This window comes from Pseudomonas sp. S60 (assembly GCF_016647865.1).
Classification (GTDB): domain Bacteria; phylum Pseudomonadota; class Gammaproteobacteria; order Pseudomonadales; family Pseudomonadaceae; genus Aquipseudomonas; species Aquipseudomonas parafulva.
In genome coordinates, this window is the sequence record NZ_JACVVH010000015.1 from 55,792 (window position 1) to 109,317 (window position 53,526).

The window sequence follows — 53,526 nt, forward strand, 5'->3', positions numbered from 1 at the left end:
CTGGCAAGCCGCTTGTCAAAAACGTGGCAAGCCTTGCCTTCTGAACGCTTGAGCGTGCCGCATGGCTGCAACCGCACCTGGGTGCTGATGCCGATGTAGGTCTTGACCTGCCGCGCCAGTTCGGCCGTGAGCAACGCGCGCTGGCTGTCGTCGAGGTGCTGGCATTCTGCGCGCAGCTCAACGTGCACCTCGACACTGTCCAGGTTGCCATTGCGATACAGGTGTATTTCATACATCTCTGAAAGCTGTTTTATTTTCAGCACCTGCTCTTCGATCTGCGTGGGGAATACGTTCACCCCACGGATGATGAGCATGTCGTCGCTGCGGCCGGTGATCTTGCCGATGCGCCGCATCGGCCTGGCAGTGCCGGGTAGCAGCCGGGTGAGGTCGCGGGTGCGGTAGCGCACCATGGGCAGGGCTTCCTTGCTCAGCGAGGTGAACACCAGCTCGCCCAACTGCCCGTCAGGCAGCACTGCACCGGTGACCGGGTCGATGATCTCGGGGTAGAAGTGGTCTTCCCAAATGGTCGGGCCATCTTTGGTCTCGATGCATTCCATCGCCACCCCGGGGCCCATGATTTCGGAGAGGCCATAGATGTCCAGCGCCTGGATGCCCAGGCGCTGTTCAATGGACCGGCGCAGTTCGTCGGTCCATGGCTCGGCGCCGAAAATGCCCAGGCGCAGCTTCAGGGCGTGCGGGTCGATGCCCTGGCGCTCGATCTCGTCGGCCAGGTTGAGCATGTAGGACGGCGTGACCATGATGATGTCGGGCTGGAAGTCGCGAATCAGCTGTACCTGTTTCTCGGTTTGCCCGCCCGACATGGGGATCACCGTGCAGCCCAGGCGCTCGGCCCCGTAGTGGGCGCCGAGCCCGCCGGTGAACAGGCCGTAACCGTAGGACACATGAACCTTGTCACCCTTGCGCCCACCCGCGGCGCGGATGGAGCGGGCCACCACGTTGGCCCAGGTGTCGATGTCGTTCTGGGTGTAGCCCACCACCGTAGGCTTGCCGGTGGTGCCGCTGGAGGCATGCAGGCGCACCACCTCTTCCTGGGGCACGGCGAACATACCGTAGGGGTAGTTGTCACGCAGGTCGCTTTTGCCGGTGAAGGGGAACTTCGCCAGGTCTTCCAGGCAACGCAGGTCATCGGGGTGAGCACCGCATTCGGTAAAGCGCTGACGGTACAACGGGACATTGTCGTAGGCGTGCTTCAGGCTCCAGCGCAACTGCGTCAGCTGGTGCTGGCGCAGGGCATCGACACTGGCGGTTTCCAGCGGGTCCAGCAGGGCACGATCGGCATCATGGTACATGTTCATGGTTTCACTCGAATTGTTGTTGTACGCCGCAGCCTCGGTCAGGGCACTGGGCGGTGAGTGCAATAAACGCAGCATATAGGGCTGCGCGCCGCTAGGTAACACGGCGATGACGCAGGGCGCTCAGAGGCGCTCGATGATCATCGCGATGCCTTGGCCCACCCCGATGCACATGGTGCACAGGGCATAGCGCCCGGCGGTTTCTTCTAGCTCGTGCAGGGCCGTGGTCACCAGCCGCGCACCGCTCATGCCCAATGGATGCCCGAGGGCGATGGCGCCGCCGTTGCGGTTGACCCGTGGGTCGTCGTCTGCCACGCCCAGTTCGCGCAGCACGGCCAGCCCCTGCGCGGCGAACGCTTCGTTGAGCTCGATGACGTCCATGCTTGCCAGTGCCAGGCCGGTCAGTTCGAGCACCTTGCGGGTTGCGGGCACCGGGCCGATGCCCATCAGCCTGGGCTCGACGCCGGCGACAGCCATGCCGACGATGCGGCCACGGGCCTTCAGCCCATGACGGCGCGCCGCCGAGGGGCTGGCCAGCAGCAGCGCGCAGGCGCCGTCGTTGACCCCCGAGGCATTGCCCGCCGTGACGGTGCCGCCTTCGCGAAACGGCGTACCAAGGCGAGCAAGCTGCTCGAGCGTGGTTTCAGCACGCACGTGTTCGTCATGCTCCACCACCACGGCCGGGCCTTTGCGCCGGGCAACCTCGACCGGCACGATTTCCTGTGCCAGGCGCCCGCGGGCCTGGGCGGCGGCGGCTTTTTGCTGGCTGCGCAGGGCGAAGGCATCCTGGTCGGCGCGGGAAATGCCGTACTGCTCGGCTACGTTCTCGGCGGTCTCCGGCATCGAGTCGGTGCCGTATACCTGCTTGAGCGCCGGGTTGACGAAGCGCCAGCCGATGGTGGTGTCGTACAGTTCGGCTGTACGCCCAAAGGCTTGCTCGGCTTTACCCATCACGAACGGCGCACGCGACATGGACTCCACACCGCCTGCCAGCATCAGCCCGGCCTCTGCGCAGCGCAAAGCGCGGGCAGCGTTGCCAATGGCATCCAGGCCCGAGCCGCACAGCCGGTTCAGCGTAGTGCCCGGCACGTCGACCGGCAGGCCAGCCAGCAGGCTGGCCATGTGCGCCACGTTGCGGTTGTCCTCGCCGGCCTGGTTGGCGCAGCCAAGGATGACATCGTCGACGGCCTGCCAGTCCAGCCCCGGGTGCCGCTGCATCAGGGCCTTGAGTGGTATGGCGGCAAGGTCATCGGCCCTGATCCCGCTCAGGGCCCCGCCGTAGCGGCCGATGGGGGTGCGGATGGCGTCGATGATCAAGGCATCGCCGGGCATGTGTTCATTCATCTTCGCTCTCCTGCGCCAGCACGGTGCCGCGCACTTTGTAGGATTTGCCATGGAACATCGCCACCAGCGCTCCGTGCTGGTTACTTATGCGCACGTGGTACAGGCCCGTGCGGCCCTTGCGGCTGACTTCCTCGGCGCTGGCGGTGAGCACGTCATCGCGCAGCGCAGGTGCCAGGTAGTCAATGCTGCAGCCCAAGGCCACGGTGGCCTGGTCATGGCTGTTGCAGGCGAACGCGAACGCCGAGTCCGCCAGGGCGAACAGAAAGCCACCGTGGCAGGTGCCGTGGCCCTGAATCATGTCGGCCCGCACCGCCATGCTGACGGTGACACGCCCGGGGGCAACGGCTTCAAGGCGCATGCCCAGGCCCTGACTGGCGGGGTCGCGGGCGTACATGGCCTGGGCGCAGGCCTGCGCCAGTTCGTGATTAGTCATGCAGAGACCCTCCCTCGGCCGTGCAACGGCGCAGCAGCAGCGAGGGCCGGTAACGGCTTTCGCCATAGGCATGCTGCAGGTTCTCGAGCACCCGCAGGGTGTTGGCCAGGCCAATGGCCGACGCCCATGCCAGTGGCCCGCACGGGTAGTTGACGCCTGCGCGCATGGCCAGGTCGATGTCCGCTGCTGTTCCAACACCTTGCAACACGGCATCGGCCGCTTCATTGGCCAGCATGGCAACGGTGCGCAGCACCACCAGGCCAGGCAGGTCGGCCACCGGCGTCGCGCGCAAACCCGCACGCTGCAGCAATGCCACGGCCTGCTCCAGCGCCTGGGTAGACGTGTCGCCCGACCAGCTGATGGCAAGGCGGGTGGCGGTGGCATAGTCGAAGGCAAGATCGAGCAATACCAGGTTCGGCAGGCCATCCTCTTGCGCGCGCTGGCTGGCCAGGCGCCCGTCGGACAGTGCCAGGGTCGCATCGCCCACCCGAAGTACGCCGCTGCCAGCGCGGCCGTTGACGGCTACGCCACCGGCGCGCAAGCGGTCAATCAATGGCTGCAGGATGCCCGCGGGGCCTTCCAGGGTGCAGGCGTCCACAGGCGTATCGCTACACAGTTCTGCGGGCTGGGGGCGTTCGGCCTGTTCGTGGTAGCTGTAAAAGCCATGCCCGCTCTTGCGCCCCAGGCGGCCCGCATCCACCAGTTCTTTTTGCGCCAAGGATGGCTGAAAGCGAGGGTCGCCATAGAAGGCCTCGAACACTGAGCACGTCACGGCGTAGTTGACGTCATGCCCAATCAGGTCGGTGAGTTCAAAGGCGCCCATGCGAAAGCCACCGGCCTCGCGCAACACCGCATCGAGGCTGGCGCAGTCGGCCGCACCTTCCTGCAGCAGGCGCAGGCTTTCGGCATAAAAAGGCCGTGCTACCCGGTTGACGATGAAGCCTGGCGTGGAGCGCGCATACACCGGGCGTTTGCCCCAGGCTTGAGCCGTGGCATGCACGACAGCGGCGACATCCGGGGCGGTAGCCAGGCCGGAAACGACCTCTACCAGGGCCATCAGCGGGGCTGGGTTGAAGAAGTGCATGCCCACCACTTGCTCAGGGCGCTGCAGCCCGGAGGCCAGGCGGGTGATGGACAGGGAGGAGGTATTGCTGGCGAGAATGCAGTCGCTGCGGCACACCGACTCCAGCTGCTGGAACAAGGCCTGCTTGACCTGCAGGTCCTCGACGATCGCTTCGATCACCAGGCCGGCATCGGCCAGCGCTTCCAGGCTGTCGACGGGGTGCAACCGGTTGCAGATGGCGGCGCGCTCAGCCGCTTGCAACTTGCCCTTTTCCACCAGCCGTGACAATTGCCGGTCGATACCGGCCCGCCCCTCGGCTGCGGCGCCGGGGCGGGTGTCGTAAAGCATCACAGGGTGGCCTGCCTGGGCCGCGACCTGCGCGATGCCGGCGCCCATGGCCCCGGCACCGATGACGGCGACGTAGGTTTCACGAGAAAGTACGCTCATGTCAGCGCCCCTTGAACGCGGGGGTGCGTTTGTTCATGAACGCGTTCACCCCTTCACGGTAGTCGTCGCTGCGGCCGGCCAGGCGCTGCAGGTCACGCTCCAGCTGCAGCTGGTCGTCGAACCCGTTGTCGAAACTGGCATTGAGCCCGCGCTTGATCAGGGCCAGACCGTAGGTGGGCTGGGTGGCCAGCTGGCGGGCGAGGGCCAGCGCTTCGTCACGCAGCGCGGCGTCGTCCACTACGCGGTGGATCAAGCCCCACTGCTCGGCCTGCTCTGCGCCAAGGCGTTCGCCCAGCATGGCCAGGGCCTTGGCCCGTGCCATGCCGACTAGCCGCGGCAGCAGCCAGGTGCCGCCCGAGTCTGGCACCAGGCCGATCTTGCAGAAGGCTTGGATGAAACTGGCTGAGCGGGCTGCCAGTACCAGGTCGCACGCCAGCGGGATATTGGCTCCAGCCCCGGCGGCGACACCGTTAACGGCGCACACGACCGGCATGGGCAGGTCGCGCAGGGTGCGCACCAACGGGTTGTAGAACCTGTCGATGGACTCACCCAGGTCAGGCATGTCGGCCCCTGGTGCCACGTTACGGTCGGACAGGTCCTGGCCCGCGCAGAACGCGCGGCCTTCGCCAGTCAGCAGCAACACGCGGGCCTCGCTGCTGTGGCGCACCTGTTTGAGCGCTTCGCGCACTTCCAGGTGCATGGCCGTGTTGAAACTGTTGAGCTGCTCTGGGCGGTTGAAGGAGAGAAGGGCTACGCCGTCCTCAATGGCAAACACGATGTGCTGGAAAGGCATGACAGACTCGCTCCGTCGGTGGCGGGTAGTGTTTCAGCGGCCCTGGAAGTGCGGCTGGCGTTTTTCCTGGAAGGCGCGGATACCTTCGTCCCGGTCGGCGGTGCCCGCCAGCACGGTGAAGGCCTGGCGTTCCAGGCGCAGGCCGCTGGCCAGGTCGGTGTCGCCGGCCTGCAGAAGGGCTTGTTTGGCCAGGCGCACAGCCAGGGGCGCCTTTGCGGCAATGGTGCGGGCGATGTGCAGGGCCCGCTCCACGGTGAATTCGGGCTGTGTGACCTCACTGACAAGCCCGGCTTGCAGGGCATGCCGGCTGCTGATGGGCTCGCCGGTGAGCACCATTTGCATGGCCAGGGGCTTGCCGACGGCGCGCAGCAGGCGTTGGGTGCCACCGGCACCGGGCATGATCCCCAGGTTGATTTCCGGTTGGCCGAAGCGGGCATCACTGCCTGCCACGATGATGTCCGCGCACATGGCCAGCTCACAGCCGCCACCCAGGGCGTAGCCGTTGACGGCAGCGATCAGCGCTTTGGGGAATGCCGCGATGGTGCGCCAGTGGGCAATGCGGGGGTCGTCGAGCATGCCCACCAGGTCACGTTCAGCCATTTCCGCGATGTCGGCGCCGGCAGCGAAGGCCTTGAGGTTCCCTGTGATGACCACGGCCGCCACCTGATCATCCTGCGCAGCGGCTTCGAGGGTGGCAGCAAGTTCCGCCAGCAGTGCGGTGCACAACGCGTTCAGGGCGTCTGGACGTTGCAGGGTGACCAACTGGACGCCGTTTGCAGGTGGCTGCACATCAAGGTATCGCGGCATGTCGGGTTCCTCGGGCTGCACGCACGGCGCGTCAAGGCACCGGCTTTTATTGGAGTTGTTTGCAGGGGCGTCACACGCAGGTGGCGGCCTCGGTGACCAAGTATATGTCACATGCGATACTGACAATCAACATCGAAATTGTATTTGCGTATCCCTTGTTTGCATCACTTAATCGACGAAGCATGCGGCTTGAAGGCGTTGATCCGGACCTTAATCGCGCAGTTATGCTGAAGATCTCAACGTTGACGTGCTCTAAAACGTGATACAAAATCGATTCATGTATCGAATTTTTTAGGGGATATTACAATGCCTTGTTATCGACTTGATGGTCTTACACCGGTCGTCCACCCCAGTGCGTATGTGCACCCCAGCGCGGTGCTGATCGGTGACGTGATAGTCGGGGCCGGTTGCTATGTCGGCCCCTTGGCCTCGCTGCGCGGGGACTTTGGCCGTATCGTGCTCGAGGAGGGCGCCAACCTGCAGGACACCTGTGTGATGCATGGTTTCCCGGGCGGCGATACGGTGATCGAACGCAACGGCCATGTCGGCCACGGCGCCGTGCTGCACGGCTGCCGGGTCGGCGAGGATGCGCTGATTGGCATGAATGCGGTGGTGATGGACGGTGCCAGTATCGGCCCACGCTGCATCGTGGCGGCCACTGCTTTCGTCAAGGCGGGCTTCCAGAGTGCTGCGCAAAGCCTGGTGATGGGTTCACCTGCGCAGGTCAAGCGTGCACTGACTGACGAGGAACTGGCCTGGAAGCAGCGTGGCACGGCGCAGTACCAGCAACTGACCCTGCGTTGCATGCAGGGGTTGGTAGAATGCACGCCGCTGGCCCAGGCTGAGGCGCAACGCCCACGCATGGCCGATGATGGGCTGCGCCCCAAAGGCCGGGGGCCGGCATGAGCCTTGCCAGCCCCCGCAATGGCCACGCGGGCCGCAGCGCAGGTATAGTCACGGCTTTATCTGCGCACAGTCCATCCATGAGCACTCTTGCCCCCCTCAACACGCTGGTCACCCGCTTTCAGCAGCAGACGCCAATCCGCGCCAGCTCGTTGATCATCACGCTGTACGGCGATGCCATCGAGCCCCATGGCGGCACGGTATGGCTGGGCAGCCTGATCAACCTGCTGGAACCCATCGGGATCAATGAGCGGCTGATCCGCACCTCCATCTTCCGGCTTACCAAAGAAGGCTGGCTGACCGCCGAGAAGGTTGGCCGGCGTAGCTATTACAGCCTTACCGGCACCGGTCGGCGGCGCTTCGAAAAAGCGTTCAAACGGGTATACAGTCCCAGCCAGCCAGCCTGGGACGGCGCCTGGACCCTGGTGTTGCTGTCCCAGCTCGACGCCGCCAAGCGCAAAGCGGTCAGGGAGGAGCTTGAGTGGCAGGGCTACGGGTTGATGGCGCCGAACCTGCTCGGGTGCCCCCGTGCGGACCGTACTGACCTTGCGGGCACGTTGCGTGAGCTGGACGCCGTGGATGACAGCATCGTCTTCGAAACCCACACCCAGGAAGTATTGGCCTCCAAGGCCATGCGGGCCCAGGTGCGCGAGAGCTGGCGTATCGAAGAGCTTGGCCAGCATTACAGTGAGTTCATCCAGCTGTTCAGGCCGTTGTGGCAAAGCCTGAAGGAACAGCCCGAGCTGAATCCCCAGGACTGCTTCCTGGCGCGCACGCTGCTGATTCACGAGTACCGCCGCTTGCTGCTGCGCGACCCGCAATTGCCGGATGAGCTGCTGCCAGGCGACTGGGAAGGCAGGGCCGCCCGCCAGCTGTGCCGCAACCTTTACCGGCTGGTATTCGCCAAGGCTGAGCAGTGGTTGAACACTGCACTGGAAACGGCAGACGGGCCGTTGCCGGATGTGAGTGAAAGTTTCTACAGCCGTTTTGGAGGCCTGGAGTAGCTTTTAAAGCTCACCCAGATAGGTTTTATGCGACATAAAGCTAACCATGGTTAACCTTATTAATTCATTGCTTTCCTTTAAAGCACGCCAGCGTTAGCCTTGTGCACCATAAGGTCGACGAAGGTGACAGTTATGCTGGATTTCTTTCCGGTTGCCTGCGCGGATACGCTTGGGAAAATCGGGCTGCTGGTCAAGGCCCGCCGCCTGGCGCTTGGCCTGCGGCAGGCTGATATCAAAGCGGCGATTGGCGTGTCGGCGCATACGCTGCGCAAGATCGAGAGCGGGTCCGAACAGATCGACCTGCGGTCATTCATGCTCGTGCTCTGGCGCCTGGGCATCAGCGATGTCGTCTTCACATCGCTTGAGGGCCTGGAGCAGGCCTCTCAGGTCACCCGCTTCACCGAGAGCGCCGAAGGTGCGCAGAGCCTGGCCAGTAGACGGGTACGCCTGGCCAAGCCCAAGGCGGAGGATTTCTGATGCAGCGCGCCTACATCTACATGCAGCACCCGGACACCGGGCGCGTGGTCACGCTTGGCCGCCTGACCCTCAAGGGCAAAGCCGGCGAGTTCATCTATGCGCCAGATTACGTCGCCCAGGGCCACTGGGTGCCAGACCCGATCAACTACCCGCTGCGGGCCGAGCCCTACACCGGCATCACCCGCAACCGGGGTATTCCTGGTTTCATCAATGATGCAATGCCTGACGGCTGGGGCGAACGGCTGCTGCACCGGGTGTATGGCCAGGAGCTGAGCACGCTGGATTTTCTGCTCAAGTCCCCCAACAACGACCGAGTAGGTAACCTGATGGCCGGCAGCGCCAATACCCCGGCGGAAGGCATCGGCGAGGGGGCGGTGCCCGGCCTGAAAGGCCTGGCACGGTTCATCGCTGCGTGCGAAGCGGTGTATGACGGCCAGCTGAACGCCGAAGCCATCGCGGCGCTGAGCGTACGGCAACAGCGTTCCGCCTTGGGGGGCGCGCGGCCTAAACGCACCTTGCAGGATAAAGGCATGCTGATTCTGGCCAAACCACGGGACCGCTTCGATCACTACGACCTGCCCACTATCGAACATGCCTGCATGACATTCGCCGCGCAGAAGGGGCTGCATGTCGCCCGCACTGCACTGCACGCCGAGCATCCCTCCACCCTGCTGGTGGAGCGCTTCGACCGTACGCCGATTGACCAGGGCGCCAGGCGTATCCCCATGCTCAGTGCGCTGACCTTGCTCGACTCGGAATGGAACGGCCCGCACCACAAGGACTGGCGTTATGCAGGCGTGGCCGATGAGATGCGCAGGCGCGGGGTGCCAGCAGCCGATCTGCAGGAGCTGTTCAAGCGCATGTGCTACAACGCGCTGGTGGGCAACTCGGACGACCACCCACGCAACCATGCGGTGATCTGGCTGGGCGGGCAATGGCGCCTGTCCCCGCTGTATGACGTACTGCCCATGCTTGACGAAGGCCCGGCGAAAACCCTGGCCATGGCTGTTGGCCGTGAGGGCAGCCAGATAAGCCGGGCGAACCTGCTGAGCCACCACACGCACTTCGCATTGGGCCGGGAAGAGGCGGAGCATGTGCTGGAGGAGGTCGCCAGCTGGGGCGGGGCACTCAAGGACCACTACGCCCAGTTTCTGTCAGGCGAAGACCTGGACAAAGCGTGTGACGCAGTCAGCGCGGTGCGAATGCTCGGCTAGGCCCGCCCTTTAGGCAGGCCACGTTTGCCGCGAGGCGTCAGAGGGTCAGGCACAGCAGTGCTGCAGCCAATGCGGGCGGCATCACCAGCACACCCAGGCGCAGGAAGCGCCAGGCGCTCACCGATTCACCCTCCCGGCGAATCGCCACCAGCCAGAGCAAGGTGGCGAGCGAGCCTGTGATCGACAGGTTGGGCCCCAGGTCCACGCCGATCAGCAGGGCCGCAGTGGTCTGCTGGGGCAGTTGCACGATATCGCCCATGGAGCCTGCTATCAGGCCCGTCGGCAGGTTGTTCATGAGGTTGCTGGCCAGCGCCACACCCAACCCGGCAACCCAGCTTGCCTTGGCTTGCGAGCCTTGCTCCATGTGCAACAACGCATGGGCCAGGTATTCGATAACGCCTGTTTGCGCGACGGCTTCTACCAGCACGAACAGGCCGGCCACCAGAGGCAGCACGCCCCACGCTACATGCCGCAGTACAGGCACAGGGCTGCGCCGCTGGCGTAGGTGGATGAGTGCAGTGGTGGCAACACCTGCGCCAAAGGTGGGCAGGCCCAGCGGCAGGTCCAGGGCTGAAGCCACCAGCAGCAAGCTGGCAGTCAGCACGATCCCGACTGCACACAACCGTGCGCCCGCCGACAGCGGCTGGGTTGCCACCGTCAGCGCCAGTGGCTGTCGGATCTGTCGGCGTTGGGTGACCCGCAGCACCAGGTAGGTGACGACGATGGCCGCCAGCGAGGGTAGGGTAAACTGCCGGAGCCAGTCGAGCAGCGGCGGCATCTGGCTGCCGAACACCACCAGGTTGGCCGGGTTGGAAATGGGCAGTACGAAACTGGCGGCGTTGGCGATGAAGGCGCAGATGAACAGGTACGGCAGAGGCTCGGCCTTGGCCGCCTTGCACGCTGCGTACACTGCCGGGGTCAGCACCACCGCCGTGGCATCGTTGGACAGAAACACGGTAACCACCGTCCCCACCAGGAACACCAGGTCGAACAAACGCTGGCCCGACCCACGGGCGTGACCGACGGCATAGCGGGCCAGCCAGTCAAACAAGCCCTCCTGACGTGCCAGCTCGGCCAGCACCATCATGCCAATCAGAAACAGGTATACATCGCCGCCCTTGGCCACGGCAGCCAGGGCGCTGCGCGGGCTGATCAGCCCGAATACCGTCAGCAATATCGCGCCACCCAACGCCCAGACATACTCGGGAACCCGAAAGGGGCGCAGGATGACACCGGCAGTGGCCAAAGCGGCCACCGCCCAGATGATCATTGAATGTTCGCTTGCAAGCATGGGTGGTTCAGTGTCCGGCAGGTGAGGGCATGGAGGGGGAAGGGGTGTCACTGCTGCGGCGCGGGCTGGTTTCGGGCAGCGCGACCAGTACCAGCAGAAACGCGACCGCAGCGATCCCCGCCAGCGTCAGGAACGCGGCATTGTACCCTGAGGACTGCACCACCAGCCCGGCAAGCCCAGGGCTCAGCGCTGCACCCAGCCCGAACACTGCCGTCAGCGCGCCAAGGCTGACATTGAAGCGGCCGGTACCTTCGGTGAGGTCCTTGACGATGATGGGGAACAGCGCGCCGAAAATACCAGCGCCAATGCCGTCCAGCAGTTGCACACCTACCAGCCAGAACGGGTTGTCGGAGAACGTGTACAGGGCGCCGCGCAACGGCAAAATCAGAAAACCCGCCAGCAGAAACGGCTTGCGCCCCCATTGCTCGGCTCGGGCGCCCACCAGCAGTGCCATCGGCACCATCACCAGTTGTGCGGCAACGATACACGCCGACGTCAGCGGCGTAGCCAGGCGCAAGTCCACTTGCGACAGCTTCTGGCTCACCAGCGGCAGCATGGCCGCGTTGGCCAAGTGGAACAGCGCGCAGCACACCGCGAACAGCAGCAGCGTACGGTTGTGCAGCAGCAGCGCAAAGCCTGCAGGGCTTTCCTGACCGTTATCGGCATGTGTCAGTCCACGGGCCACTTGGTGATCGATGGCGGCTGCCGGCACACGGCTGACCGCAAAGATGCTGGCCACGGTCAACACACCCATCAGGTAGAACACCACCACAGGGCCATACAGGTAGGCCAGGCCACCTGCCAACAACGCCGAAAATGCATTGCCCGCGTGGTTGTAGGTTTCGTTGCGACCGACGCGCCGGGTAAATGCCTTCGGCCCCGTGATACCGAGCGAGATGGCGGCGATCGCAGGCGCAAATACCGAGCCCGCCAAGGCACTGATGGTTTGTGTCACCGCTACCCAGGTAAAGGAGGAAGTAAACGGCAATACCAGGCAACTTCCGGTTACCAGTAGTGCCGCGATGACCACCACAGCTCGCTTCGCCGGCGTGCGGTCGATCAATGCGCCAGCGGGCGTCTGGGCGAGCAGTGCGGTGACACCGGCCAGGGTCATCACCAGGCCGATGCTTGCCGGTTGCCACTGATGCACCGCAAGCAGGTAGATGGCGAGGTACGGCCCCAGGCCATCGCGCACATCGGCAAGGAAGAAGTTCAACCAGTCAAGCGAACGGTGGGGGGTGTTGGGCCTTTGGTTTTCCAAGGACGTGATCTCGAGTGGGCCACGGGGATGGGGCTGGTTGGGGACCAGCGCTGGGGTATCTGTGGCAAAAGACTGCGGCGTTGAGTGATAGGTTCCGGCTTGGAAACAGCCCGGTGAGCGCCTGCGCGCAACCCTGATCAAAGGTGCTCAGTGCGTGATGATAGGCGAGGGCAGGGCAAAGTAGATCAACAAAAAAATGAAAGTTTTTTGGACAGCTTGCGCGGAGTGACTCTATTTCTGGAAGCTTGTACGGCATCTATCATGCTTTATGCGATCCTGTACGTAATTGGCCCCCCTTTACCTTTGCAGTACGCCTCGACGATGAATGAGCTGAAACATTTCGCCTCACCGAAGGCATTGCCTGCAGCTGATGTGTCAGTGCGTCGCCGCTCCCTATTGGCCGGGTGCGGTGCCCATGCGGTGCATGATGGCCTGACCGACGTGATCTATGTACTGCTTCCAATCTGGCAATCGCAGTTCGCAATGAGCTACGCCCAGATCGGCCTGCTGCGCGGCGCTTATTCCGGGATGATGGCCGGCTTCCAGTTGCTGGCCAGCCGCGGCGCCAAACGTTGGGGGCGCGAGCGCCTGCTGGTGGGTGGTACTGCCCTGGCCGGGCTGGCCTACCTGCTGGCGGGGCAGGCCGGGGGGCTAGGGGTGCTGCTCCTGGCGCTGTTGCTGGGCGGCCTGGGGGCGAGTACCCAGCACCCGCTGGCATCATCGCTCATCACCGACACCCATGAGGCCGGCGGCGGGGTCAAGCAGGCGCTGTCCCAGTACAACTTCGCCGGGGACATCGGCAAGACCCTGATTCCCGGCTTGGTGGGGCTACTGCTGACGGTAATCACCTGGCGCGCCAGCGTGTCCCTGATCGGCCTCCTGGGGCTGGCCGCCGCGTTGGCGCTGTGGTGGCTGATGCCATCTCGCGCGTCCACCCTGGCCATGCAGCAAAAGGCGCCCAGGCCTGTTCAGGGGCAGGGCTCGGTGGGCGGCCTGCGAGCACTGATTCTCACGGGTACCCTGGACAGTGCGGTCCGTATGGGTTTCCTGCCATTCCTGCTAAAGGCAAAGGGCGCCGGCACCGCGGGTATCGGCCTGGCACTGACCCTGCTTTTCGTTGGCGGCGCTTTCGGCAAGTTGCTGTGCGGTTACCTCGGGGCGCGCATCGGCATGATGAAGACCGTGTGGATTACCGAGTTCACCACGGCCAGCCTGGTCGTGCTGGCCGTGTTCCTGCCCTATGGGGGGTTGATGGTGACGCTGCCGCTGCTAGGGCTGGCGCTGAACGGTACATCCTCCGTGCTTTACGGTGCGGTGCCGGACCTGGCGGGGGCAGGCAAACGCGAGCAGGCCTTCTCGCTGTTCTATACCGGCACCATCGGCGGCGGGGCGCTGGCCCCGGTGTTGTTCGGTGGCCTTGGCGACGTAACCGGGGTTCCTTTGGCGGTGATGGCGCTAGCCGCGACTCTGCTACTGACGCTACCGCTGTCTTGGTATGTGCAGCACAGCTTGGACGCCCACGCAGTGTGAGAGAGGTCTCCAACAGCCGAATATATAACTAAACTAAATCAATATTTAGCATAGTTATTACCGAATCACCTATTAATCAGGGTAGGCGGCGCGCAAGCCATACAGTATGACCGCCACATTCTGCGTCTTCGACGACATGCTCCCGTATCTCGAACCCGTGATTTTTCAGCAACGTGGCATATTCATGCGGATCCAAGCTCGCGTGATACAGCGTTTCGCTTTCAAATACGCCCAATGCCTCGCCATGTGCGGGCCCACTTGTAAACATGAGTAACGTACCCGGCGCTGCATGGCGGCTGAAAACCGAAAACATCTGGCGTTGATCATCGGGCGTCAGATGGAAAAAGCTATTCCAAGCTAAAATCGCATCGAACTGGCGGTTCAGCGCAAGCGTGCGCATGTCTGCATGAATCCATTCCTGCGCCGGCAACTGCGCGCTACACAGCGCCAGCATGTGCGCAGACGCATCGACACCCACGACAGATGCGCCGATTTCTACCAGGTAACGCGCTACAGGTTGGCCAGAGCCGCAGCCCAGATCAAGGACATTGGCGGCTGACGGCAGTAACGAAGCGAAGCGTTCAATCCATTTGCGGTCGATGAAGTGGTTGGCACGTAGGGTGTTCCAGGTAGACGCGTGACGATCGTAAAGATCGATGATCTGGTCTGCGGATGGGTGGTGAACCATGAGTAAATGGCATCCTTGGCTTGAGTGGCGAGAAAGGACGTATTTGAGGTACTCCAGAGACGGAAATGTACATTAGGTATCCCTCAGAGGGAAATGCTAATGTGCGCATAATGCATATTATGTTAAATGTAGTATTATGCGAGCGCTCTCGTTGTTGTCACCTGCCATCCCGAAAACCAGACCTTGCTGGGATGCTGCGTTGAACACAGCCTCGGAAAGCTCATTTACAACCCGTAAACCTCGCTTCCTCGGCTGCGTTCGCTTTGCCTGACCTTTATCTCAAGACTTTACATACAGACCCCAGCACATGCCGGATAAGCAGGTTTCTGACAGTCACCTTGCCAAAGAAATCACCCATTCCAGTTTGCCGCATGCTGGATAACTATTGCCCGGCGTGCTTCTTGCTCCCTGATACGCGCTCTATTGCGCTCAAGATCTGCAATCTGGCTGTTGTGGTTCCGCTGGTGATTGGGAGTCATCTGTTCGAGGCTCATCGGCTGCGTGTCCGGTCTGTGTTCATAGTACCTGCGCTCCCGCCAGCCCTCTGCAAGTGCATCAATAGTGGGTCCTTGCGACTTCACACCGGCGACTTGCATTACGGGAGGTGCGTCACTGACGCCCCTGGTAGAGCCAGGGTCGATCTCCTCGAAGGTTCTCTTCCCAACAGGCTTCGCATGCCAGTATTTTCCCGGTCCTTTTTTTAACTCTGGGTAAACAATATCCTCACTCCAATATTTCCCCGGCCCTTTTTTGAGTGATGGGGAGCTGGCGTAATGCGTCCCTTTATGGGGCACGACCAGAGCCACTTGCCTTGCCCGCCCCGGAATACCTTTGGGTATGGCTACTCCGCCAGTCGGGTCTACGCGATTGACCGGGTCCCCTTGACAATACGAATACATGTTCAAGCCGCCCTCACCAAACGGACTCAACACATCCGGGCATGAAAAACGCATCAATGCAGGGCAATAGAATCGATATCCATGACCCAATGCATAGCCTTGCAGCCCCTCGTCCCACCACTCGCCATTGAACGCCAACAAAGCAGCCAGCCCATTCTGCAGATAACCGTAAGCTGTATAGGTAAACGTACCCCACCCCAATTCTCGTTGTTCTATCCTTTGCATGGCCGCTTATACCTTTTGCCCATACCTGCCGCCATTGTGCGGCCAATATTCAAGTCTCTAAAACTGGCATTTATACCAGTTGGCCTTAGCGCGGGCCCAAACGCGGACCTTCCAGGCTCTGTACGAAGACAGAATTTCAGCTTGCAAAGGGCGCTGATTCGCTCAACACACGACTACTCATCACACCTACTCGGTGGACGCAGTCAGGTAGCCCTAGAGAGTAAGCACTGGCCAAACCTTCAACCAGTTTTTGGACGTGACACGATCTTGATAAATAGCATTTTTATCTGTAGCGAACCTCCCTGCAGGCCGGATTACCATGTCGAAAAGATCATCAAGTCCCAACGGGGCAGTGATTTCATATGTGCCGTCCCCCTGCATTCTAATCGCTACAGCTGTGGCAGTTTCTGGCCAGTAACGCATTGCATCGGTCGCCGACTCATAGCGCTCATCGCCATTCTTGACATGCATTCTGGCTTGGTTTTTCACAGACCACGGTTCCTTCGGGTCTACGTATCTAAGCACTGCCTCCAAGGCTTCATCTTGCTCGGGCGTGCAATGCTTGGCATCAAACCAGATAACATCAACGTCTGTTGAGACCCTAGATGAACTGCGACCGTGCAGATGATCCCAAACCGCGTTGCGGACGAAACCTGCGCCTACCCAGCAGTCGGACAAGTTCAAGGACCGCACTATTTCGAGTACCCTCCGCCGAATAGGGTCATCCGAAATAATTGCTTTAATTGCAGGTGCAGCGCCCTCCTCCATCAAACCCTCATCCGCTTTTCATCCTGATCAACAGGTTAACCACCCGATCGGCCAGTTTCCCGTAAGGTGGCAACAACATGTCGATACCGCGTATCGGGCCCTGGTACAGCACCGGCCGCAGTTTGGAGAACGCCAGGAAGCCTTCGTAGCCGTGATAATGGCCCATTCCGCTATTACCAATACCGCCGAACGGAAGGCTGTGCACTCCCACATGCAGCAGGCTGTCGTTGATCGTTACGCCGCCGGACAAGGTGTTGTAGATGTACCAGTCGGCCAGCTCGCGATCGCGGGTATAAGCGTAAAAGGCTAGCGGCCGCGGATGGCTATTAATGTAGGCCACCACTTCCTCGCGGGTTTTGTAGGTTTTGATCGGCAGTATCGGCCCGAAGATTTCGCGCTGCATCACGTCCATGGCTTCGCTCGGGTTGAGCACGATATGCGGCGCCATGATGCGCCGAGTAGCATCCGGCTTCTGGTTTTCCAACAAGGGCACGATGCGCGCGCCTTTGTTCTGAGCGTCGGCTAGCGAGGCCTGCAGGCGGTCGTAGGCGCGCTGATCGATGATCGCCGTGTAGTCCCCACGGTTGATGTCAGGGTAATGCCGGGCTACGTAAGCCTTGGCCGCGGTGATAAAGGCCTGAACCTGGCCTTCTGGAACGAACAGATAATCGACGCTGGTGCACACTTGCCCGGCGTTGAACATCTTGGCCCAGAGAATACGCTTTGCGGCGGTTTCAATGGCGAAGTCCGGCGCAACGACCGCCGGCGACTTGCCGCCCAGCTCTAGCGTTACCGGGGTCAGGTTGCGTGCAGCATTGGCCATGACGGCTCTGCCAGTGGCCGATGAGCCGGTAAAGAAGATGTGGTCGAACGGCAGCGCAGTGAAGGCGGGACCATGGCCACCGCCGTCCTCGAAAAACGCCAACTTGCCCTTCGGGAAATAGTGCGGGGTCAGCTGGCGCAGCAACTGGGCCAGGTGGTTGGAGTTCTCTGACATCTTGACCATGGCCGAATTGCCGGCTGCGAAGATGCAGGTCAAAGGGTGCATGGCCATGGCGATCGGGAAGTTCCACGGCACCACTACACCGACCACACCTATGGGTTGCGGAATAAGGCGTGCCGTGGCCAGTGGCAACTGCAGCGGGTCGGTGTGACGCTTTTGCGGCTTCATCCACTTCTTCAGTTGTCTGATCGCCGATCGCAGGCCGTCAAGTGTCACGGCGATCTCGGCGAACAGCGTTTCAAAGCGCGACCGGCAGCCGTAGTCACGGTTGACTGCTTCAACCAGCTGTTCACGGTTATCCGCGACCATGCGCACTAGTGATTTGAGGTCGGCCACGCGCTGTGCGTGGTCGGGGAAGCGGTTGGCCTCGAAATGAGCACGCTGGCCCTCCAGGCACTGGACGAACTCGGCGGGAATGTCGATTTGTACGTTCATGAGGGCTTCTTGTGATCGCATGTAGTGGTCAACTAATCTCGGACACAGTTTTGAGTTTTTCCTCAGCTTTGGCCGGCGCCAGCCCATGGTTGAACTGATGGGGTCTTATCCAGTTGTAATGATCCATCAGGTACAGGCTAATATCTCGCTGAGCTTGCTGTCGCCTGGTCATCAGACATCTCTCTGTGGCGAGCATTGTCGCCTAAATGGGTGTCCGGTTTCATTAGACCACTCCATAATGACTCGGAAATTGAAAGTTCATAAGTGGCCTTTGGCCTACCCCCGTGACACGAGAACTTCGAATGCTGACCGTGCAACATCTCATCGCCATTGATCCACTGAAACTGGAGATTGCCGCCGGCATGGCGGGTATTGGGCGCACCATTACCTGGGCACATACCGTTGACCTGCCCGACCCGTGGCGATGGGTGTCACCAGGTGATTTGGTAATGACAACCGGCGTTGGCCTGCCACAGACCTCGCAAGCGCAGGTCGAATGGCTTGAGCAGTTGGTACAGAGCAACGCTAGCGCACTGGTCATCGCGCCCAGGCAGGATGTTGCCGACCTGACAGAAGCGCTGCTGGAGGCTGCCGACAGGCTACATTTTCCGGTGCTACGCGCGAGCTTTGAGCTGGAGTTCGTCAAGCTTTCACATCAAGTGATCGAAAGCGTTCTGCAGGCACAGCGGGAGCGATTCAATGCCAGCGAACGGTTATTTCAGACTTATGCAGAGGTACTGCGCAAGCAGCCCGAAATGAGGGGCAGGCTGTCGGCACTCGCCACTGCATTGGGTATCAGCCTGAGCATTGAAGACGCTGTCAGCGGGCTCAAACTCGTCGAAGCCAACCTCGTACCTCCAGACAGTGTCGACCACATCGAACGCATACCGATTGGTGGTCGAGCCCGTGCAAATCTCATCATCTCGAGTAGCGCCAGGCGCACCGCCGATGATTCCATATTGGTGCGGTCATTGGCCGGCTTGCTGGGTGTTGAACTGGAGCGTCTGATGATCCAACGCGATCAGCAACGCGAAGAGGGTGAGTTGCTGCTGCGCAGTTTACTCAACGGTACAACCGAGTTCTCCCTGGCGTTGCCGATGCTGGAACGTCATGGTCACACAGGCACATTGGTCAGTTTGGCGGTATCGCCAGGCCCAGACGGGCCCTGGTCAATCGAGACTATCCATCACTGCCCTGCCCTTTACTCGCTGACACCATTGCTGCTCGTCGAAAACGGACTGTTGATGGGACTTACTCAAAACCAGCCATCCCTATTGGAAGCCTTAGGCACACACCTTGGCAACGGCACTGTGATGGGTGTCAGCGGGCCAATCTCAACAGCAACGGGTCTCCAGGAAAGTTTCCGCCAATCTCGGCTTGCCCTTACCCAAGCTCAGGAGCTTGGCAAGACCATGTTGACCTATGGCGAAGCAGAAACCGGGTTGATCATGGCACCCAAGTCGATGTCTGAAGCACGGGCACTGGTAGGTCGCTATCTGGGCCCGTTAATTGAGCACGATCGCACTCAAGGTGCAGCGCTGCTGACCACACTGGTTACTTTCCTGAAGAACGACGGCAATTGGAAAGCAACCGCCTTCGACCTTGATGTTCACCGCCAAACGCTTGTCTATCGTTTGAAACTGGTTGAACAGCTCACGGGCCTTAAGCCCACCACTACCAGTGGTATCGCACGTTTCTGGATTGCAATTCAGGCCGGCAAGAATACAAAGCTGATCGATTAAAATCGGCCCGATGTAAAAGACCCCGCTGCGTGGGCGGGGCCTTTTCCGTCAGCTAGCCGATAGCCTTAATGGCTGGTCGGCATCGCGAACTCTGCGCCTTTGGCGATGGCTTGCGGCCAACGCTGCATGATGCTTTTCTGCTTGGTGTAGAAGCGCACCCCTTCCTCGCCGTAAGCATGCATGTCACCGAACAGGCTCTTCTTCCAGCCACCAAAGCCATGCCAGGCCATCGGCACCGGAATCGGTACGTTGATGCCAACCATACCCACCTGGATACGGCGACCGAACTCGCGGGCGATGTGGCCGTCGCGGGTGTACAGGCTCACGCCGTTGCCAAATTCGTGGGCGTTGATCAGGTCGACCGCTTCGGCGAAGTCTTTCACGCGCATGCACGCCAGCACCGGGCCGAAGATCTCTTCCTTGTAGATGCGCATGTCTGGAGTGACATTGTCGAACAGCGTGCCGCCCAGCCAGAAACCGTCGCCACAGCCTTCGCCTGCAGTCTGGCCATTGAAACCACGACCATCGACCAGCATGGTCGCACCCTCTTTAACACCTTGCTCGATGTAACCGGTAATACGCTCCAGCGCAGCACGGGTAACGATCGGGCCCATCTCGGCTTGGAGGTTGGTACCGTTAAGCACTTTGAGCTCGCGGGTGCGTTCGATCAGCTTCGGCATGACTTTTTCAGCGATGTCATCACCGACGAACACTGCCACGCTGATGGCCATGCAACGCTCACCGGCCGAGCCGTAGGCCGCACCGATCAGGGCATCGACCACCTGGTCGATATCGGCGTCAGGCATCACCACCAGGTGATTCTTCGCGCCACCCAGAGCCTGAACGCGCTTGCCATGGTGAGCGCCGGTTTCATAGATGTGGTTGGCGATCGGGGTCGAACCTACGAACGACACGGCCTGTACATCCGGGTGCTCGATCAGTGCGTTCACCGCATCCTTGTCACCCTGCACCACGTTGAACACGCCATCAGGCAGGCCGGCCTGCTTGAGCAGCTCGGCAATGAACAGGCTCGGGCTTGGGTCCAGCGGGCTTGGCTTGAGCACGAAGGTATTGCCGGTGGCGATGGCGACCGGGAACATCCACATCGGTACCATGACCGGGAAGTTGAACGGCGTGATGCCAGTGACCACGCCCAATGGTTGACGCAGGGTCCAGTTGTCGATGTTGGTACTGACTTGGTCAGTGAAATCGGTTTTCAGCAACTGCGGCGCGCCACAGGCGAATTCGACGATCTCAATGCCACGCATCACTTCGCCCTGGGCGTCGGTAAAGACCTTGCCATGCTCGGCGGTGATCATCCGCGCCAGGTCGTCTTTGTGCTCATTCAGCAGCGCCAGGAACTTGTTCATTACCCGCGAGCGGCGCAGCGGCGACAGGTTGCTCCAGGCCGGGAAGGCGGCCTTGGCCGATGCCACGGCAGCATCCACGTCTCTCTGCGCCGACAGTTGCACCTGGCCAGTGACCACGCCGGTAGCCGGGTTGTAGACCGGCAGTTGCTGGCCGCTGGTGGCCTCGGCTTGGGCGCCGGAGATCCAGTTCATGATGGTTTGGGTCATTGTCTTTCTCACATCAAAGGGTAACTGCGGTGGCGAGCATTTTTTGCTCGCCGTACTCATGTTTCAGTAAATCGCGTAGACCTTGCGTACGGTCTCGAGCACATCCCATCGGCCGGTCCACCCCGGCGGCAGGATGATCAGGTCGCCGCCGTTCACTTCCACGACTTCGTCAGTGCTGCTGTCGGTGAGCAAAGCTTTGCCGGAAATGATGTAGGTAAACTCGGTGTCAGGTCGCTCAATGACTGGCCAGCCACCGGGTTGGCATTCCCACACACCGAGATTACCGACTGCTTCCGGAGCAAGGGTCTGGATGGCGATCTGTGGGTCGCCCTTGTCAGCCCCAGCACGCTGGCCGGCTGGTTTAAGTGGCAGGGCCTCGATGTCGGCGTGCTTGATGATGGTGAACGAAGGCATAGGGTTTTCTCCTTATCAATGGGCGCCGGTGAGCTTTTCCAGCAGCATCACGGTACGGGAAGGTTTGTGGGTGAAGCGCTCTTCGAGATCACTCAGCGACGCCGCTGCGAGGCCGCTGTTGATGCCGAACCAGCGCAACGGTTCGCGCTCCCAGGATGGCGAGCGGTGGTTGACCAGGGGCAACGTGTTGATTTCCTCGTCGCGCCCCAGAATGAAGTTCCGCAAGAGGCGGCCGGCCAGGTTGCTGGTGGCCACGCCGTCACCGACATAGTTGCCCGCCCATGCAATACGCTTTGTGCGATCCACGCTCACCGTCGGGCACCAGTCGCGAGCCACCCCAAGTGCACCGCCCCAGCGATGGGTGATGCGCACATCAGCCAGCGCCGGAAAGAAGTCCAACAGCGACTGGTAGATCTTGCGATGTGTGTTGTCGACCAAGTCGTCCTCGGCGCACATGCGCGAGCCCCAGTGGTAGGGAGCGCCGCGCCCACCGAACACCAGGCGCCCTTCGGCGGTAACCTGGCCGTAAACGCGCAGGTGACGCATATCATTGAACGCCATGCGGTGATTGAGATTAAGTTTGCAAAGCAGGTCGTCGGGTAGCGGTTCGGTCGCCAGTACCAGGGAGTACAGCGGAATGACGAAACGTGAATGGCCAGGTTGCTGCGCCGTAAATGCCTCGGTCGCGCGTACGGTCATTTCCGCCCGCACCGAACCCTGGGCAGTATGCACGACACCTGGGCTCATGTGGGTCACGGCTGATTGCTCGTAGATCTTGGCACCCAGGCCTTCGACCAACGTTGCCAGGCCACGGACTAGCTTGCCAGGGTGTACCAAGGCGCAGTGCTCGGTATAAAGGCCGCCCAGCGATCCCTGAGCGCCCATGCGTGTCTGTGCCTCGGCCGCCTCGAGCACACGCCACTGATCCGGCAGGCCAAAGCGTGCCGAAGACTCGACTGCAGTCCGGGCTCGTGCCATCTGTGGTTTGCTACGCGCCAGCGACAAGAAGCCTTGCTTGGCGTAGTCAGCGTCCAGCCCCTCCAAGGCCAGTACCCGGCCAATCTCATCGACTGTTTCGTTCATTGCAGCCTGCAATTGCAGAGCAGCACTGTGCGAGTACAGCTGCTCTACCCTGTGCAGCGAGATAGGAAAGATAGCGGACGCCCACCCACCGTTGCGCCCCGAGGCACCAAAACCGACTTCGTTTTTCTCAAGCAGAACTACGCGCAGCGAAGGGTCACTCTTGAGCAGGTAGTAGGCTGTCCAAAGCCCTGTGTAACCCGCCCCGACAATGACGACATCGGCTTGGATCGCACCTTCCAGTTGCTCACGCGGCGGACTCGGCGCAAACCATAGCGGTTTGTTTGGCAACTGGGACAATTCGTATTTCGCTGACATGCTGTTGGCTTCCCATCAAGGGCCCGGGGTCCGGGGGTGTACTGATACGGCGGTGTTGACTATGCACTCGTCACTGGCTGGCCTTTGACGGCCCGCTGACGCTTGCGAGAGAGGCGCAGTGCCAGATACGAAGCAGCAATAGCGAAAATGGCTATCACGCACTGCAGCAGGCTCATTTGCATGGAGGGGTCGAATGCCATGCTGACCAGGACGGCGATGATCGAAGCGGTGACCAGCAGCGGCAGCCATGGATGAGCCCACATGGCGAACTTCAGGCTGCCCTCTTCTACCCACTTGCGGCGTAGCTTGAGCTGCGACAGGCAGATCATCAGGTAGACAAACAAGAACACCGTGCCCGAGGAATTGATCAGGAACTGGAACACCGTATCCGGCCACAGCGCTGCAATGACCACGCAGCCATAGCCCACCAAGGTGGAGGCAAGCACGCCACGAACCGGCACGCCTTTTTTGTTAACGCCAGCTATCCAGCGAGGCGCCTCGTCATTGTAGGCCAGGACAAACAGCAAGCGCGAAGAGGTGTAGAGGCCGGCGTTGAGTACCGACAGCACGGCAACCAGGATGACCGCGGTGAGCATCTCGCCAGCGCCAGGAATGCCAATGTGCTCCAGCGTGGTCACGAAGGGAGATTTGCCTGGCGTCAGGCTGGTCCATGGCTGGGCGACAACGATGAAAAAAGTAGCCAGTACAAAGAACACCAGGATGCGTACCATGACGGTGTTCACTGCCTTGCGGATGTTGCGAGTCGGGTCTTCCGATTCTGCCGCAGCGAGTGTTGCAACTTCGACACCTGTCATCGAGAAGATCACCACGACGACACCCGTGAACAGTGCACCAATGCCATGAGGCAAGAAGCCGCCATGCTGGGTCAGGTTGTCAAACGTGGCAGTGGAGTTCGGCCACAGATGGAACACGTATGCACCTGCCACGAGCAGGAACACAACGATGGCGGCCACTTTGACCCCGGCGAACCAGTATTCGGCCTCGCCAAAAGAATGCACCGACATCATGTTCAGCAAGGTCATGCTGATCATCAGTCCCAAAGCAATGACCCAGACCGGAATATCCGGGAACCAGCCATTGATGATCTGGCCGCCAACCACGGCCTCGAAGCCAACCACAATCACCCAGAAATACCAGTACAGCCAACCGGTCATGTACCCAGCCGGCCGGCCAAACGCCATTCGGGCGTAGTCAACAAAAGAACCCTTGGTGGGATGTGCCGCGGCCATCTCACCGAGCATACGCATGACCAGGGCGACGATGATGCCGGTGATGGCATAGGTGAGAAACGCACCCGGACCGGTTGAGGCGATGACAGCGCTGGAACCGACGAACAGACCTGCACCAATAACGCCGCCAAGGGCAAGCATGCTGATGTGGCGTGTTTTCAGTGATCGTTTTAGGCGCGGGTCATGCGCTGACTGAATGGGCATGGGGTGTCTCCTTTTATTATTGTTCAACGCTTGAACAGGAGACTAAAACGCCTTCGGGGTACTGGATATCGTTAAATATTCAGTGGTGCGGGGGTGCAGTTGTACAAGTGTATGAACCCTCATTGGGCTACTTGCCAGGACGCTGGTTAACAGCGATGCACCAACGCAGACATGCTAACGTCGAAGCGCCCTACTCCACCAAACCATTGCGGGTGTGATATCAGCGAACAGCGCGGCACAGGGCCAGTGCTCATCGCCAGCTTACACGGACCCTCCATTGCGCAAACGATCCCACTGCTGCACCAGAAATACACCCGCACTGCCAAGCCAGGCGAGCCAGGTGAGTGCCACTTGCCAGTGTGTGAATATGGCTTGCGGCTGCCCCATAAAAAACAAGGTCGCTACCAGCGACAGCAGCAAGGCGATGATCGCCAGCGGCACCCGCGCCAGCCCCGTCAGCCAGCCAGGCACTCCCCACCGACCCAATGCAGTGAGCCCGCCCAACAGCAGTGATATCACCGACAACAGCATTGGAATAATAAAAAGCGCCACCGCCGGCTCGACCTCACCGCCATCTTCACCAGGCATGTAGTAGCTTGCGTACCAGATCTCTCCACATAGGTGCAGCGCGATGAAAATCACGACGATTGGGGCAAACGGAAAGATCAGCATGCTGATGACGGGGGTGCGGGTGTTCATGTGCTCTTCCTTGGGCTCAGCTAAAAGGTGTGCGGGTCAGGCCTGACACTACAGTTATCCGAATTCGGGCGCCTGTTTCCACAATGCCCGCGAAAGCGCCTATCTTAGTGCAAGCTGCCACCCCAGGTTAACTACGTCCGAACTTCGAAGGAGACCTGCAATGCAAACCACAGGCAATACCATCCTCATCACTGGTGGCGGCAGCGGTATCGGCCGTGCGCTCGCCGAAGCCTTTCTGGCGCTGGGCAATGAAATCATCATCGCCGGGCGCCGCGAGGGGGTGCTTAAGCAAGTAGCCGAGGCTAACCCTGGCCTGCACTACGTGGTATTGGACACCAGCGACCCGGAAGCCACGCAAAGGGTCGCCAGACAATTGATCAACGATTACCCACGACTCAACGCAGTGATCCATTGCGCCGGCATCATGCGTGGCGAACCCCTGCGTAACGGCGCCACAGAGCTCGAGGCTACGGTCGCCACCAACCTGGTGGGGCCGATCCGCCTCGATGGGTTGCTGTTGCCGCATTTCTTGACCCTACCCCATGCTGCCATCGTGACAGTGTCGTCGGGCCTCGCCTTCATGCCACTGGCACTCACCCCCAGCTATTGCGCGACAAAGGCAGCAGTGCACTCCTACAGCCAGTCGCTGCGCTATCAGCTCAAGGACACGGCGGTGAAAGTTCACGAGTTGGTGCCGCCCTACGTACAGACCGAGCTGATGGGCGAGCGCCAGGCCAACGACCCGCATGCCATGCCACTGAAGGATTTCACCGACGAAGTCATGGGCATTTTCCAGCGTTCGCCTGATGCCGAGGAGATTCTGGTCGAGCGCGTGAAGCCGCTGCGGTTTGCGGAGGTCAACGGCGGGTATGCCGAGTTCTTCAAGCAGTTCAATGACCGGATGGTCGCTGCGCGGGTCGGCGAATAACGGCTGCACGTTGTCAGGTAGCCCCTATACCCTTGGGTATATTTACCCCACGGCCCCTCGCCTCTAGTTTTGGTACTACAACCACAACAGGCGAGGCACCTATCCATGGACCGTTTGAAAGGCAAAGTAGCACTCATCACCGGCGGCGCGGGCGGTTGCGGCCTGGCTGTATCTGAACGCTTCGCCGCAGAGGGTGCCAAGGTCGTGATCCTGGACTTGCCAACCAGCCAGGGGGAGTCGGTCGCAGCGCGAATCAATGCCCAGGGCGGCCAGGCGCTGTTTGTTGCCGCCGACGTATCCCAGGCCGACCAGGTACATCGCGCGGTAGCCCAAGGGCACGCGCACTTTGGCCCGATCACCGTGCTGCTGAACCACGCGGGCATCATTGCAGCCGGGCCCTTTCTGGAAACCAGTGAAGCTGACTGGGACAGGCTGATGAGTATCAACGTCAAGAGCATGTTCCTGGTCACCAAGGCTGTGTTGCCCGGGATGCTCGCCGCCGGCGGTGGCAGCGTGATCTGCACGTCGTCTATCTCGGCGGTGGTTGGCACGCCGATGGAGGTGCTGTATTGCACGACCAAAGGTGCCTGCCACATGTTCGCCCGCGCGCTGGCAGTGGAGTACCGCGATCAGAACATCCGCAGCAACGCCATTTGCCCAGGCTTCATCGGCACCGCCCATGGCCGCCGCGAACTGGACCTGCTGCGCGGCTACGGTGTCGACGCGTCCGATGAAGCGATCAGGAGCATGCAGGGCCGTCTGTGTGAGCCCAGCGAAGTGGCAAATGCTGCGCTGTTCCTGGCCAGCGATGAATCCAGCTTCGTCAGCGGCTCGCACCTGTTCGTCGACAATGCCTACACCGCGATGTAATCCCTAGGCGCCAGAACAAGAATAACGTGCAGCACCCTTCAATTCTGCCCCAAGCCAATTCCAACAAGAGAGAGGCAGCAGATGGAAAACATAGGCATTTACGTCATCTACGTGATCATGGTGTGTGCAGCGATTGGCGCAATAGCATCGATCGTGAATGCGGAATCAGAGTTGGGCAAGGAGTTCACCGCCGGTTTGCACAGTATCGGCCCCATTTTCATTCCCGTCGCCGGGATCATGGCCGCCATCCCCTTTATTTCCAGCTTCATCAGCCAGGTCATCGGCCCGGTGTTTCTCGCGATGGGTGCAGACGCCGGTATCGCGGGGCCGATCTTCATAGCATCGGACCTGGGGGGCTATCAACTGGCACAAGCGCTTTCGCACAGCCCTGAGGGCTGGATCCTCGGCCTGATTACCGGTTTCCAGTGCGGCTCCACGGTGATCTTCGTGATTCCGGTGGGGCTGGCCATGCTCGACAAGGCCGACCACAAGTACATGGCATTGGGCATCATGGCCGGTTTGCTCAGCATACCCATCAGTATTGTGTTCATCGCCATGGGCATGCAAGCCATGGGACTGGGCGTACGCCCGGATATCGCCACCACCGGGGTCGCCACCCAGGCTCTGCATTTCACACTATTGAGCGTGTTGCGCAACCTTTTACCGTTGATCGTGTTCTGCGGGGTGCTGGCCGCAGCACTGCGCTACTTGCCGAACCTGATGATCAGCCTGTTCCTGAAGCTTGGGCAGTTGATGTATGCGGCGGTTACGCTGGTGCTGGTGGCCTCGATCGTGGAATACTTCACGGGTGTGTTTACCTCGGTATTCGGTAGCTGGGGGTTTGCGCCAATCATTGCCGACAAGGCCGACCAGTTCCGGGCGCTTGAGATTGCCGGCTATGTAGGCATCATGCTCTGCGGTGCTTTCCCGATGGTGTACCTGATAAAACGCTACCTGTCGCGGCCAATCGAGATGTTGGCATCCAGGCTCGGCTTGTCTGCCGTTGGGGCTGCCGGGATGCTGGCCGCTTCGGCCAACATCCTGGCGATGTTCCGCCTGGTCGCCGACATGCCGCCGAAAGACAAAGTACTGGTAATTGCGTTTGCCGTGTGCGCGGCATTCACCTTCGGCGATCATCTGGCCTACTCGGCCAACTTCCAGCCCACCCTCATCGGGCCGCTGATCGTGGGTAAACTCGCCGGCGGCATTCTGGGTATGGTATTGGCCTACTGGCTTGCAGTACCCAAAGCCGTGGAGCTTGGACGCCAGGCGTTACAGGCCGAAGCCATGCCGGCCAGCCCAGTATTGCGCTGACAGGCCGGGTCATCGTTCAATGCCGCTTGGGCTTGCAGAGCCAAGCGGCGTTTGCGCTTCTCCAAATCATCAGGCCACAGAAATGAACAGCGACAACGCCAGCCAGTTGGCCGCAGTCATACGCAGCATCGGTACCGATGCATTGGGCCCCGCGCTCGACGCAGCGCTTGGCAGCGTGATCGGTTTCGACATGAGCTGCGCCTACCTGTTTGGGTTCAATCAGCCGGCAGTGCTGGTACACGATGGCTACAATCACCGCGTTGCCGAGCGCACGCTGAAGGCCTACTTGCGTGGGGGTTATCTGCTGGACCCGTTCTACGTGGCCTGCACCAACAATCACCCATCCGGCCTCTGGCGCATGAGCGAGCTGGCGCCCGACAGCTTCTATGCCTCCGGCTTTTCCATCTCTCAGGACATTCACCCATGTGTGTCCTCGCACCACGGCAGCCTCATCGAGGAAGTGGGTTTCATCGTGCCGATACGGCCCCGCATGGCACTGGTCTACTCGCTGATGCGGGGGCTGGACACAGGGCCTTTCGATAACCGTGAAGCACAGTGGCTGTCGACACTAACGCCGGTTATCGATGCCCTCTTCAACCAGCACCTGCGCCTGGCCCATGCCGACGAGCTGGTCGACCAGGAGGCGTCAGACAGCCAGTTGGAAGACGCGTTTGTCGACATTCTGCAGGGCCAACTGACCGAGACGCAGCGACAGGTGGCCAAGCTGATTCTTCAGGGACACAGCAGCCAGTCCATTGCGCGTGAACTTCGGATCTCAGAAGGTACGGTCAAGGTTCACCGGCACAACATCTGGCAGCGCCTGGGTATCACCGGTAACGCCGAGTTGTTTCGTTTGTTCATCGGTTATCTCACGAAGAACAGCTGATTGAGAGCCGATACCGTCAGCAGCGCTGCGTCGCCCCCTTACACCTTGGCCAGTTCGCCGATCTTCTCCAACCGTGCCCGCACGATGTTACGGCTTATGCTCAGCAGCCGCCCTGTCTGTAACTGGTTGCCATGGCAATAGCGATACGCTGCCCTGAATACGGTTTCTTCGATATGTTCATACAAGTCAGGCACGTTTTGCTCGAACAGTGCCAGCAGCGCACTTTCCAGGCTGGGCGGCGCCGAGCCTGCGTTTGTAACAGATACCGAAACGGACTGCGCCGTCACCTGCGGGCGCATGTCGACCAGGTGTAGGTCGGCGGGGGCGACCACCTGGAAGCGGCATACCAGCAGTGCGTGATGGATAGCATTCTCCAGCTCGCGGATGTTGCCGGGCCAACTGTGTTCGAGCAACTTGCGTTCGGTATCCTGGCTGAGCGATGCGCGCTCGTAACCCAGGCGTCGGCAGTGTTCCTCGATAAAGAACTCCGCCAGGGGAAGGATATCACCCGGTCGCTCGCGCAGCGGCGGCAGACGTATGGTCGCCACATGCAGTCGGTAGAACAAGTCTTCCCGGAAATGCCCCGCTACCACCGCGTCAGCCAGGTTGACATTAGTGGCTGCCACCAATCGCACATTGATAGGGATTGGGGTGCGGGAGCCCAGACGCACGACTTCACGCTCCTGGAGTACCCGCAGCAGCTTGACCTGCATGTTCAGTGGCAGATCACCAATTTCGTCGAGGAACAATGTGCCGCCATTGGCTGCCTCGAACCACCCTGCCTTGTTTCCGGTTGCACCCGTGAACGCACCTTTCTCATGCCCAAACAGTTCACTTTCCACCAGTGTTTCGGCAAATGCACCGCAGTTTACTGCCACAAACGGCTCGCGCCCGCGCCGGCTAAGTTGATGAATATGGCGCGCGACCAGCTCTTTGCCGGTACCTGTTTCACCAATGATCAGCGTGTTGGCTTCGCTGGGTGCCAGGCGCTCGATGCGGCTGAGCAGCTCCTGAGACCGTGGATCCTTGAACACGAGCACAGTGGCACGCACCGATTTGGTCAGTTCACGGGCATTGGGGTGAGTAATTAGCGACATGGGGCATTCCTGGCAGTTGGCGCGCAGGCCCATAGTGCATGAAACAAATTAGATCAAAAAATTATTAATTAATATTTACATATATGGATTAGAAATATACGTCTTTCCGGACGATTACTGCTTCTCCAGCAGCAGCCTACCAACACTTCCCTGCACGCCCGCCAGCAACTCAAGCAACTCGCCGCTGCGCCAGGGGGAGCGCTCAGGCCCCGTTCTACGCGGCCTGCACCGTTATTATTCTAGCTGGCATGTATTTCGCTCCAGGGCCGTCATACCCATCTGGAGTCGACCATGAACAATCCCTGGCGCAACGCCCTCCCCCTGCTGCTTGGCCTGATCATCAGCCTGGGTGCCGCAGCGGCACAGCCTCCGGTGGCCGTGCGCATTGCCATTGTTGCATTCACCCAAGGGGGAGCACCGGTGTTCGGTGGTATCGCCGGCCGCGTGATCGAAGAGGGCTGGCTGGAAGAGCAACTGACGGCTCGCGGCGTGAAACTGCAGTGGACCGCGCTGCCCCATGCGGGCGCGGGGCCGCAGATCAACGAAGGTTTCAGTAACGACAGCCTGGACTTTGCCGTACGTGGCGATCTGCCCTCAGTGATCGCCGGTGCCGGCCAGGTACCGGGCAAGCTGGTGGTGCCGGGTGGCAGCGGCAACAACATCTACCTGGTGGTGCCGAGCGACTCGACGGTGCGCAGCATCCAAGACCTCAAGGGCAGGCGCCTGGCCTTGCACCGCGGCCGCCCATGGGAGTTTGCCTTCAGCAACTTCCTGCAAAGCCAGGGCCTGGCACTCAGTGACTTCAAGATTGCCAACCTCAACCCGCAAGTGGGCGCCGCTGCAGTGTCCGCCGGCAAGGTCGACGCCGCCGTGCTGCTCAACGAAGCCTATGCCCTGGAAGACAAAGGCGTGGCGCGCATCCTCTGGTCGACCAAGCAAGGCGCCAACGACTGGCGGCTGGTTTCTGACCTGTGGGGCACTGACCGCTTCGTGCAGCAGCACGCCGACCTGACACAACTGGTGGCCACGGCTTGGGTGCGCGCTGCCTGGTGGATTTCCCAAGAGCAGAACCGCGATGGCTACTACGCGCTGTCCTCCCGCGCCGGTGTCAGCGAAAGCGTGCTGCGCCGTGACGACCAGGACGACCCGGTCGCGTGGAAAGCGCGCTGGGCGCCGAAAACCGATGCCCAGCTCAAGGCCCACTACGACGCCCTGGGCCAGTACGCCCTGGCAAACCGGCTGATCCGCACGCCCTACGACATTACCCCCGACCTCGCCACGGGCTTTACCCGCCAGGCGCTGATCGACCTGCAACTGACCCACTACTGGCCGTCCCTCGACGCCCAGATCAGCCAACAACCTTGAGAGCCTTACCCATGAAACTGCCTGCTTCGCTCGTCTTCGGCCTCAGCGCCCTGGCCCTTTCCATCGGTGCCATGGCCGCCGAAACCTACGCGCCCAAACCCGACCCGCAACAGGGCGATGGCCGTGTCTCGGCCTTCTACACCTGGAGCAAGGCCATCCCCGCCACGCCCGGGAAACTGCTACGCAGCGAACCACTGGACCAGGCGCTCAGCCTGCCCAATGCGGCCAGCGCGCAACGCATTCTGTACACCTCCCTGGATGGCATCGACGGCAAGACCCCCGTCGTGGTGTCCGGCGCACTGTTCATTCCTAAAGGCAAGGCCCCGGCAGGCGGCTGGCCGGTCGCCAGCTGGGGCCATGGCACCGTCGGCGTGGCGGACATCTGCGCGCCGTCCTGGGCTGGCCGCAGCTACCGCGACGTGCAATACCTCAACCGCTGGCTCGAAGAGGGCTACGCCATTGTCGCAACCGACTACCAGGGCCTCGGTGTGCCGGGCGGCCACCCGCTGCTGAACAACCGCATGGCCGCCTACGGCATACTCGATGCCGCCAAGGCCGTGGTCGCCGGCGTACCGGGGCTGGCCGACAAGGTGCTGATCATTGGCCAGTCGCAAGGCGGCGCCGGGGCCTTTGCCGCCGGGGCCTATGCGGCGACCTATGCGCCCAAGCTGGGCGTCAAGGGCAGCATCGGCACGGGGGTGATCTACACCGTGGGCGCGAAGAATGTCGGCGAACAGGACCAAGACAAGGTCGACCCGGCCCTGGCCTATGGCTTCTACACCCTGCTGGCTGCGCAGCAGTACGACCCGAGCATCGACCCGCGCGACTTCTACACCGACAAGGCCCTGCCGCTGTTCGAACAGGCGCGCACCAGCTGCCTGTCGGCACTGGTCAGCGACGTGGTTGGCACGGGCCTTACCCCGGCCAACGCCAAGAAAGACTACCAGGGCGACCAGCTCAAGCCATGGCTGGCGCAGGTGTCGTACCCGACCCTGAAACTGGCCCAGCCGATCTTCATCGGCACCGGCGCCGAGGACAAGACTCCCGCCGCCGCCACCCAGGTGGCGCTGATGCAGGACGCCTGCAAGGCCGGCTCGGTGGTGCAGGGCCACCTGTACAAGGGCCTGGGCCACAGCGAAACGGTGAATGCCTCGCTGAAGGACTCGATCCCCTTCGCCCGCCAGGTCATCAGCGGCCAGCCGGTCACCCCCAATTGCAGCCCAAGCGTCCAGTAAGGAGGCCAGCCCATGAGCATCGAATTCTTCACCCGCCTGCCCCTGCATGGCGAAACCCAGTTCCTTCCCGGCGACCCGCGCAACCGCGGCGACTGGCATGCGGGCGGGCCCAGCACCGGTGCGGTGTCGGGGTTTGCCGTGGGTGATCACTTCACCTACATCGACTACCTCGGTCAAATCGCCCGCGCCGCTGAAATCAACGGCTTCGGCGGCGCATTGATGGTCAACGCCCCCACCGGCGAAGAGCCGTGGACGGTGTGCTCGCTGCTGGCCCGGGAAACCCGCACCCTGAAATTCGTCACCGCGTTCCAGCCCTATCACTACACCCCGTGGGTGGCCGTGCAGCAGGCCGCAACCTACCAGCGCGCCACCGGCAACCGCCTGGTGTGGAACATCATTAACGGCGGCTCGGATGCCATCCAGCGCCAAGTCGGCGACTTCGAAGACCATGACCAACGCTACGCCCGCGCCACCGAGTTCATGGACGTGGTACGCGGCTATTGGCACAAGGAGCAGTTCCACTACGAAGGCACCTACTACCGCGCCGAAGGCGGCGGCCTGCGCGGCCCACTGAAAAAGGCCGAGCTGCCACTGATCTGCACCGCCGGTTCGTCGGTGGCAGCGCGCGAGTTCGCCGCCAAGCACGCGGACTTCTACCTGATGCGTGCAGAGCACCCGGACGAGATCGCCGCACTGATCGCTGACATCCGCGCCCGAGCGCTGAAGTGGGGCCGCACCGACATCCGCTTTGGCCTGTCCATCGACGTGATCGCCCGCGATACCGAACAAGCCGCACTGGCCGAGGCCAAGCGCTTCTTCGACGAAGGTGTGGCCAAGGGCACGGCCAAGGCCCGCGCCGCCCACGCCGGCCTGCGCACGGCGCGCAAGCTGAGCTACGAGCACGGCTACAGCGACCAGGGCGAGCAACAGGCGTTCGACGACTTCTTCATCCACCCCAATGTGTGGACCGGTTTCGGCTACATCGGCGTCCCACCTGGCTGTGCGCTGGTGGGCAGCTACGCCAACGTGGTGGCACGCATCCGCGAGTACCACGGCATCGGTGTCGACCTGTTCTTCCTCGCCGGTTACCCGCACCTGGAAGAAGCCTATCGCATCGGCGAGCACATCCTGCCGCACTTCCGTGCGCAGCGCGCAGCCCTTGCCCGCCCGGCAGCCGAACCCGTGCAACTGCACGCCAGCAACGGAGCCTGACGCCATGGCCAGGGACGGTTACCCATTGAGTCGGCGCGGCTTTCTTGGCTACGCCGGTGTGCTGGCTGGCGGGCTGCTGGCCGGCTGCGGCCCCGCCGACAGCCCGACCCATGCCGCCACCGACCAGCCTCGCCATGGCGGGCGCCTGCGCCTGGGCATCATCGACGGCAACCAGAGCGGCAACCTCGACGCCCACAAGCCCATCGGCAGCGGCATCGTGCGTGGCTTTGCCCTGTACAGCAAGCTGTGGGAATGGGACGAGCAGATGCAGCCGCGCCTGGCCCTGGCCGAGTTCGCCGAGCCCAACGCCGATGCCAGCGGCTGGACCTTGCGGCTGAAACCGGGGCTGGAATTTCACCACGGCAAGACCATCGACACCGACGACCTGATCTTCTCCATCCGCCGCCTCACCGACCCACAGCTGGCCTCGCCCTACGCGGCGCTGCTGCACTGGGTGGACCGCGACAACCTGGTCAAGCTGGACGACCGCACCGTGCGCCTGGCCTTTCGCGAGGACCGCAGCTACCTGCCGCTGCCGGAAACCTGGGTCAACTTCGGCGGCATCGTGCCGGTGGACTACCACCCGGTCACCAACCCGGTCGGTGCCGGGCCGTACAAACTGAAAAGTTTCACCCCGGGCCAGCGCTCGCTGTTCACCCGCTTCGACAACTACTACAAACCTGGCAAGCCCTATGCCGATGAGCTGGAGATCATCGATTTCAAGGACCAGACCGGCCGCCTGGCGGCGTTGCGTGCCGGCCAGATCGACATGGCCAACGTCATGTCCACCGAACACCTGCAGGTGCTGCAGGCCGACCCACGGTTGCGGCTGCTGAAGTCGGTGAGTGGCAACTGGTTGTCGTTCGACATGAACACTGCCAAGGCGCCATTCAACGACCCCCGGGTCAGGGAGGCATTCCGCCTGCTGGCCGACCGCGAGGAACTGGTGCGCCGTGCGCTGAATGGCCAGGGCCGAGTGGCCAACGACCTGTATGCACCGTTCGACCCCACCTTCGACCACAGCATCGGCCCGCGCCCCCACGACCCACAGCGCGCAGCGCAGTTGCTGCGCGAAGCAGGCCATGAGCAGTTGCAGGTGGAACTGGTGACCACACCCGGGCCGGGGTTGGCTTCAGCCCTGGTGCTGGCCGAACAGGCCCGGCGCATCGGCGTGACCGTAAACGTCCGCCAGATCGACCTAGCCACCTTCCAGGGGCCGCAGCGCGACGACTGGACCTTGAGTACCGGGGGCAGCATCGGCGCACCGTTCCTGGCCAGCGGTATTCACACCGATGCACCGTTTGCCGTGGCCAATAAAACCCACTTCCACGACCCCGAATTCAGCGAGGCCTTCCTCGCCGCCATGGCCCAGCCAGACCTGGAAAAACGCAAGGCGCTAGTGCATCGGGCACAGCGTATCCAGTACGAGCGCGGCGGCATGCTGATCTGGGGCTATGCCGACCTGCTCGACAGTGTCAGCACCCGCGTGGGTGGCGCGCAGGCGGAGCAGTCACTATTCAGTACCTGGCGGTTCGAGAGCCTGTGGCTGAAAACCTGACCTCCAGCGCCATACACCCTCCCCCTGTGGGAGCGGGTTTACCCGCGAAGAATCCAACGCGGTGTAGGGCAGCGGCTGCGCCGGTGTTCGCGGGTGAACCCGCGCCCACGGAGACCGTGTAGTACATCCCCGCAACCCATAACCGCAGGCGCGGCTGCGCCCTCGTTTCTCCCACATTCCTACTCTTGAACGAGGCCCAGCCAATGCCCCGCGTGACCTTGCTGCACCCCAAATTCCAGCCCAGCGCCCTGGCGCTGGCCATTCTGGCCGGCAGCCTGCCGCCGGCCCACGCCGAAGATACCCAGCTGCAAACCGTCACCGTGCAGGCCGAGCAGGCCGATGACGACGCCCTGCCCACCCGTCCGCCAGCCTCGATCTACGGCGGCCTGGAAGCCAAGGTGCTGGACACCCCACGCTCGGTCAGCCAGATCAATGCCGAGCAACTGGCCAACGACCCGATCCGCAGTTCCGACGACCTGGTCAAGTACGCCCCCGGCATCACCCGCGGCGGCGGCCAGAACGCCGGCATCGCCCCACAGATGCGCGGGCAGAACACCGAGGTGTTCCAGGACGGTCAACGCGCCTACGGGGTGCGCCACCCGGCCAACTTCAATGCCTACGAAGGCGCCGACATCGTCGCCGGGCCATCGTCGGTGACCTACGGTTCGGTCAGCGGCAGTGGCGGCTACGTCAACTACCTGAGCAAGAAGCCCGACTTCAACCGTTTCCGCACCAAGCTCAGCGGCGAAATCGGCAGCTGGATCCCCGATGGCGAATCACGCGATGCCACCAAGTTCAGCATCGACAACACCGGCCCGCTGACGGACAACCTGGCTTACCGGGTGAGCATCACCCGCCAGCGCCAGGAGGACTTCTACGACAACGTCGAGAACAACTTCGACGCTTTCTACGGTGCCCTCGCCTGGCGCAACGACAACCTGCGGGTGGACTGGAACGCCGCCTACGACGACTACTACGACTACAACATCACCCACGGCTGGAACCGCGCCACCCAGGACCTGGTCGACCACGGCAAGTACTCCGCCGGCCGCGCCACACCCATCATCCAGAACGGCAATACCCTGTGGTCGCCAGTGCTGTCCTCGGGCGCTGCCGATGCGCAGGTGCTCGGCTGGGTGCAGCGCCAGCGCAATGCCCAGGGCCAGTACCAGGCGGTCAACGGCAGCTTCCAGGGCGCGTCGCCCAATACCCAGGCCAACCCAGGCAGCCTGCGTGGCTGGGTCTACGACCCGTCGCTCGCCGGCAACGGCCTGACCTCCTTATCTTCACAAACCGGCCAGCGCGCGCAGGACGAGAACCGCTTGCGGCGCTTTACCACGCAGTTGCGGGTCGAAGGGGACCTGACCCCGTCGATCACCCTGGCCAACAGCACCTTCTACCAGCACTCCACCGACACCACCGATGCCGTCGGGGCATTCCAGGTGCAGGGCAAGGACGACATCTTCGACAACCGCTTCGAGTTCCGCGCCCGTGGCCAATTTCAGCTGGGCGACCTGACCTTGATCGACGACAGCAACACCGGGCTGATCTACCGCCGCGAGCGCAACGAGTCGATCGCCGCCAACAACCACTTCGGCAGCACCATCAAGGCCTATGACCTGACCCTCGACCCCACCCTGAAAATCCAGGCGACTTGCTCGGCCTGGGCGGCCGCAACCCCGCCGGTGGCAACGCTGCCTGGATCGGCCAACCCGGCGTGCCGCAATTTTCCAACTACTACGGCTGGCTCAACCTGCCCGCCATGTACCCGGCCGGGCATGGCCTGTATGCCGAATCGGTGGCGCCCTACACCGCCGACAGCACGTGGACCACCAAGACCCTGTTCAGCCAGCACAACCTGCGCCTGGGGGAACGCGTGGGCCTGAACGTAGGTGCCAGCCGCAGCTGGATCGACGCGCGTATCGAAAACCCCTTTGTGCTGCCCGGCGGCAACCCGCGCAAGGACTCGGACAACTACCGGCTGTTCTCGGTGCAGGTCAGCCCCTATTTCAAACCCACTGAAAACAGCACACTGTACTACACCTTCGACCGCTCGCTGGCGGTGAATACCGGCTTCTTCACCAACGGCCTGGGTTGGGGCAGCGGCACGGGGGCCAACCAGCTCAACCCGCTGGCCTTCGAGAGCTTGAGCGTGTTGCATGAGGTGGGTTTGAAAGTGGAGGCTGTGCCCGACCAGCTGTTCCTCACCCTGGCCGCCTACAAGCAAGCCCGCGACCAGTCGCCAGACAGCAACAACAATATCGCCCGGCTGATCGTCAAAGGCTGGGAAGCCACCCTGCGCTACCAGGACCAGAACTTGCGCAGCGGCCTCAACCTCAGCCGAATCAGCGCCTACAACGAGTTCACCAGCCAGGCCGGGTTCGCCTCGGCCGGGTTCATCCCCGACAACGGCACCGTGTTCGGCGACAACAACAGCCTCAACCAGCGCCCGTCCGGCAAGTTCGATGCCGTGCAGATCCCCGAATACAACGCCGGCGGATATGTCGACTACCGCTTCGACTCAGGGTTTGGCGTCGAGCTTTCCGGCTGGTGGACCAGCAGCTGGTACCTGAACCTGAGCAAGACGGTGAAAGTGCCGGACGAATACAACCTCGACCTTGCCGTGTACTACCGCCAGCCGCAGTGGGGCGTGACGGTGCGCATGCTCAACGTCACCGACGAGCTGAATTTCGTCAGTGGCCTGGCCGGTTCCACCAATACCTTCCTGCAACCGATGCCGGGCCGCACGTTGCTGGCCCAGGTCGATTACCAGTTCTGATCACCCTAAACCTGAAAGGCTTGCACCATGTCCATTGAATTTGTCGGCATGATCTTCCCCCGCCAGTGGTCCGAGACCCGTGGCGTACGCACACCCGACTTCGACCTGCCATTCATTCGGCACCACGCCCGCGCCCATGAGCATGCCGGGTTCGACCGGGTGCTGATCGCCAGCGGCCCGGGCAGCGCCGACAGCCTGCAGATTGCCGCCTATGCTGCCGCTCACACCGAACGCCTTGGTTTCATGATTGCCCACCGCCCGGCCCTGACCGCGCCGACGGTGGCTGCACGGGCATTCGCCACCCTCGACCACACCACCGGCGGCGGGCGCATCCGCCTGCATGCTATCACCGGTATCACCGCCGAGCCGCAAGAAGGTGACACCCTGCTGGACAAGACCGAGCGCTACCGGCGTACCGACGAATACCTGGAGATTGTCCGTCGCACCTGGACCGCCGAAGAGCCGTTCGACTTCGAAGGCCGCTACTTCAACATCAAGGGTGCCTTTTCACCGGTGAAGCCGCTGCAACAGCCGCATATCCCGATTTCCTTCGGAGGTTCGTCCGACATCGCCTACCAGATTGCCGTCAAGCATGCGGACCTGTACGCCCTGTGGGGAGAGCCGCTGAGCGGTGTGGCCGAGCAGATCGGCAAACTCAAGGCTGCCGCGAACGCCGCAGGCGTGGCTACGCCGAGGGTCAGTTTGTCGGTGCGGCTGATTTTGGGTGCCACCGAGGAACAGGCCTGGCAGCGGGCCGAACAGATCCTCGCGCAGATAAAGGCCAACCCGCAGTTTGCGGCGGACAGCCCTTGGCAGAAGCGCATCAAGGGCACCGGCTCCGAACGCCTGCTGGCTGCCGCCGCCCGCGCCGACCGGCATGACCGCGCGTTGTGGATGCCGACGGCGACTGCGGTGGGCGCCTATGGCGATACCACCGCGTTGGTGGGCACGCCGGAGACCGTGGCCCAGGCGTTGCTCGATTATGTCGACCTGGGCGTGACCACTTTTCTCAACCGGGGTTATGACCCGCTGTATGACACGGTGGATTACGGGCGCTGGGTGATTCCGGCGGTGCGCGAGGAAGTACGGCGGCGGCAGGCCCGGTTTGTGGGGTGAAGGGGTCGGGCATCTGGGCGTCAGGTGCATGCCTTGGGTTGTGCAGCGCCTGTGAGATCGAGCGCCGCCCGCGCGGCGCATCGCGAGCTGGCGCTCGCTCCTACGTTTGTTTCGGGCCAATTATTCCTGTGGGATTTGTGCGCGAACGCTTTGGGGATCCGCTCGATATCGCGTCGTTCAAATCGGGCGGTCGCGCGCGCCTGTTACAGGCGTTACTGGCCCGAAACAGACGTAGGAGCGAGCGCAGTTCGCGATGCGCCGCGCGGGCGGCGCTCGATGTCACAGGCGCCAGACAACCCAAGGCATACACCTAGAGCCCAACACGCAACCTGGGCGAATGCTCCACCAGCGTCCGGGTATACGCATCAACCGGCCGCCCAAGCACCTGCTCGGCAGCCCCCTGTTCCACCACCCGCCCCTGGCGCAACACCAGCACCCGGTCGGCAATCGCCCGAACCACCCCAAGGTCATGAGTAACGAACAACAAGGTCAGCCCCTCCCCCTGCAATCGCTGCAACAACGCCAGAATCGACGCCTGCACCGACACATCCAGCGCCGAAGTGATCTCGTCACACACCAGCAACTTCGGCTCGCAGATCAACGCCCGGGCAATCGCCACGCGCTGGCGCTCGCCACCGGACAAACTATGCGGGTACAAGTCGGCCACACGCGCCGGCAGCGACACCCGCTCCAGCACAGCCTCGACCCGCTGACGCGCTTCAGCACCGCGTACCCCGAAAAAGTGCGCCAACGGCGCGCTGAGGGTTTGCCCGATCGTCTGCCGTGGGTTCAAGGCCCTATAGGGGTTCTGGAACACGTACTGGATTTGGTGACGCAGGCGCGCATCGCGTTCACGCGCGGCAAACGCCAAAGGCTCGCCGGCGTAGCTCATTTGCCCCTGAACGTTTTCGCCCAGCCCGGCAATGGCCCTGGCCAGACTGGTCTTGCCCGAACCTGACTCGCCCACCAGCGCCAGGCACTCCCCTTGGCACACCCGCAGGGAAACGTCGAACAACACCTGCCGATCGTAGGCGACATCCAGCCCGCGGACGTCCAGCAACACCGCTTCGCCCGGCGCCGCAACAGCCTCAGCAGCCACCTCACCAAGGGGCAGCGGCTCCCGGTGCGGCACCAGGCAGGCCACCCGATGCCCGCCTTCATCGGCCAGCAAAGACGGCTCGATCACTGAACACTCTGCACGGCGCCTGCCGCAGCGCGGCGCAAACGCACAGCCGCCCGGGCGCTGCCCCGGTGCCGGGGCATGCCCGGCAATCGCCTGCAACGGCTGGCGTCGGGCGATGTCGGGAATGGCCGCGAGCAAGGCGCGGGTGTAAGGATGCAGCGGTGCGCGGAACAACGCCTCGCGCCCGGCCACTTCCACCAGGCGCCCGGCGTACATCACCATCACCCGGTCGACCAGGTCACGCACCACCGCCAGGTCATGGGTGACGTACAGCGCCGCCACACCTTGGTCACGGCACAGGCGCTTGACGGTCTGCAGCACGTGGGCCTGGGTGGTCACGTCCAGTGCCGTGGTGGGCTCGTCGAGTACGATCAGCTTTGGCCGCAAGACAAACGCCAGCGCCAGCATCACCCGCTGCTGCTGCCCGCCAGACAGTTGATGCGGGAACCGCCGCAGAAAGGCGTCATCATCAGGCAGCCCCACATCCAGCAGGGTTTGGCCGATGCGCTGGCGCAGCGCTTCACGCGGCAATGCAGGCTGGTGCGCCAACAGGGTCTCACGCAGCAAGGCCCCCAGGCGCAGCGCAGGGTTCAGCGCCGTGGCCGGGTCCTGGGCCACATAGCCGACCAGCCCGCCACGGGCCAGGCGCAAGGCCTCGCCTTCGAGTTCGAGCAGCGATTGCCCGGCCACCACCACGTGCCCGCCAACAATACGTGCACCCTGCCGGGCATGACGCAGCAACGCCGTGGCCAAGGTGGTCTTGCCCGAGCCGGACTCGCCTACCAGGCCAACAATTTCGCCTGCTGCAAGGCTGAACGACACCTCGGCCAGCACATCGACCTGCCCGGCCAGCTCCACCCGCAGGTCGCTGACCTGCAACACTTCGCTCGCCACATTCAACAGCGCGCTCATGGCTGCTTCTCCCCGATCCGTGCACTGGCCCGGCCAATCCCTTCGGCCAGGATGTTGGTGCCGTAAGCAAACACGCCGATCAGCAATGCAGGCGCCAGTACGGCCCAGGGCTGCACCAGCAGGCCGGCCTGGTTTTCGTTGATCATCAGGCCCCAATCCGCCGCCGGCGGTGCCACCCCGTAGCCCAGAAAGCTCAGGCCGGACAGCATCCCCACCGCCCAGGTCAGCATGTTGCCGAAGTGCACCAGCAGGGGCGTGAGGATGTTCGGCAGGATTTCCTGAAACAGGATGCGCCAACGCGGGTACCCCATCATCTGCGCCGCCTCGACGTACTCCTGCCCGGCCACCGCCACGGCACTGCCGCGGGCCAGACGAATAACCCCCGGGGTAAAGGCAATGGCCACGGTCAGCACGATCAGCCAAGGCGCCCGGCCGAGCATGGACACGATCAGCAGCACCAGGATCAGGTCCGGGAACGCCAGCGACACGTCGGCCGCCCAGCTGATCGCCTGGTCCAGGCGCCTGCGCGAGAACCCGGCCAACAGGCCCAGGCTGCCGCCAACCAGCAATGCGAGGGTGGCGGCTGCCACCGACATCCACAGCACCGACAGGCCGCCGCTGAGCAACCGCGAGAGCAGGTCGTGGCCCAGAAAATCGTGCCCCAGCGGCGCCCCGGCAGCCGGGGGGCCGTACACCGGCCCGACCATCGCCGTGGGCGCATGGGGTGCCAGCCAGGGGCCGAAAGCGGCCAGCAGCGCCACCAGCAAGGTGATCACGGCGCCACGCCGCACCTGTGGGTCGGCCAGCCAACGGGTTTCACTCATGGGTCGCCTCCTGGGCAGGGGTGCTGCGCGCGCGTCGCCACCAAGGGCGAATGCCGCGCCGGATACGGCGGATCATCCGCACCCGGCGCGCGGTGCGCAGCTTGGGGGTGAGCAATACGGTCAGCAGGTCGGCCAGCAGGTTGATCAGCACCACCGCCAGGGTGATGACCAGCACCACGCCCTGGATCATCGGCAGGTCGCGCATCTGGATCGCGGCGTTCAACGCCGTGCCGATACCCGGGTAGCTGAAGACCACCTCGGCCAGCAGGGCACCGCCGACCAGCGTGCGCAGGGTCAGTGCCACGCCCTGGATCGCCGGGGTCAGGGCATTGGGCAACGTGTGCCGCCAGACGATGCGCCGCTCAGGGATGCCCCGCAGACGCGCGGCGGTCACATACTCGGACTCCAGCGCCTCGATCATCGAGGCCCGCACCATGCGCGTGAGGTACGGCAGCGCTGTCAGGCTCAGGGCCAGCACCGGCAGCACCAGCGACGGCCACTGCTGCCACAGCGGTAACTGTGGGTCGAGGATCGACACCGCCGGCAGCCAGCCCATGCCCGGCATGGAAAACAACAGCACCAGGCCAATGGCCAGCAGAAACCCCGGCGTGGCCTTGAGCAGAATCAGCGCCGACAGGCCCCAGCGGTCCAGCCGGCTGTCACGCCGCAGGGCCAGGCTCACCCCCAGCAGCAGGGCCAACGGCACTACCAGTGCCAACACCCCGGCCAGCAGGGCCAGGGTGTGGCCCAGGCGGCCGAACAGCAGCTGCGCCACCGGTACCTGTGAGTCCAGCGAAATGCCCAAGTCCCCGCGCAATGCTGCGCCCAGCCAGCGCAGGTACTGCACCAAAATCGGCTGGTCGAGGCCCAGTTGCCGTTGCAGGGTAAGGATGCTTTCCAGCGGCGCATCCGGGCCGAGGATCACCCGCGCCGGGTCCGAAGGCAGCGCCTGGGTGGCGATGAACACCACCAGGCTTATCACCCACGCGGTCAGCAGCCCGTAGCCTAGGCGGCCGATGAACCAGGCCAGCCAGGCCGGCGTGCGGGGTGTGTGTCGAGGATCAGGCATTGGGGTTCAACCAGAGTTCGTCAAAGCGCCAGGAGGCGAAGGTGGTCTGTTCCGGGGCAAGCCCGCCAACCTTGGCCGACGCAGCATCGAGCACGTCGGAAAAGCCCCAGATCAGCAACCCACCACGTTCGTGCTGGATGGTTTGGGCTTCATGGACCAAGGCCGTGCGCCGTGCCAGGTCGGGTTGGGCCAATGCCTGCTGGAACAGTTCGGTAAAGCGCGGGTCGTGGAAGTTGCTGCGGTTGTAGATGGCCTGCGGTGCATCGTTGTGCAGCGCCGAGGCAAGAAAGCCACGCGCCGGGGTCGAACCCGGCGACAGCTGCCATTGCTCGCGTTGCGGGCCGTTGAAGACTGAGCCGTCCACCTGATTGACCTTCACCTGCACGCCGGCCTTCAGCGCCTGCTGGGCAAACACCAGCGCAGCGTTGACGCCGGGACCCGGCGTGGTGGTCAGTTCGACGCGCAAATCGTCCTGCCCCGCCTGGCGCAGCAGCGAACGGGCCTGGTCCAGGTCGTAGGGGCGCTGGGCAATGGCGTGGTTGTAGGTGGGGTCGTGGGGCGAATACAAGTCGTTGGCCACCCGGCCAAAGCCATTGAGCCCACGGGCCACCAGTTCCTGGCGGTCGGCCAGCAGGCGGAACGCCTGGCGCACCCGTACGTCCTGGAACGGCGCCTTGGCCAGGTTCAGGTTGAAGCCGGTGAACGAGGTGCTCGGCGAGGCATACAGGCGCAGCCGTGGGTCGGCCTTGAGCAGCGCACTGTGCTCGGCCTGCACACCACTGGCCACGTCGATCTGCCCGGCGCGCAGCGCTGCGGCCCGCGACACCTGGTCCTTGAATTCGATGATTTCCAGCTCGTCCGCATAGGGGCGGTTAGGCTTGTAGTAGTTTTCAAAACGGGTGTAGAGCGAGCGCTGGCCAGGTATGAAGCTTTTCAGCCGGTACGGCCCCGCGCCCACCGGGTTGGTCACCGGGTGGTAGTCGGTGGGCACGATGCCGCCGAAGCTGATCAGCGTTTCATCCAGCGGGTAGAAGCTTTGCCCCTGCTTGAAACGTATTTCAATGGTGCGCTCGTCCAGCTTGCGCAGGGCCTGCCGATCGATAGCGCCGACCAGCCCGGCGAAGGGCGAGGCTAGCTGCGGGTCGGTCAGGCGCAGGATGGAAAACAGCATGTCGTCGACGGTGATGCTTTTGCCGTGGTGAAACTCCAGCCCAGGCTTCAAGCGGATGGTCCAGGCGCTGGCGTCGGCATTCGGCTCGGCGAACTCGGCGAGTGCCAGGCGGGTGCTGACGTCGGCGTTCCATTCCCAGAACTTGGCGTACAGCGCCCAGCCACGGATGATGCCGCCGCCCACCGGCTTGTGCGCATCAAGGTTGCCGGCCTGGTCACCATCGATAATGCCCACCCGCAAGCGCCCACCGCGCACCGGCGAACCCGGCAGCGTTGCACTGGCAGTTGCCGGCGCGCCGCTGTCGCAGCCGCTGAGCAGCCCGCTGCCCAGCAGCAGGCTGCCGCCAACGGCCAGGCTGTTGCCGAGAAACACCCGGCGCGAAAACAGCTCGCTCATCCCCCTCTCCTTACGCCGGTTGCGCCACGCCAGGCTTGCTCACTGCGCCCAGGCGCGGCACCTCGAAGCCATGGTCCAGGTCCAGCAGCGGGAACAGCAGGTCTGCCACCCGGTGCGCCTCATCGATCAGCGGGAAGCCCGACAGGATGAATGCCGACGTGCCCTGGGCCTCGTATTCACGGATGCGCTCGGCGACCTGTTCGGCGCTGCCGACCAGGTAAGTGCCGGCAGCCGGGCCGAGGATGTTGAAGCCGAACAGGCTGGGGCCCAGCCAGACGTTGGGGTAGATCTCCAGCTCGCGGGCCGTGGGCAGGCGCCCGGCGCGGATGCTGTCGAGGTTGCGCTGAATGCGCGGGTCGTCGCTGACGTAGCTCTCGAAGGTTTGCCCGGGCGGCAACTGGCGTTCGATGGCTGCGCGCGCGGTGGCCAGCGAAGTGCGCTGCAACAGGCGCTCTGCATGGGCCCACGCTTCTTCCTCGGTCTCGCGCACGATCACTTGCAGGCGGGTGCCGTAGGTCAGTTCGCGGCCGATCTTCGCCGCCTCGGTCGCCACCCGGCGGAACTTGTCGCCGAGCTTTTGCGGGGTGTCGGCAAAGCTCAGGTACACGTCCAGCAACTGCACCGAATGGGCTACGCCCGGTGCCGAGGTGCCGGCGCCCCACAGCGGGATGCCGGGCTTTTGCTTCGGTGGGTGCCAGCCGCCCAGCGGGTGATGGGCAGCGGCGGGCGAACGGGGTGACAGCCTGACGTAGCGGCCGTCGTAACCCGCCGTTTCGCCCGCGTAGAAGCTTTGGAAGGCGCGCCAGTACTCAAGGCTGAAGTCATAGCGTTCATCGTGCGGGTAGTGCACGCCCAGCGTGGCCAGGCCGGCGTCGTTGCCGTTGACCACGTTGAACAGCAGCCGGCCGTTGGAAAACTGGTCGAAGGTGAGCGCCCATTTGGCCAGCACCGCTGGCGACAGCTCACCTGGGTGCTGGGCGACCAGGAAGCGCAGGCGCTTGGTGGCGTCAATCAGCGCTGCCGATACGGCCAGGCTTTCATTGGGGCTGGAGCCGAGCAGCGAGCCGTAGAAGCCTAGGCGGTCGGCGGCGATGGCCAGTTGCTTGAGGTGTTCGAAATCGGTGTGCCAGCGGCCGTTGGGCTCCCAAGGGTAAGGGCCGTCGGGGGTGGTCAGGTACCAGAGGATTTTTACTGCCATGAGTCAGGTCCTTGTATTGGAAGGCAGGGGTGCGCATTGCCGCCGAAATCAGCTACGCCGATCGATGCCAGGCACCAGGCCCAATTCGGTAGCACGGTCATACAACCCGCTCATCTTCCACTGCTGGGTCAACACACCCGGCCCGTAAGGCCGCGACCCACCCAAAGCATCGGCCAGCAACTGGATCTGCGCGCCCTCCTCCAGCAACAGGATGAACTCTGCCGTGGCCTGCAGCCCCTGCTTGCCCCACACCGTGGAGCCGCCGTTGGCTTCCAGGATGGCCAGGTTGAAAGGGTTCTCGGCGATCTTGTCGAGGATGAAGTCCACCTCGGCCTGGCGCCGGTCGATGTACACCGGCAGCTCGCGAGCCAGCTGGTAGCGCTGCACCGGCACGTAGTGGAACGGCAAGGTCCGATGGGTTTGCGCCCAAGCGCCCAGGTACGGGCTGTGCACGTGGGACACGGTGGTGACGTCGGGGTGGGTCTGGAACAGCTTGGTGTAACGGCCCAGGCCGCCTTTACCCTTGCCGACGATGACGTTGCCGGCAAAGTCGGTGACGGTGGCCTGCAGCGGTTTGCGGTGGTTCCACGGCCCCCCGTAGTTCACCGACACCAGCAACTCTTCACCCGGCACACGCTCGATGAAGCCGACCGTGCCATTGGCGGTGATGGTGTGGGTTTCGCGAAATACGCTGAAGGCCGCTTCGGCTTCGGCCACCACCTGGTCGATGAAAGCTTGCAGCTCGGCAGTGACGGGGCGTTCGTTGATCAGTACGGTCATGTTCAATCTCCAGTCAGGTCAGGCGCGGCGGTGGGCCAGCAGTTCATGGGCAGCTTGCAGAGGCCGCGGGTCGACCCAGTCGGCGATGTCGCAATCGGCTTCGAGGAAGCCGTGCAGGTACAGGAAATCTTTTTGGGCGCCGAGGAAGGCCAGGCGCTGTGCGGACAGGTCCGGCGCCAGCGTGGTGTGGAAATCACCGCGGTACGCTTCGGCCACGCCCTGGCTGCCCGCGCGGGTTTCTTCTTCGAGGATGCTGTTGAGCGCAGCGCGGTTGTCGGCTGCCCACTCGGCGGCACGCAAGGTCTGGGCAAGAAAGCGCACCACCAGATCAAAATGGTTGTCGAGCAGGCGTTGATGCACGGTGATCGGTCGCGGGGTGCCGTTGTTGATGCGGTGGCGCGGGTCGGCCAGCAGGTCGAGGTCGACGCCGACCACCAGGCCCAGCCGACGTGCGGCATCCGCGGCGGCCGCGCCTTTCACGTACACCGCATCGACTCCACCGCGCGCCAGGTATTCCAGCCCCGACCATAGCCGCTGCAAGCCCAGTTCCGGGGTGGCGGCAGTGGCCTGGTCGAGCAGTGCCACTTCCACCAGTTGCACGTCATCCAGGTGCAGGCCTGCCGAGGCCAGGGCGCCTTTGTAACCATGAAGGCTCATGGCCCGGGCAATGCTGCCCGGCCGGCTGTCGCCCCAGGCCGGCAGCGCCAGGCGCTTGCCGCGCAGGTCGGCGGCGCTGCGGATGCCGGACTCCGGGCGAACCAGGATGGTTTGCCATTCTTCGATCCAGGTCAGGCCGATCAGCCGGCTGGGCGAGCCGGCGGCACGTGCCGCCAGCGCAGGCACGTTGCCGCCTTCGCGAAACAGCCCGGGCAGCTGGTGATCGTAGTGGTGATGGCCAAGCTGGCGGGCCTCTTGCAGGGTCGAGACGGGCAAGCCATCGGCAGCGAACTCCTGCTCCAGCCAGCCGAGCTTGTAGGCCAGGCCTGAGGCGGTGGGCACCGGGCAACGGGTGAACCAGATGCGTTCCAGGGCGCAGGGGTCGTCTGCGAGGTGTTTTACTGTGGGGGTAGCGAGGGACATGGGGTGGCTCCTTGGGCGTCGTGCAAGCACCATTGCAGTGTGCGTGCCAACCGCTGGAGGCCTTGATTTACCTGGGATTACTTGTTTTGCCAGGTGGTTGGGTGCTTGGCTTGGAGCAGGATTGCGGGTGGGGTGCTGCCAGATCAGCAACATGACTGCTGCTGAGGCAGCAAAATGCTGTGAAAGCCACGCAGGATGCGGCCTGAGAAGGGGTGGCAAAGATATTGCTCAGGACGTTGGGACAGCGGTGTGGCTATTCGCGGGTAAACCCGCTCCCACAGGGAACGCGCAAAGCTCATGCACTGCGGTTCCGGTGGGAGCGGGTTTACCCGCGAAACAGGCGCACTGGCCTCTTCAGACAATTCGAGACCCCACCATGAGTGCCATAGAACCTTCCCCTGCCCGCCGCCTCACCAGCGAGACCGAAGCCATCGAAACCGCCCGCCAGGTCGCCGCGCAAATCGCCGAGATGGCCGCGGACCCGCGCAATAACGGCCAGCTTCCCCACCGCCAGGCCGAATTGTTGTCCAGCAGCGGCCTGACCGCCATCGCCGTACCGGCCGAGTTCGGCGGCCTCGGTGCCTCGGTGCAGACCGTGGTCGAGACCGTGCGCCTGATCTCCACCGCCGACGGAGGCGTCGGCCAGTTGCTGCAGATTCACAACGTGATGCTGCGCGGCATCTTCACCGGTTACCCCGAAGAAGTACGCGACCGGCTGATTACCGACGTGCTCGCCGGCAAGCGCTTCGGTAACGCCTTGGCCGAAGTCGGCGGCAAGAACAAGTTCGCCCTCAAGACCCGCGTCGAGCGCCGCGCCGATGGCCAGTGGGTACTTAACGGCAGCAAGTTCTACTCCACAGGTTCCTACCTGGCCGAGTGGATCTCGCTGACCGCCGCCAGCGAAGACGGCGGCGTCGGCGTGCTGCTGCACCGCGACACCCCCGGGCTGACCCTGGTAGATGACTGGCAGGCGTTCGGCCAGCAGAACTCGGTGAGCGGCACGGTGAACTTCGACAACATCGTGCTCGACGAGCGCTACCTGACCCGCCGCAGCGGGCCGATGAAGCGCACCGGCCTGACCTTCCCGCAGATCCTCCACGCCGCCATCGATACCGGCATCGCCGCTGGCGCATTGCAGGCGGCTGTCGAGTACCTGCGCGAGCATGCCCGGGCCTGGGTGGAAAGCGGCGTCGAACGCGCCAGTGACGAGCCGCATGTCATTCGCCAGATCGGTGAGTACGCCGTGGCGCTGCGCGGCGCCGAGTCGGTACTGCGCGAGGCGGCGCGGGTGTTCGACGACCACGAGCGCGACCCGGAGAACAAGGCGTTGCAGGATGAGCTGATCCTGTCCGTGGCCACCGCCCGTGCGCATTCCGATGCGGCGTCGTTGAAGATTTCCAGCGACCTGTTCTCGCTGCTGGGGGCCAGCGCTTCGCTGAGCAAGTGGAACCTCGACCGCTTCTGGCGCAATGCCCGGGTGCACACCACCCACGACCCGATCCGCTGGCGGCTGCACAACGTGGGCAACTACTACCTGAACGGGGCCGACCCAGGGGAGTACACGGCGGTGCTCAATGCCAAGGAAACCCAGGGCGCTACACGCCGTTGAATCCATTTGGGGCCGGGGGGCGCGTTGCGCCCCATTCGCGGCACAAGGCCGCTCCTACAAGGGCGGCGTCGCATTCTGATCGAGCATCTACATGAACCACCCGCTTCTTCGGGCATTGGCGATCTACCGCGAAATGCCTTGGCGCTTTGCTTTGGTCGCTGCCTTGTACATTGCCGGCAACCTATGCCTGGCCTGGCAACAGTGGCTGATCGGCCATGCGGTCGATGATGTCAGCGCCGGCCGCGCCGTGCTGCGCCTGGCCGACGGCAGCCTGGACGCCAGCGTGGCCTGGCACTGGTTGTGGCTGCTGCTGGCCATAGCCCTGGGCCGCGGCCTGCTGCAGTACGCCGCCGCCGTGCTGTCGCTGGTGCTCAGCCAGGCCCTGCTCACGCGCCTGCGTGAACGCATCCTCAGCCAGGTGCAGCGCCTGCACCTGGGCTACCACTGGCACCATGGCATGGGCGAACTGGTCACCCGCACCACCCGCGATGCCGACAAAGTGCGCGACGCGCTGATCACCTTCTGGCGGCAGATCATCGAAACCCCGCTGGTGGTAATCGTTGCGGTGGGCCTGTTGAGTTGGTACGACCCGCTGCTGGGGCTGGTGCCACTGCTGCTGACCGGCGCCGGGTTATGGCTGTTCGTGGTGCAGACTGATCGCCTGGTCACCCTGGACCGCGCCGTGGGCGCCGCCTATGACCAGGTCAGTCAGGACCTGGCCGAAGGCATCGGTGGCGTGCGGGTGATCAAGGCATTTGGCCTGGAACAGCAGCGCATTGCCCGCTTCGCCCGGCAGGTCGAGGTGTTCACCGGCCATGCCCGCGCCGCCCTTGCCTACGCCAGTTCGCGCATTCCGCTGCCGCAGGCGGTGGTGGCGCTGGGGCATGTGTGGATCCTGGTGTACGGCGCCCACCGCGTAGCGGCCGGCGCACTGGGCATCGGTGAGCTGGTCACCTCGCTGCTGGTGGCCACCACACTGGTGTTCCGCATCGAAGGCATTGGCCGGGTGATGCAGACGTTCGCCGATGCCCGCGCCAGTGCCGAACGTATCTGGCAGCTGCTGGACGAACGCCCGGCCATCGCTGGCGGCCATGCCACCCTGCCCGCAGGGCCGTTGGGGCTGAAGCTTGACCAGGTGCAAGTCAGTGCAGCAGAGGCTGGCCGGCCCATCCTGCAGGACTGTTCGCTGACCCTGTTGCCCGGTGAGGTGGTGGCGCTGGTCGGCGCAACCGGCACGGGTAAAAGCCTGCTGGCCAGCCTGCTGCCACGTTTGGCCGATGTGCAGCACGGCAGCGTGCAGGTCGGTAGCGATACGGCCGGTTGGCGCGATGTGCGTGACCTCGACCTGGCCGACCTGCGCCGTCGCGTGCAAGTGCTGCCGCAGGAAAGCTTTCTGTTCTCCGACAGCCTGGCCGCCAACCTGCGCCTGGCCGCACCGCAGGCCAGTGACGCCCAGTTGCGTGAAGGCATGCGCCTGGCCGCTGCTGAGGACGTGCTGGAACGCTTGCCCCACGGCCTAGACACGCCGCTGGGCGACCGCGGCGTGACCCTGTCCGGCGGCCAGCGCCAGCGCCTGTGCCTGGCCCGCGCGTTGCTCGGCGCACCCGACATCCTGTGTCTGGACGATGCCACCAGCGCGCTGGATGCCTTGGGCGAACGCCAGGTGCTGCACAACATCCGCAGGCTGCACAGCGCCAGCGGCCAAGGCCCAACCTTGCTGCTGATCACCAGTCGCCTCTCCACCCTGCTGCTGGCTGACCGCGTGCTGATGCTGGAAAACGGCCGCATCACTGCCAACGGCAGCCATGCCGAGTTGTGCGAAAACAACGCCCATTACCGCGACTTGCTGGGGATCGACCATGACTGATGTGCAGCACTCCCCCGCCAGCGATATCGACATCGAACAACGCCTGGCCCGCCAGGCGCTGGACCGGGGCATGTTCCACCGTTTACTGCCGCTTTTGCAGCCCATTCGCGGGCAGATCCTTGCCGTGATCGGCATCGAGCTGCTGCTGGTACTTACCGTGTTTCTGCGCCCGTGGTTCGTGCGGGAACTGCTGGACAAGGGCCTGATGCCCAGCGCCGACCACTGGCTGCTCGACGAGCGTCTGGTACTGTGGTTGGGCCTGGGGCTGGCCGCCAGCTGGCTGGGGCGATTTTTGCTGGCCGGGGTGTCGCAGTTCATAGCCGGGCGCGCAGCGATCGGCGTGCTCAACGCACTGCGGGTGAACGTGTTCGCCCATGTGCAGGCGTTGTCGGTGAGCTACTTCGACCAGACCCGTGCGGGGCGTATCATTTCCCGTGCCGACCGTGATGTGGATGCGCTGGAGCCCCTGCTGGTACAAGGCCCGCCGGAGTTGCTCGGCGCCTTGCTCCGCTGCGGCCTGGCAGCGGTGATGCTGTGGCGCATCGACCCCAGCTTCTTCTACAGCCTGGTTGCCACGGTACCGGTGCTGGCCTTGGCCACCTGGCGCTTTAAAAGGGTGTCGCAGCGCAACTGGGCCAGGGTGGCCGAGCAGCGCAGCCGCTTCACCGCCCACTTGGTAGAAAGTGTGAGCGGGGTGCGGCTGATCCAGCAATGCGGGCAGGAGCAGACCAACCGGGCACGCTACCGGCGCCTGCTGGAAGACTTCAACCAAGCACTGATCCGCGGCAGCCTGCGCGCCGGCTGGTTCGCCCCGTTTACCGCATTGCTCAGCACCGCCGGCATGGCCGTGCTGTTGCTGGTCGGCGCTCACGGTTTGGCCGAGGGCAAGGTTAGCGTGGGCCAGGTAGCCGAGAGCCTGTTCTACGTGTTCTTGTTCCTCGGGCCGCTGCAAGAGCTGTCGGACCTGTTCGAGCGCTACGCCACCGGCAGCGCTTCAGCCCAACGCATTTTCCTGCTGCTCGACACCCGCCCAGAAGTGCCTGATCCGCCAGCGCCTCACCCGCTGACTAGGGCGCGTGGTCAGGTGGACTTCGATGCGGTTGGTTTTGCCTATGCGCCGAACAGCTCGCGCCCGGTGATCGACGGGCTCGACCTGCATATCCGCGCCGGTGAAGTGCTAGCTATCGTCGGCCCCTCCGGGCATGGCAAGAGCACCCTGGTGCAGTTACTGACGCGCTTCTACGAAGTGCAGCAAGGCGCCGTGAAGCTGGACGGGATCGACCTGCGTGCGCTGGCCCAGCACGACCTGCGGCGCAACGTGGGTGTGGTGCTGCAGGATAACGTACTGTTCAGCGGCAGCATCCTCGACAACCTGCGCCTGGCCGCTCCAGCTGCCGACAATGCACAACTGGTAGCCGCAGCCCGTGAGCTGGGTGCAGACGAGGTGCTGGAGCGCCTGCCGCAGCGCTACCACACCGAAGTCGGCCCGCTGGGTGCACACCTGAGCCATGGCCAGCGTCAGCTGGTGTGCCTGGTGCGGGCCTACCTGGCCGACCCGGCGGTACTGGTGCTGGACGAAGCGACCTCGGCAGTGGACGTGCATACCGAGCGGCGCATCCAGCGTGCGCTGCGCAGGCTGTGCCAGGGGCGGACCGCGATCATCATCGCCCACCGCCTGGCGACCATCCGCGATGCCGACCGCATTGCCGTGGTGAAGCATGGGCGGGTGGTGGAGCAAGGGGCACATGCCGACCTGATCGGGCGGAGTGGTGCTTATGCAGCGCTGTACGAAGCGTATCTGCGCAGTGCCGGGGAGGTTATGGCCGAAGTGTAGGGCGTGAAGGTTGCTGCGCCTGGGCGATCGAGCGCCGCGCGGGCGGCGCTCGATCTCGCAG

Annotated in this window: 43 protein-coding genes and 2 pseudogenes (1 of these 45 only partly in view); 19 read left to right on the top strand and 26 right to left on the bottom strand. The window is 63.2% G+C overall.

What is annotated here, in order from left to right; genetic code table 11:
* From paaK to paaF, 6 genes are all read right to left on the bottom strand, one after another.
* A protein-coding gene (gene paaK, locus IAE33_RS09730; RefSeq protein ID WP_201163381.1) for a phenylacetate--CoA ligase PaaK crosses the window boundary here: on the bottom strand, nt 1-1,316 show its 5' portion. 4 nt of this gene lie to the left of the window's left edge; 1,316 of the gene's 1,320 nt are visible here — the first part of the coding sequence; its start codon is at nt 1,314-1,316; the stop codon falls past the left edge of the window.
* A 120-nt stretch (nt 1,317-1,436) separates the two neighbouring features.
* Nucleotides 1,437-2,657: a 3-oxoadipyl-CoA thiolase gene (pcaF, locus tag IAE33_RS09735; RefSeq protein ID WP_201163338.1), complete on the bottom strand. Its 1,221-nt coding sequence runs from the start codon at nt 2,655-2,657 to the stop codon at nt 1,437-1,439.
* On the bottom strand, nt 2,650-3,090 hold the full coding sequence (gene paaI, locus IAE33_RS09740; protein ID WP_201163339.1) for a hydroxyphenylacetyl-CoA thioesterase PaaI: 441 nt from the start codon (nt 3,088-3,090) through the stop codon (nt 2,650-2,652). The genes pcaF and paaI overlap by 8 nt, the downstream gene beginning before the upstream one ends.
* Complete coding sequence (gene paaH / locus IAE33_RS09745) at nt 3,083-4,600, bottom strand: 3-hydroxyacyl-CoA dehydrogenase PaaH (protein WP_201163340.1); 1,518 nt, start codon at nt 4,598-4,600, stop codon at nt 3,083-3,085. Before paaH ends, paaI begins: the two co-directional genes overlap by 8 nt.
* 1 nt (nt 4,601) lies before the next feature.
* On the bottom strand, nt 4,602-5,393 hold the full coding sequence (gene paaG, locus IAE33_RS09750; protein ID WP_201163341.1) for a 2-(1,2-epoxy-1,2-dihydrophenyl)acetyl-CoA isomerase PaaG: 792 nt from the start codon (nt 5,391-5,393) through the stop codon (nt 4,602-4,604).
* Between the two features lie 33 nt (nt 5,394-5,426).
* Complete coding sequence (gene paaF, locus IAE33_RS09755; RefSeq protein ID WP_201163342.1) at nt 5,427-6,200, bottom strand: 2,3-dehydroadipyl-CoA hydratase PaaF; 774 nt, start codon at nt 6,198-6,200, stop codon at nt 5,427-5,429.
* Between the two features lie 306 nt (nt 6,201-6,506).
* Between paaF and paaY the strand changes: the two genes are divergently transcribed.
* The 4 genes from paaY (at nt 6,507) to IAE33_RS09775 (ending at nt 9,798) form a co-directional block, all read left to right on the top strand.
* On the top strand, nt 6,507-7,106 hold the full coding sequence (gene paaY / locus IAE33_RS09760; RefSeq protein WP_201163343.1) for a phenylacetic acid degradation protein PaaY: 600 nt from the start codon (nt 6,507-6,509) through the stop codon (nt 7,104-7,106).
* Nucleotides 7,107-7,183: 77 nt separating this feature from the next.
* On the top strand, nt 7,184-8,107 hold the full coding sequence (paaX, locus tag IAE33_RS09765) for a phenylacetic acid degradation operon negative regulatory protein PaaX (RefSeq protein WP_201163344.1): 924 nt from the start codon (nt 7,184-7,186) through the stop codon (nt 8,105-8,107).
* Nucleotides 8,108-8,239: 132 nt separating this feature from the next.
* On the top strand, nt 8,240-8,584 hold the full coding sequence (locus IAE33_RS09770) for a helix-turn-helix domain-containing protein (protein ID WP_201163345.1): 345 nt from the start codon (nt 8,240-8,242) through the stop codon (nt 8,582-8,584).
* Nucleotides 8,584-9,798, top strand: coding sequence for a type II toxin-antitoxin system HipA family toxin (locus tag IAE33_RS09775; protein ID WP_201163346.1), 1,215 nt, complete (start codon nt 8,584-8,586; stop codon nt 9,796-9,798). Before IAE33_RS09770 ends, IAE33_RS09775 begins: the two co-directional genes overlap by 1 nt.
* Before the next feature lie 37 nt (nt 9,799-9,835).
* Here the strand turns inward: IAE33_RS09775 and IAE33_RS09780 are convergent, their stop codons facing one another.
* Nucleotides 9,836-11,089, bottom strand: coding sequence for an arsenic transporter (locus IAE33_RS09780; RefSeq protein WP_201163347.1), 1,254 nt, complete (start codon nt 11,087-11,089; stop codon nt 9,836-9,838).
* Between the two features lie 7 nt (nt 11,090-11,096).
* The gene (locus IAE33_RS09785; RefSeq protein WP_201163348.1) at nt 11,097-12,350 is read right to left on the bottom strand and encodes an MFS transporter; all 1,254 of its coding nucleotides are present in this window, start codon (nt 12,348-12,350) and stop codon (nt 11,097-11,099) included.
* A gap of 321 nt (nt 12,351-12,671) precedes the next feature.
* On the opposite strand from IAE33_RS09785, the gene IAE33_RS09790 reads away from it, so the two are divergent.
* On the top strand, nt 12,672-13,880 hold the full coding sequence (locus IAE33_RS09790) for an MFS transporter (RefSeq protein WP_201163349.1): 1,209 nt from the start codon (nt 12,672-12,674) through the stop codon (nt 13,878-13,880).
* A gap of 76 nt (nt 13,881-13,956) precedes the next feature.
* Here the strand turns inward: IAE33_RS09790 and IAE33_RS09795 are convergent, their stop codons facing one another.
* The 5 genes and pseudogenes from IAE33_RS09795 to IAE33_RS09815 all read right to left on the bottom strand — a co-directional run.
* Nucleotides 13,957-14,568 carry a class I SAM-dependent DNA methyltransferase gene (locus IAE33_RS09795; RefSeq protein ID WP_201163350.1) on the bottom strand — a complete coding sequence of 204 codons (612 nt, stop codon included), beginning with the start codon at nt 14,566-14,568 and terminating at the stop codon, nt 13,957-13,959.
* A gap of 350 nt (nt 14,569-14,918) precedes the next feature.
* Nucleotides 14,919-15,692 carry an RHS repeat-associated core domain-containing protein gene (locus tag IAE33_RS09800; RefSeq protein ID WP_201163351.1) on the bottom strand — a complete coding sequence of 258 codons (774 nt, stop codon included), beginning with the start codon at nt 15,690-15,692 and terminating at the stop codon, nt 14,919-14,921.
* A 213-nt stretch (nt 15,693-15,905) separates the two neighbouring features.
* Nucleotides 15,906-16,460 carry a nucleotidyltransferase family protein gene (locus IAE33_RS09805; RefSeq protein WP_201163352.1) on the bottom strand — a complete coding sequence of 185 codons (555 nt, stop codon included), beginning with the start codon at nt 16,458-16,460 and terminating at the stop codon, nt 15,906-15,908.
* Between the two features lie 7 nt (nt 16,461-16,467).
* On the bottom strand, nt 16,468-17,898 hold the full coding sequence (locus tag IAE33_RS09810) for a coniferyl aldehyde dehydrogenase (protein WP_201163353.1): 1,431 nt from the start codon (nt 17,896-17,898) through the stop codon (nt 16,468-16,470).
* 28 nt (nt 17,899-17,926) lie between these two features.
* Nucleotides 17,927-18,058: pseudogene (locus IAE33_RS09815) on the bottom strand (IS3 family transposase); the annotation flags it as partial.
* 142 nt (nt 18,059-18,200) lie between these two features.
* Between IAE33_RS09815 and IAE33_RS09820 the strand changes: the two are divergent.
* Nucleotides 18,201-19,640: a PucR family transcriptional regulator gene (locus IAE33_RS09820; protein WP_201163354.1), complete on the top strand. Its 1,440-nt coding sequence runs from the start codon at nt 18,201-18,203 to the stop codon at nt 19,638-19,640.
* Between the two features lie 65 nt (nt 19,641-19,705).
* On the opposite strand, the gene IAE33_RS09825 is transcribed toward IAE33_RS09820, so the two are convergent.
* The 5 genes from IAE33_RS09825 to IAE33_RS09845 all read right to left on the bottom strand — a co-directional run bounded on the left by IAE33_RS09825 (nt 19,706) and on the right by IAE33_RS09845 (nt 25,182).
* A complete protein-coding gene (locus IAE33_RS09825; protein WP_201163355.1) occupies nt 19,706-21,217 on the bottom strand; it encodes a CoA-acylating methylmalonate-semialdehyde dehydrogenase in 1,512 nt (503 codons plus the stop codon).
* A 63-nt stretch (nt 21,218-21,280) separates the two neighbouring features.
* Nucleotides 21,281-21,631, bottom strand: a complete 351-nt coding sequence (locus IAE33_RS09830) for a cupin domain-containing protein (protein WP_201163356.1) — start codon at nt 21,629-21,631, stop codon at nt 21,281-21,283.
* 15 nt (nt 21,632-21,646) lie between these two features.
* Nucleotides 21,647-23,029 carry an NAD(P)/FAD-dependent oxidoreductase gene (locus IAE33_RS09835; protein WP_201163357.1) on the bottom strand — a complete coding sequence of 461 codons (1,383 nt, stop codon included), beginning with the start codon at nt 23,027-23,029 and terminating at the stop codon, nt 21,647-21,649.
* Nucleotides 23,030-23,088: 59 nt separating this feature from the next.
* Nucleotides 23,089-24,483, bottom strand: a complete 1,395-nt coding sequence (locus IAE33_RS09840; protein WP_201163358.1) for an amino acid permease — start codon at nt 24,481-24,483, stop codon at nt 23,089-23,091.
* A 261-nt stretch (nt 24,484-24,744) separates the two neighbouring features.
* Nucleotides 24,745-25,182 (bottom strand): hypothetical protein, encoded by a 438-nt coding sequence (locus IAE33_RS09845; RefSeq protein WP_201163359.1) that lies wholly within the window; start codon nt 25,180-25,182, stop codon nt 24,745-24,747.
* A gap of 160 nt (nt 25,183-25,342) precedes the next feature.
* Between IAE33_RS09845 and IAE33_RS09850 the strand changes: the two genes are divergently transcribed.
* The 4 genes from IAE33_RS09850 (at nt 25,343) to IAE33_RS09865 (ending at nt 29,180) form a co-directional block, all read left to right on the top strand.
* Entirely contained in the window at nt 25,343-26,110 is a 768-nt protein-coding gene (locus IAE33_RS09850) for an SDR family oxidoreductase (protein WP_201163360.1), read from the top strand.
* A gap of 105 nt (nt 26,111-26,215) precedes the next feature.
* Nucleotides 26,216-26,980 carry an SDR family NAD(P)-dependent oxidoreductase gene (locus tag IAE33_RS09855; RefSeq protein ID WP_201163361.1) on the top strand — a complete coding sequence of 255 codons (765 nt, stop codon included), beginning with the start codon at nt 26,216-26,218 and terminating at the stop codon, nt 26,978-26,980.
* Between the two features lie 81 nt (nt 26,981-27,061).
* The gene (eutH, locus tag IAE33_RS09860) at nt 27,062-28,294 is read left to right on the top strand and encodes an ethanolamine utilization protein EutH (protein ID WP_201163362.1); all 1,233 of its coding nucleotides are present in this window, start codon (nt 27,062-27,064) and stop codon (nt 28,292-28,294) included.
* Nucleotides 28,295-28,376: 82 nt separating this feature from the next.
* Nucleotides 28,377-29,180 carry a LuxR C-terminal-related transcriptional regulator gene (locus tag IAE33_RS09865; protein WP_201163363.1) on the top strand — a complete coding sequence of 268 codons (804 nt, stop codon included), beginning with the start codon at nt 28,377-28,379 and terminating at the stop codon, nt 29,178-29,180.
* Between the two features lie 38 nt (nt 29,181-29,218).
* Here IAE33_RS09865 and IAE33_RS09870 read toward each other — a convergent pair whose 3' ends face one another.
* The gene (locus IAE33_RS09870) at nt 29,219-30,277 is read right to left on the bottom strand and encodes a sigma-54 interaction domain-containing protein (RefSeq protein WP_201163364.1); all 1,059 of its coding nucleotides are present in this window, start codon (nt 30,275-30,277) and stop codon (nt 29,219-29,221) included.
* A gap of 291 nt (nt 30,278-30,568) precedes the next feature.
* Between IAE33_RS09870 and IAE33_RS09875 the strand changes: the two genes are divergently transcribed.
* The 6 genes and pseudogenes from IAE33_RS09875 (at nt 30,569) to IAE33_RS09900 (ending at nt 39,542) form a co-directional block, all read left to right on the top strand.
* On the top strand, nt 30,569-31,642 hold the full coding sequence (locus IAE33_RS09875; RefSeq protein ID WP_201163365.1) for an ABC transporter substrate-binding protein: 1,074 nt from the start codon (nt 30,569-30,571) through the stop codon (nt 31,640-31,642).
* Between the two features lie 11 nt (nt 31,643-31,653).
* Nucleotides 31,654-32,877, top strand: coding sequence for a lipase family protein (locus IAE33_RS09880; protein ID WP_201163366.1), 1,224 nt, complete (start codon nt 31,654-31,656; stop codon nt 32,875-32,877).
* A gap of 12 nt (nt 32,878-32,889) precedes the next feature.
* Nucleotides 32,890-34,089, top strand: a complete 1,200-nt coding sequence (locus IAE33_RS09885) for an LLM class flavin-dependent oxidoreductase (RefSeq protein ID WP_201163367.1) — start codon at nt 32,890-32,892, stop codon at nt 34,087-34,089.
* Nucleotides 34,090-34,093: 4 nt separating this feature from the next.
* Nucleotides 34,094-35,647, top strand: coding sequence for an ABC transporter substrate-binding protein (locus IAE33_RS09890; RefSeq protein ID WP_201163368.1), 1,554 nt, complete (start codon nt 34,094-34,096; stop codon nt 35,645-35,647).
* 203 nt (nt 35,648-35,850) lie between these two features.
* A pseudogene (locus IAE33_RS09895) lies at nt 35,851-38,426 on the top strand (TonB-dependent receptor).
* Between the two features lie 27 nt (nt 38,427-38,453).
* Entirely contained in the window at nt 38,454-39,542 is a 1,089-nt protein-coding gene (locus tag IAE33_RS09900; protein WP_201163369.1) for an LLM class flavin-dependent oxidoreductase, read from the top strand.
* A 310-nt stretch (nt 39,543-39,852) separates the two neighbouring features.
* Here IAE33_RS09900 and IAE33_RS09905 read toward each other — a convergent pair whose 3' ends face one another.
* The 7 genes from IAE33_RS09905 to IAE33_RS09935 are packed head-to-tail and all read right to left on the bottom strand — an operon-like array spanning nt 39,853 to nt 48,155.
* Nucleotides 39,853-41,637, bottom strand: a complete 1,785-nt coding sequence (locus IAE33_RS09905; protein WP_201163370.1) for a dipeptide ABC transporter ATP-binding protein — start codon at nt 41,635-41,637, stop codon at nt 39,853-39,855.
* A complete protein-coding gene (locus IAE33_RS09910) occupies nt 41,634-42,461 on the bottom strand; it encodes an ABC transporter permease (protein ID WP_201163371.1) in 828 nt (275 codons plus the stop codon). Before IAE33_RS09910 ends, IAE33_RS09905 begins: the two co-directional genes overlap by 4 nt.
* On the bottom strand, nt 42,454-43,530 hold the full coding sequence (locus IAE33_RS09915) for an ABC transporter permease (RefSeq protein WP_201163372.1): 1,077 nt from the start codon (nt 43,528-43,530) through the stop codon (nt 42,454-42,456). The genes IAE33_RS09910 and IAE33_RS09915 overlap by 8 nt, the downstream gene beginning before the upstream one ends.
* A complete protein-coding gene (locus tag IAE33_RS09920; RefSeq protein WP_201163373.1) occupies nt 43,523-45,097 on the bottom strand; it encodes an ABC transporter substrate-binding protein in 1,575 nt (524 codons plus the stop codon). The genes IAE33_RS09915 and IAE33_RS09920 overlap by 8 nt, the downstream gene beginning before the upstream one ends.
* 10 nt (nt 45,098-45,107) lie before the next feature.
* Nucleotides 45,108-46,295, bottom strand: coding sequence for an LLM class flavin-dependent oxidoreductase (locus tag IAE33_RS09925; RefSeq protein ID WP_201163374.1), 1,188 nt, complete (start codon nt 46,293-46,295; stop codon nt 45,108-45,110).
* Between the two features lie 48 nt (nt 46,296-46,343).
* The gene (locus tag IAE33_RS09930; RefSeq protein WP_201163375.1) at nt 46,344-47,075 is read right to left on the bottom strand and encodes a class II aldolase/adducin family protein; all 732 of its coding nucleotides are present in this window, start codon (nt 47,073-47,075) and stop codon (nt 46,344-46,346) included.
* Nucleotides 47,076-47,093: 18 nt separating this feature from the next.
* Nucleotides 47,094-48,155, bottom strand: coding sequence for an ABC transporter substrate-binding protein (locus IAE33_RS09935; RefSeq protein ID WP_201163376.1), 1,062 nt, complete (start codon nt 48,153-48,155; stop codon nt 47,094-47,096).
* Between the two features lie 376 nt (nt 48,156-48,531).
* On the opposite strand from IAE33_RS09935, the gene IAE33_RS09940 reads away from it, so the two are divergent.
* From IAE33_RS09940 to IAE33_RS09950, 3 genes are all read left to right on the top strand, one after another.
* A complete protein-coding gene (locus tag IAE33_RS09940; protein ID WP_201163377.1) occupies nt 48,532-49,764 on the top strand; it encodes an acyl-CoA dehydrogenase family protein in 1,233 nt (410 codons plus the stop codon).
* A gap of 91 nt (nt 49,765-49,855) precedes the next feature.
* On the top strand, nt 49,856-51,631 hold the full coding sequence (locus IAE33_RS09945; protein ID WP_236404353.1) for an ABC transporter ATP-binding protein: 1,776 nt from the start codon (nt 49,856-49,858) through the stop codon (nt 51,629-51,631).
* Nucleotides 51,624-53,465, top strand: coding sequence for an ABC transporter ATP-binding protein (locus IAE33_RS09950; RefSeq protein WP_201163378.1), 1,842 nt, complete (start codon nt 51,624-51,626; stop codon nt 53,463-53,465). Before IAE33_RS09945 ends, IAE33_RS09950 begins: the two co-directional genes overlap by 8 nt.
* Nucleotides 53,466-53,526: the final 61 nt, after the last annotated feature.

Excerpts from the sequence above, each read along its gene's own strand:
- IAE33_RS09810 (WP_201163353.1), bottom strand. The coding sequence starts at position 17,898 with ATGAACGTACAAATCGACATTCCCGCCGAGTTCGTCCAGTGCCTGGAG.
- IAE33_RS09770 (WP_201163345.1), top strand. The coding sequence starts at position 8,240 with ATGCTGGATTTCTTTCCGGTTGCCTGCGCGGATACGCTTGGGAAAATC.
- eutH (WP_201163362.1), top strand. The coding sequence starts at position 27,062 with ATGGAAAACATAGGCATTTACGTCATCTACGTGATCATGGTGTGTGCA.
- IAE33_RS09890 (WP_201163368.1), top strand. The coding sequence starts at position 34,094 with ATGGCCAGGGACGGTTACCCATTGAGTCGGCGCGGCTTTCTTGGCTAC.
- IAE33_RS09830 (WP_201163356.1), bottom strand. The coding sequence starts at position 21,631 with ATGCCTTCGTTCACCATCATCAAGCACGCCGACATCGAGGCCCTGCCA.
- paaH (WP_201163340.1), bottom strand. The coding sequence starts at position 4,600 with ATGAGCGTACTTTCTCGTGAAACCTACGTCGCCGTCATCGGTGCCGGG.
- IAE33_RS09930 (WP_201163375.1), bottom strand. The coding sequence starts at position 47,075 with ATGACCGTACTGATCAACGAACGCCCCGTCACTGCCGAGCTGCAAGCT.
- IAE33_RS09825 (WP_201163355.1), bottom strand. The coding sequence starts at position 21,217 with ATGACCCAAACCATCATGAACTGGATCTCCGGCGCCCAAGCCGAGGCC.
- paaF (WP_201163342.1), bottom strand. The coding sequence starts at position 6,200 with ATGCCGCGATACCTTGATGTGCAGCCACCTGCAAACGGCGTCCAGTTG.
- IAE33_RS09935 (WP_201163376.1), bottom strand. The coding sequence starts at position 48,155 with ATGTCCCTCGCTACCCCCACAGTAAAACACCTCGCAGACGACCCCTGC.
- paaY (WP_201163343.1), top strand. The coding sequence starts at position 6,507 with ATGCCTTGTTATCGACTTGATGGTCTTACACCGGTCGTCCACCCCAGT.
- pcaF (WP_201163338.1), bottom strand. The coding sequence starts at position 2,657 with ATGAATGAACACATGCCCGGCGATGCCTTGATCATCGACGCCATCCGC.
- IAE33_RS09805 (WP_201163352.1), bottom strand. The coding sequence starts at position 16,460 with ATGGAGGAGGGCGCTGCACCTGCAATTAAAGCAATTATTTCGGATGAC.
- IAE33_RS09915 (WP_201163372.1), bottom strand. The coding sequence starts at position 43,530 with ATGCCTGATCCTCGACACACACCCCGCACGCCGGCCTGGCTGGCCTGG.
- IAE33_RS09845 (WP_201163359.1), bottom strand. The coding sequence starts at position 25,182 with ATGAACACCCGCACCCCCGTCATCAGCATGCTGATCTTTCCGTTTGCC.
- IAE33_RS09790 (WP_201163349.1), top strand. The coding sequence starts at position 12,672 with ATGAATGAGCTGAAACATTTCGCCTCACCGAAGGCATTGCCTGCAGCT.
- IAE33_RS09870 (WP_201163364.1), bottom strand. The coding sequence starts at position 30,277 with ATGTCGCTAATTACTCACCCCAATGCCCGTGAACTGACCAAATCGGTG.
- paaX (WP_201163344.1), top strand. The coding sequence starts at position 7,184 with ATGAGCACTCTTGCCCCCCTCAACACGCTGGTCACCCGCTTTCAGCAG.
- IAE33_RS09920 (WP_201163373.1), bottom strand. The coding sequence starts at position 45,097 with ATGAGCGAGCTGTTTTCGCGCCGGGTGTTTCTCGGCAACAGCCTGGCC.
- IAE33_RS09940 (WP_201163377.1), top strand. The coding sequence starts at position 48,532 with ATGAGTGCCATAGAACCTTCCCCTGCCCGCCGCCTCACCAGCGAGACC.
- IAE33_RS09875 (WP_201163365.1), top strand. The coding sequence starts at position 30,569 with ATGAACAATCCCTGGCGCAACGCCCTCCCCCTGCTGCTTGGCCTGATC.
- IAE33_RS09850 (WP_201163360.1), top strand. The coding sequence starts at position 25,343 with ATGCAAACCACAGGCAATACCATCCTCATCACTGGTGGCGGCAGCGGT.
- IAE33_RS09925 (WP_201163374.1), bottom strand. The coding sequence starts at position 46,295 with ATGGCAGTAAAAATCCTCTGGTACCTGACCACCCCCGACGGCCCTTAC.
- IAE33_RS09885 (WP_201163367.1), top strand. The coding sequence starts at position 32,890 with ATGAGCATCGAATTCTTCACCCGCCTGCCCCTGCATGGCGAAACCCAG.
- IAE33_RS09835 (WP_201163357.1), bottom strand. The coding sequence starts at position 23,029 with ATGTCAGCGAAATACGAATTGTCCCAGTTGCCAAACAAACCGCTATGG.
- paaG (WP_201163341.1), bottom strand. The coding sequence starts at position 5,393 with ATGCCTTTCCAGCACATCGTGTTTGCCATTGAGGACGGCGTAGCCCTT.
- IAE33_RS09865 (WP_201163363.1), top strand. The coding sequence starts at position 28,377 with ATGAACAGCGACAACGCCAGCCAGTTGGCCGCAGTCATACGCAGCATC.
- IAE33_RS09880 (WP_201163366.1), top strand. The coding sequence starts at position 31,654 with ATGAAACTGCCTGCTTCGCTCGTCTTCGGCCTCAGCGCCCTGGCCCTT.
- IAE33_RS09905 (WP_201163370.1), bottom strand. The coding sequence starts at position 41,637 with ATGAGCGCGCTGTTGAATGTGGCGAGCGAAGTGTTGCAGGTCAGCGAC.
- IAE33_RS09775 (WP_201163346.1), top strand. The coding sequence starts at position 8,584 with ATGCAGCGCGCCTACATCTACATGCAGCACCCGGACACCGGGCGCGTG.
- IAE33_RS09840 (WP_201163358.1), bottom strand. The coding sequence starts at position 24,483 with ATGCCCATTCAGTCAGCGCATGACCCGCGCCTAAAACGATCACTGAAA.
- IAE33_RS09780 (WP_201163347.1), bottom strand. The coding sequence starts at position 11,089 with ATGCTTGCAAGCGAACATTCAATGATCATCTGGGCGGTGGCCGCTTTG.
- paaI (WP_201163339.1), bottom strand. The coding sequence starts at position 3,090 with ATGACTAATCACGAACTGGCGCAGGCCTGCGCCCAGGCCATGTACGCC.
- IAE33_RS09900 (WP_201163369.1), top strand. The coding sequence starts at position 38,454 with ATGTCCATTGAATTTGTCGGCATGATCTTCCCCCGCCAGTGGTCCGAG.
- IAE33_RS09820 (WP_201163354.1), top strand. The coding sequence starts at position 18,201 with ATGCTGACCGTGCAACATCTCATCGCCATTGATCCACTGAAACTGGAG.
- IAE33_RS09945 (WP_236404353.1), top strand. The coding sequence starts at position 49,856 with ATGAACCACCCGCTTCTTCGGGCATTGGCGATCTACCGCGAAATGCCT.
- IAE33_RS09855 (WP_201163361.1), top strand. The coding sequence starts at position 26,216 with ATGGACCGTTTGAAAGGCAAAGTAGCACTCATCACCGGCGGCGCGGGC.
- IAE33_RS09795 (WP_201163350.1), bottom strand. The coding sequence starts at position 14,568 with ATGGTTCACCACCCATCCGCAGACCAGATCATCGATCTTTACGATCGT.
- IAE33_RS09950 (WP_201163378.1), top strand. The coding sequence starts at position 51,624 with ATGACTGATGTGCAGCACTCCCCCGCCAGCGATATCGACATCGAACAA.
- IAE33_RS09910 (WP_201163371.1), bottom strand. The coding sequence starts at position 42,461 with ATGAGTGAAACCCGTTGGCTGGCCGACCCACAGGTGCGGCGTGGCGCC.
- IAE33_RS09800 (WP_201163351.1), bottom strand. The coding sequence starts at position 15,692 with ATGCAAAGGATAGAACAACGAGAATTGGGGTGGGGTACGTTTACCTAT.